The 57,671-nt window shown below is 57.0% G+C and carries 44 protein-coding genes and 2 pseudogenes (1 of these 46 running past the window's edge); 7 read left to right on the forward strand and 39 right to left on the reverse strand.

All coding sequences use genetic code 11. From position 1 onward, the window contains the following. Nucleotides 1–250: 250 nt before the first annotated feature. On the forward strand, nucleotides 251–823 hold the full coding sequence (locus ABHT90_RS04940; protein ID WP_346981799.1) for a hypothetical protein: 573 nt from the start codon (nucleotides 251–253) through the stop codon (nucleotides 821–823). 104 nt (nucleotides 824–927) lie between these two features. Here ABHT90_RS04940 and leuS read toward each other — a convergent pair whose 3' ends face one another. Together leuS and ABHT90_RS04950 are read right to left on the reverse strand one after the other, a co-directional pair. Then, on the reverse strand, nucleotides 928–3,504 hold the full coding sequence (gene leuS, locus ABHT90_RS04945) for a leucine--tRNA ligase (RefSeq protein WP_346981800.1): 2,577 nt from the start codon (nucleotides 3,502–3,504) through the stop codon (nucleotides 928–930). Nucleotides 3,505–3,874: 370 nt separating this feature from the next. Then, nucleotides 3,875–5,386 carry an IMP dehydrogenase gene (locus ABHT90_RS04950; RefSeq protein ID WP_346981801.1) on the reverse strand — a complete coding sequence of 504 codons (1,512 nt, stop codon included), beginning with the start codon at nucleotides 5,384–5,386 and terminating at the stop codon, nucleotides 3,875–3,877. A gap of 193 nt (nucleotides 5,387–5,579) precedes the next feature. Between ABHT90_RS04950 and ABHT90_RS04955 the strand changes: the two genes are divergently transcribed. Further along, nucleotides 5,580–5,927 carry a winged helix-turn-helix domain-containing protein gene (locus ABHT90_RS04955; protein WP_346981802.1) on the forward strand — a complete coding sequence of 116 codons (348 nt, stop codon included), beginning with the start codon at nucleotides 5,580–5,582 and terminating at the stop codon, nucleotides 5,925–5,927. Nucleotides 5,928–6,152: 225 nt separating this feature from the next. Here the strand turns inward: ABHT90_RS04955 and ABHT90_RS04960 are convergent, their stop codons facing one another. The 18 genes from ABHT90_RS04960 to ABHT90_RS09990 all read right to left on the reverse strand — a co-directional run bounded on the left by ABHT90_RS04960 (nucleotide 6,153) and on the right by ABHT90_RS09990 (nucleotide 29,831). Continuing rightward, complete coding sequence (locus ABHT90_RS04960; RefSeq protein WP_346981803.1) at nucleotides 6,153–7,145, reverse strand: PLP-dependent transferase; 993 nt, start codon at nucleotides 7,143–7,145, stop codon at nucleotides 6,153–6,155. A gap of 96 nt (nucleotides 7,146–7,241) precedes the next feature. Continuing rightward, entirely contained in the window at nucleotides 7,242–8,780 is a 1,539-nt protein-coding gene (locus ABHT90_RS04965; RefSeq protein ID WP_346981804.1) for a glycoside hydrolase family 32 protein, read from the reverse strand. Between the two features lie 106 nt (nucleotides 8,781–8,886). Continuing rightward, the gene (locus ABHT90_RS04970) at nucleotides 8,887–10,287 is read right to left on the reverse strand and encodes a PTS transporter subunit EIIC (RefSeq protein ID WP_346981805.1); all 1,401 of its coding nucleotides are present in this window, start codon (nucleotides 10,285–10,287) and stop codon (nucleotides 8,887–8,889) included. A gap of 184 nt (nucleotides 10,288–10,471) precedes the next feature. Further along, on the reverse strand, nucleotides 10,472–11,443 hold the full coding sequence (locus tag ABHT90_RS04975; protein WP_346981852.1) for a LacI family DNA-binding transcriptional regulator: 972 nt from the start codon (nucleotides 11,441–11,443) through the stop codon (nucleotides 10,472–10,474). A gap of 272 nt (nucleotides 11,444–11,715) precedes the next feature. Then, on the reverse strand, nucleotides 11,716–12,381 hold the full coding sequence (locus ABHT90_RS04980) for a DUF4956 domain-containing protein (RefSeq protein WP_346981806.1): 666 nt from the start codon (nucleotides 12,379–12,381) through the stop codon (nucleotides 11,716–11,718). A gap of 3 nt (nucleotides 12,382–12,384) precedes the next feature. Further along, nucleotides 12,385–13,176, reverse strand: a complete 792-nt coding sequence (locus ABHT90_RS04985; RefSeq protein WP_346981807.1) for a polyphosphate polymerase domain-containing protein — start codon at nucleotides 13,174–13,176, stop codon at nucleotides 12,385–12,387. After that, complete coding sequence (locus ABHT90_RS04990) at nucleotides 13,163–14,932, reverse strand: CotH kinase family protein (protein WP_346981808.1); 1,770 nt, start codon at nucleotides 14,930–14,932, stop codon at nucleotides 13,163–13,165. Before ABHT90_RS04990 ends, ABHT90_RS04985 begins: the two co-directional genes overlap by 14 nt. Further along, nucleotides 14,922–16,466: an exopolysaccharide Pel transporter PelG gene (gene pelG, locus ABHT90_RS04995; protein ID WP_346981809.1), complete on the reverse strand. Its 1,545-nt coding sequence runs from the start codon at nucleotides 16,464–16,466 to the stop codon at nucleotides 14,922–14,924. Before pelG ends, ABHT90_RS04990 begins: the two co-directional genes overlap by 11 nt. Nucleotides 16,467–16,469: 3 nt before the next feature. Then, complete coding sequence (pelF, locus tag ABHT90_RS05000; protein WP_346981810.1) at nucleotides 16,470–17,897, reverse strand: GT4 family glycosyltransferase PelF; 1,428 nt, start codon at nucleotides 17,895–17,897, stop codon at nucleotides 16,470–16,472. After that, nucleotides 17,894–19,774: a DUF2194 domain-containing protein gene (locus ABHT90_RS05005; RefSeq protein ID WP_346981811.1), complete on the reverse strand. Its 1,881-nt coding sequence runs from the start codon at nucleotides 19,772–19,774 to the stop codon at nucleotides 17,894–17,896. Before ABHT90_RS05005 ends, pelF begins: the two co-directional genes overlap by 4 nt. Next, entirely contained in the window at nucleotides 19,771–20,676 is a 906-nt protein-coding gene (locus ABHT90_RS05010; protein ID WP_271807262.1) for a hypothetical protein, read from the reverse strand. Before ABHT90_RS05010 ends, ABHT90_RS05005 begins: the two co-directional genes overlap by 4 nt. After that, entirely contained in the window at nucleotides 20,673–22,811 is a 2,139-nt protein-coding gene (locus ABHT90_RS05015; RefSeq protein ID WP_346981812.1) for a hypothetical protein, read from the reverse strand. The genes ABHT90_RS05010 and ABHT90_RS05015 overlap by 4 nt, the downstream gene beginning before the upstream one ends. Nucleotides 22,812–23,434: 623 nt before the next feature. After that, nucleotides 23,435–24,844, reverse strand: a complete 1,410-nt coding sequence (locus tag ABHT90_RS05020) for a hypothetical protein (RefSeq protein ID WP_346981813.1) — start codon at nucleotides 24,842–24,844, stop codon at nucleotides 23,435–23,437. Nucleotides 24,845–25,395: 551 nt separating this feature from the next. Continuing rightward, complete coding sequence (locus ABHT90_RS05025) at nucleotides 25,396–26,328, reverse strand: Abi family protein (RefSeq protein WP_117779136.1); 933 nt, start codon at nucleotides 26,326–26,328, stop codon at nucleotides 25,396–25,398. A gap of 271 nt (nucleotides 26,329–26,599) precedes the next feature. Next, nucleotides 26,600–26,827: a DUF2188 domain-containing protein gene (locus ABHT90_RS05030; protein WP_117776308.1), complete on the reverse strand. Its 228-nt coding sequence runs from the start codon at nucleotides 26,825–26,827 to the stop codon at nucleotides 26,600–26,602. A 564-nt stretch (nucleotides 26,828–27,391) separates the two neighbouring features. After that, nucleotides 27,392–28,291: a ComEC/Rec2 family competence protein gene (locus ABHT90_RS05035; protein ID WP_346981814.1), complete on the reverse strand. Its 900-nt coding sequence runs from the start codon at nucleotides 28,289–28,291 to the stop codon at nucleotides 27,392–27,394. Next, nucleotides 28,278–28,790 (reverse strand): hypothetical protein, encoded by a 513-nt coding sequence (locus ABHT90_RS05040; protein WP_346981815.1) that lies wholly within the window; start codon nucleotides 28,788–28,790, stop codon nucleotides 28,278–28,280. Before ABHT90_RS05040 ends, ABHT90_RS05035 begins: the two co-directional genes overlap by 14 nt. 642 nt (nucleotides 28,791–29,432) lie before the next feature. Further along, the gene (locus tag ABHT90_RS09990; protein WP_430393365.1) at nucleotides 29,433–29,831 is read right to left on the reverse strand and encodes a 3'-5' exonuclease; all 399 of its coding nucleotides are present in this window, start codon (nucleotides 29,829–29,831) and stop codon (nucleotides 29,433–29,435) included. A gap of 366 nt (nucleotides 29,832–30,197) precedes the next feature. On the opposite strand from ABHT90_RS09990, the gene ABHT90_RS05045 reads away from it, so the two are divergent. After that, entirely contained in the window at nucleotides 30,198–31,850 is a 1,653-nt protein-coding gene (locus ABHT90_RS05045) for an ATP-dependent nuclease (protein WP_346981816.1), read from the forward strand. A gap of 337 nt (nucleotides 31,851–32,187) precedes the next feature. Here the strand turns inward: ABHT90_RS05045 and ABHT90_RS09995 are convergent. The 17 genes and pseudogenes from ABHT90_RS09995 to ABHT90_RS05125 all read right to left on the reverse strand — a co-directional run. After that, nucleotides 32,188–32,295, reverse strand: a pseudogene (locus ABHT90_RS09995) (DapH/DapD/GlmU-related protein); the annotation flags it as partial. A 348-nt stretch (nucleotides 32,296–32,643) separates the two neighbouring features. After that, a complete protein-coding gene (locus ABHT90_RS05055; protein WP_430393366.1) occupies nucleotides 32,644–33,603 on the reverse strand; it encodes a Coenzyme F420 hydrogenase/dehydrogenase, beta subunit C-terminal domain in 960 nt (319 codons plus the stop codon). Nucleotides 33,604–33,630: 27 nt separating this feature from the next. Then, nucleotides 33,631–33,798, reverse strand: a pseudogene (locus ABHT90_RS10000) (4Fe-4S dicluster domain-containing protein); the annotation flags it as partial. Beyond that, entirely contained in the window at nucleotides 33,779–35,041 is a 1,263-nt protein-coding gene (locus ABHT90_RS05060) for an O-antigen ligase family protein (RefSeq protein WP_346981819.1), read from the reverse strand. The gene ABHT90_RS05060 and the pseudogene ABHT90_RS10000, both read right to left, overlap by 20 nt. Nucleotides 35,042–35,123: 82 nt before the next feature. Beyond that, nucleotides 35,124–36,614 (reverse strand): lipopolysaccharide biosynthesis protein, encoded by a 1,491-nt coding sequence (locus tag ABHT90_RS05065; protein ID WP_346981820.1) that lies wholly within the window; start codon nucleotides 36,612–36,614, stop codon nucleotides 35,124–35,126. A gap of 16 nt (nucleotides 36,615–36,630) precedes the next feature. After that, entirely contained in the window at nucleotides 36,631–37,716 is a 1,086-nt protein-coding gene (locus ABHT90_RS05070; protein WP_346981821.1) for a polysaccharide pyruvyl transferase family protein, read from the reverse strand. Nucleotides 37,717–37,746: 30 nt separating this feature from the next. Next, nucleotides 37,747–38,277: a serine O-acetyltransferase gene (locus ABHT90_RS05075; protein ID WP_324249212.1), complete on the reverse strand. Its 531-nt coding sequence runs from the start codon at nucleotides 38,275–38,277 to the stop codon at nucleotides 37,747–37,749. 1 nt (nucleotide 38,278) lies between these two features. Continuing rightward, nucleotides 38,279–39,079, reverse strand: coding sequence for a glycosyltransferase family 32 protein (locus tag ABHT90_RS05080; RefSeq protein WP_346981822.1), 801 nt, complete (start codon nucleotides 39,077–39,079; stop codon nucleotides 38,279–38,281). 79 nt (nucleotides 39,080–39,158) lie between these two features. After that, on the reverse strand, nucleotides 39,159–40,214 hold the full coding sequence (locus ABHT90_RS05085) for a glycosyltransferase family 4 protein (RefSeq protein ID WP_195361901.1): 1,056 nt from the start codon (nucleotides 40,212–40,214) through the stop codon (nucleotides 39,159–39,161). Further along, nucleotides 40,207–41,160, reverse strand: a complete 954-nt coding sequence (locus ABHT90_RS05090) for an ATP-grasp fold amidoligase family protein (protein WP_195361900.1) — start codon at nucleotides 41,158–41,160, stop codon at nucleotides 40,207–40,209. The genes ABHT90_RS05085 and ABHT90_RS05090 overlap by 8 nt, the downstream gene beginning before the upstream one ends. Further along, the gene (gene wecB, locus ABHT90_RS05095) at nucleotides 41,160–42,257 is read right to left on the reverse strand and encodes a non-hydrolyzing UDP-N-acetylglucosamine 2-epimerase (RefSeq protein WP_346981823.1); all 1,098 of its coding nucleotides are present in this window, start codon (nucleotides 42,255–42,257) and stop codon (nucleotides 41,160–41,162) included. Before wecB ends, ABHT90_RS05090 begins: the two co-directional genes overlap by 1 nt. A 30-nt stretch (nucleotides 42,258–42,287) precedes the next feature. Continuing rightward, a complete protein-coding gene (locus ABHT90_RS05100) occupies nucleotides 42,288–43,505 on the reverse strand; it encodes a nucleotide sugar dehydrogenase (protein ID WP_346981824.1) in 1,218 nt (405 codons plus the stop codon). 2 nt (nucleotides 43,506–43,507) lie between these two features. Continuing rightward, nucleotides 43,508–44,260 (reverse strand): WecB/TagA/CpsF family glycosyltransferase, encoded by a 753-nt coding sequence (locus ABHT90_RS05105; RefSeq protein WP_346981825.1) that lies wholly within the window; start codon nucleotides 44,258–44,260, stop codon nucleotides 43,508–43,510. Then, nucleotides 44,260–45,009, reverse strand: a complete 750-nt coding sequence (locus ABHT90_RS05110; protein WP_346981826.1) for a sugar transferase — start codon at nucleotides 45,007–45,009, stop codon at nucleotides 44,260–44,262. Before ABHT90_RS05110 ends, ABHT90_RS05105 begins: the two co-directional genes overlap by 1 nt. 80 nt (nucleotides 45,010–45,089) lie before the next feature. Continuing rightward, the gene (locus ABHT90_RS05115) at nucleotides 45,090–45,680 is read right to left on the reverse strand and encodes a hypothetical protein (protein ID WP_346981827.1); all 591 of its coding nucleotides are present in this window, start codon (nucleotides 45,678–45,680) and stop codon (nucleotides 45,090–45,092) included. Nucleotides 45,681–46,130: 450 nt separating this feature from the next. Next, nucleotides 46,131–47,894 carry a threonine--tRNA ligase gene (gene thrS / locus ABHT90_RS05120; RefSeq protein WP_346981828.1) on the reverse strand — a complete coding sequence of 588 codons (1,764 nt, stop codon included), beginning with the start codon at nucleotides 47,892–47,894 and terminating at the stop codon, nucleotides 46,131–46,133. A 227-nt stretch (nucleotides 47,895–48,121) separates the two neighbouring features. After that, the gene (locus ABHT90_RS05125) at nucleotides 48,122–48,553 is read right to left on the reverse strand and encodes a double zinc ribbon domain-containing protein (RefSeq protein WP_055251579.1); all 432 of its coding nucleotides are present in this window, start codon (nucleotides 48,551–48,553) and stop codon (nucleotides 48,122–48,124) included. 565 nt (nucleotides 48,554–49,118) lie between these two features. Between ABHT90_RS05125 and ABHT90_RS05130 the strand changes: the two genes are divergently transcribed. The 4 genes from ABHT90_RS05130 to ABHT90_RS05145 all read left to right on the forward strand — a co-directional run bounded on the left by ABHT90_RS05130 (nucleotide 49,119) and on the right by ABHT90_RS05145 (nucleotide 53,548). After that, the gene (locus ABHT90_RS05130) at nucleotides 49,119–50,573 is read left to right on the forward strand and encodes an NAD(P)/FAD-dependent oxidoreductase (protein WP_346981829.1); all 1,455 of its coding nucleotides are present in this window, start codon (nucleotides 49,119–49,121) and stop codon (nucleotides 50,571–50,573) included. 1 nt (nucleotide 50,574) lies between these two features. Next, the gene (locus ABHT90_RS05135) at nucleotides 50,575–51,927 is read left to right on the forward strand and encodes an NAD(P)/FAD-dependent oxidoreductase (RefSeq protein WP_346981830.1); all 1,353 of its coding nucleotides are present in this window, start codon (nucleotides 50,575–50,577) and stop codon (nucleotides 51,925–51,927) included. Between the two features lie 4 nt (nucleotides 51,928–51,931). Next, entirely contained in the window at nucleotides 51,932–52,339 is a 408-nt protein-coding gene (locus ABHT90_RS05140; protein ID WP_346981831.1) for a DUF1667 domain-containing protein, read from the forward strand. 120 nt (nucleotides 52,340–52,459) lie between these two features. Further along, nucleotides 52,460–53,548 (forward strand): M24 family metallopeptidase, encoded by a 1,089-nt coding sequence (locus ABHT90_RS05145; protein ID WP_346981832.1) that lies wholly within the window; start codon nucleotides 52,460–52,462, stop codon nucleotides 53,546–53,548. 351 nt (nucleotides 53,549–53,899) lie between these two features. On the opposite strand, the gene ABHT90_RS05150 is transcribed toward ABHT90_RS05145, so the two are convergent. Continuing rightward, the gene (locus ABHT90_RS05150) at nucleotides 53,900–55,243 is read right to left on the reverse strand and encodes a bifunctional folylpolyglutamate synthase/dihydrofolate synthase (protein ID WP_346981833.1); all 1,344 of its coding nucleotides are present in this window, start codon (nucleotides 55,241–55,243) and stop codon (nucleotides 53,900–53,902) included. A 246-nt stretch (nucleotides 55,244–55,489) separates the two neighbouring features. Beyond that, on the reverse strand, nucleotides 55,490–57,671 hold the 3' portion of the coding sequence (locus ABHT90_RS05155; protein WP_346981834.1) for a valine--tRNA ligase. Its footprint extends 515 nt past the window's final position; 2,182 of the gene's 2,697 nt are visible here — the last part of the coding sequence; its start codon lies beyond the right edge, outside the window — the gene reads right to left on this strand; it ends in the stop codon at nucleotides 55,490–55,492.

The raw sequence follows: 57,671 nt of genomic DNA on the forward strand, positions 1-57,671 counted from the left end.
TGGCCTGGCGTCAGCATGCCGCGATTCAGTCGCGCGGGCAGCATTTCCCAGTTGACAAAACTATAGGAACACCCCCCAAAAGGCCCAAAACGGGCCAAACGTCCCAACCCGCCAAGCGAATCGGGCCCTATGGGCATTCCGCTCTTGGGTGCACATCGGCCAGACTACAGCTAGGGACATTCTGCAGCAAAAGGCCGGCCGCGCGCATTGGCCGCACAACCTTCCAAAACTCTACGGCAAGGAGGCACCCATGAAACGTCACGGCACCCTCTGCACGACCGCGCTCGCCATCGCAGTCTGCTCGTTCGCCCTGATGGGATGCAGCAAAATCGACGGCAAAACCGGGCCATCTGAGCCGAATCCCGGAAGCACCGAAGCTGCCGAGGAAACGACGCCACAGGGTAGCTTCGACAAAATAAACGAAGACATCGTCGATCCCCAGGGCTTGGGTCCTGATCCCCAAGCACAGCTCCCCCTCGACCTCGAGGCAGACGAGAACGTCCATGTTACCTGCGTGGGTAAGGACACGGATGGCTACGGCGACGCCGTGTTGGTCTTTACGGTGGCCAACAATACCGGTGTCGACATGATGTTTGGCGACGTGGACTCCTATGCCTACGTCAACGGCGTGGTCCGCGACGTGCGAATGCGTCAGCCAGTCGCAGCGGGCGAGGAAACGCGCGCCATGCTCACCTTTGTGGGCACCTTCGACGATCCGGACTTTGATGTGAACAACGACCTCAACGACATCTACCTCAACATTAGGATGTTCGAAGAGGCAACGGGCAACGTTTACTTTAGGGACCTGGTGCACATCCCGTAGAAGACGGTGCGACGCATTGACTAAGCAGGGCATACAACACAAAACGAGGGACGACCCAACCGGACCGTCCCTCGTTTATTGCATGTCAGCTTTACGCGCAGCGCTTACTTGACCACCAGGTTGACCAGCTTGCCGGGCACGCAGATGGCCTTGACGACCGTCTTGCCCTCAAGCCACTTGGCAACGGCCTTCTCGGCGGCAGCCTGCATGTCCTCATTGGAGGCATCGCGGGCAACGTCAACACGACCGCGGACCTTACCGAGCACCTGAACCACAATCTGCACCGTGTCCTCAACGGACTCGGCCAGGTCGAACTCGGGCCAGGCAGCGGTGTAGGCGTTGCCATCGCAGCCGAGGGCCTCGTGCCACAGCTCGTCGGCCCAGAACGGGCAGATGGGGGCAAGGACGCTCACGATATCCTTAGCCACGCCGTAGCACAGCGCCTTGTCGCGGGCGGTACCCTCGGTGGCGTTGAGGTAGGCGCTCGCCGCGTTGACGAGCTCCATGACGGCCGAGATGGCGGTGTTGAACTGGCCGCGGTCGAAGTCCTCGGTGCACTTGGCGATGGTGCGGTGACGCTCGCGATAGAGCTTCATCGCAACCTCGTCGAGCGCGGACTTGTCGAAGGCCACGTTGGCGTCGCCGGACTGGACGAGCTGCCAAACGATACGCCAGGCGCGCTTGATGAAGCGGTTGGCGCCCTCAACGGCCTTGGGATCCCAGTCGAAGTCCTTCTCGGGCGGGGCGATAAACAAGATCGCCAGACGCATGGTGTCGGCGCCGTAAGGTTCGATGACCGAGCTCGGGGGCACCACATTGCCCTTGGACTTGGACATGGTGTCGCCGTTCTCGTCCTTGACCATGCCCTGGCACAGCAGGTTGGTGAAGGGCTCGTCGACGCTCAGCAGGCCCAGGTCGCGCAGTGCCTTGGTAAAGAAGCGGCTGTAGAGCAGGTGCAAAATAGCGTGCTCGATGCCGCCGATGTAGTTATCGACGGGCATCCAACGGTCTGCCGCCTCGCGGGAGAAGGGCAGCTCGGTGTTGTGCGGGTCGGTATAGCGCAGGTAATACCAGCTGGAGCAGGTAAAGGTATCCATGGTATCGGTCTCGCGCTTGGCCGGGCGACCGCAGACCGGGCAGGTGGTCTCGTAGAAGTCCTTGCACTCGGCAAGGGTTTCGCCGGCGCCCAGGTCCAGGTTCTCGGGCAGCGTCACCGGCAGCTGATCCTCGGGCACGGGCACGATACCGCAGTGCTCGCAGTGGATGGCCGGGATGGGGTTGCCCCAATAGCGCTGACGGGAAATGAGCCAGTCGCGCAGACGGAACTCGACCTTGCGACGACCGCAGCCCATGGCCTCGAGGTCGGCCACGATCGCAGCCTCGCCCTCGGAGTGCTTGCCGCCGCGCATGCCGGTGTACTTGCCGGACTGGACGAGCGTGCCCTCGGCAGCGTGAGCGCAATCCCAGTCGACGGTATCGGCATGGAAGGTATCGATGGTCTCACCGCTGGCCTCGACGGCAGCGCGATCGTCATCGTCCAGGATGATCGGCACGATCGGCAGGTCGTACTTACGGGCAAACTCAAAGTCGCGCTGGTCGCCACAGGGAACGGCCATGACGGCACCGGTACCGTAGTCGGCAACGACATAATCGGCAACCCACACGGGGACCTTCTCGCCGTTCACGGGGTTCACCACGTAGCGGCCGGTAAAAGCGCCGTGCTTCTCGATGGTGCCCTGGGCACGCTCGACGGCAGAGATATGCTTGGAGTCCTCGACGATCTTGGTCACGGCTTCCTCGTACTCCGTGCCCTCGACGAGCTCGTGCAGACGGGCGTACTCGGGAGCCAGGACAAAGAAGGAGACGCCAAAAAGGGTATCGGCACGCGTGGTGAAGACGGTGATCTTGCCCTCGTCGCCCTCGATGGGCTCGCCATCCTGGTCGCAAAGGGTAAAGTCGACCTCGGCGCCCTCGGAGCGACCGATCCAGTTGGCCTGCATCTGCTTGACGCGCTCGGGCCAGCCGGGGAGCTTCTCCAGGTCGTCGAGCAGCTCTTGGGAGTACTCGGTGATCTTGAAGTACCACTGCTCCAGGTCGCGCTTCTCGGGCTCGGTGCCGCAGCGCCAGCACTTACCCTCGGTGACCTGCTCGTTGGCCAGAACGGTCTTGCAGTTAGGACACCAGTTGACCGGGTTCTTCTTGCGGTAGACCAGGCCCTTTTCCCACAGCTTCTCAAAGATCCACTGACCCCAGCGGTAGTAGTCGGGGCTGCAGGTCTTGACCATGCGATCCAGATCGTAGGAGAAGCCCATGCGCTTCATCGTGGCGAGCGCCTGGTCCATGTTCTTATACGTCCAGGCGGCAGCCTGCGTATTGTGTTTGATGGCGGCGTTCTCGGCAGGCAGGCCAAAGGCGTCAAAGCCGATGGGGTGCAGCACGTCGTAGCCGCGCATGCGGGCCTGACGGGCCATGGCATCGCCGATGGTATAGTTGCGCGCGTGGCCCATGTGCAGGTCGCCCGACGGATACGGGAACATCTCGAGCACATACTTTTTAGGCTTGCTGTCGTCGGTGTCGACGGCAAAGAGGTTGGAGTCCTCCCAGGCCTTCATCCACTTGGACTCAATGGCCTGCGCGTCGTAGGCAGGGATCTCGTCCTTATGGTCTGTGCAATCGCACATATCAGCTCCTTTAATCTTAGCTGGGGTCGGTCGGCTTAGCTTTATTCGCTACTGCGGACAGTCCTGCGCAAGACGAAGAGCACATTTAGTGCTCTTCTTTGCGTGCGGAACTTGTAGCGAACAAAGCTAAGCCGCCCGACCCTAAGGTTGACTCGACTGATAATAGCAAATACGACAAGCGAGATGCCTGCGACTTGCAGGCATCTCGCTTTATCTAAATAACGTGGTTGTGAATCAACCGCTAATTGTTACCCGCCCAAGCATGGTCGGGTTTTCCAAGTGCCGCAGATTGCCGTGAAAGAGGAGCGACGCGTACTTTGGTACGCGAGCGACGGTTTGAACGGCAAGGTACGGTGCTTGGGAAAGCCGCTTAGCGGTAGCTGACGCTTTGCTGGGAGTCCTTCACGACTACGTCGTGGGCGCCGCCTTCGACGATGGAGGTAGAGCTGACCAGCGTTAGGCGTGCCTTTTCCTGGAGCTCGGGGATCGAGAGAGCACCGCAGTTGCACATCGTGGACTTGACCTTGTAGAGCGTGCCGCCCACGCCGTCCTTGAGGGAGCCGGCATAGGGAACGTAGGAGTCGACGCCCTCGACGAAGCTGAGCTTCGCGGCACCACCCAGGTCGTAGCGCTGCCAGTTGCGGGCACGCGCAGAACCCTCGCCCCAGTACTCCTTCATGTACTGGCCGTTGACGTTGACGCGCTCGGTCGGGCTCTCGTCGAAGCGGGCGAAGTAGCGGCCCAGCATCATAAAGTCGGCACCCATGGCAAGGGCGAGCGTCATGTGGTAGTCGTAGACGATGCCGCCGTCGGAGCACACGGGCACGTAGACACCGGTCTCCTCGTAGTACTCGTCGCGAGCGCGGCAGACGTCGATCAGCGCGGTGGCCTGGCCACGGCCGATACCCTTGGTCTCACGGGTAATGCAGATGGAACCGCCGCCGATACCGACCTTGATGAAGTCGGCACCGCAGTCGGCCAGGAAGCGGAAGCCCTCGGCGTCGACGACGTTGCCGGCACCGACCTTGACGTCCTCGCCGTAGTTGGCGCGAATCCACTCGATGGTGCGCTTCTGCCACTCGCTGAAGCCCTCGGACGAGTCGATGCACAGGACATCGGCGCCGGCCTCGATGAGCAGCGGCACGCGCTCGGCATAGTCGCGGGTGTTGATACCGGCGCCGACCATGTAGCGCTTGTCGCCATCGAGCAGCTCGTTGGGGTTGGTCTTGTGGCTGTCGTAGTCCTTGCGGAAGACGATGCCCATGAGGTGATCGTTGTCGTCGACGATAGGCAGAGCGTTGAGCTTGTTGTCCCAGATGACGTCGTTGGCAACCTTGAGGCTGATGTTCTTGTCGCCCACGATGAGCTGCTCACGCGGGGTCATGAACTCGGAGACCTTCGTATGGTGATCATCGCGGCTGGGGCGATAGTCACGGCTGGTGACGATGCCCAGCAGCTTACCCTTGGGAGTGCCGTCGTCGGTAACCGGCATGGTGGAGTGACCGGTCTTCTCCTTGAGCTCAATGACCTGCTCCATGGTCATGTCGGGGGTCAGCGTGGAATCGGACTGAACGAAGCCGGCCTTGTGATCCTTGACGGCCTTGACCATAGCGGCCTCGGACTCGGCGCTCTGGGAACCGTAAATGAAGGACAGGCCACCCTCGGTAGCGAGCGCGACACCCATGTCGACGCCCGAGACGGACTGCATGATGGCGGAAACCATGGGGATGTTCAGGGTGATTGCCGGCTTCTCACCGCGCTTAAAGCGGGTCAGCGGCGTCTTAAGAGAGACGTTGTTGGGGATGCACTGCGAGGACGAGTAACCAGGGACCAGCAGATACTCCGAAAACGTGTGGGACTCACCGGGAAAGAACGTAGCCATGTTTCTCCTTTTTCCATGCGACCGGTCGGCTGCAGGCCTCGTAGGACCCAGCCCAACCTTGGGCGCCCAATACTGGGGAAGTATCTTATCGCACTTTGACTGCTACAATGCATGATTTAAGAAGAGCACACGAGGGTTTGACGCAGGCTTTGCGTTTGCCCAGCAAACACTTTAGCGGGGAGACGTGGAGCGCATGGAGTACAAGACGACGGCAAAATTGGTCATTCAAGCGTGCGACAAAGACCTGCCGGGCGTGTTCGGTCACGGTTGCGTTTTGTTGCTGCAGGGCATAGCCCGCGAGCACTCGCTCAACCGCGCGGCCAAGAGCATGGGCATGGCGTATTCCAAGGCGTGGCGCATCGTGAATGAGGCCGAGGGGCAGTTGGGCTGCAAGCTCATCGAGCGCGACGGCGCCCGAGGGTCCACGCTCACGCCGGCCGGCGAGCGCGCCATCGAGGTCTATGAAACGCTGCAGGCCGAAATCAACGAAGTCATCGCCGTGAAGGCCAACGACTTGATCTCCAGCATCAACGCAAAGTAGTCTTTTTGGGACTAGCTGCAGGTGCACCGCACACTCGAATTAAGGTGCGCGCCACAAAATGGGCCCATCTACTACGTTTAGCTGAATACCCTCGACCATACCGAAAATCGTGATAATAAAACCGCTGGTAGACGGCTTGCTTGTTTTTAAAAATAGCCGGTATGGTCGACCCCTAGGGGTTAAACGTAGTAGATAGGCCGTTTTCGTGGCACAGGCCCCGATGAGCTATTTTCGGAGGGCGTTGTCGAGAGCGGTCGCCACCTGAAGGGGGTCGTCGGTGCCGGCGAAGAGGCGGATGGTACTCCCCTGCTTGCCTCGCGGGGCCGAGAGACGTGTTGTTGCGCCGCCGGCGGGCGATGTGCGGAACTCATCCGGAAGCATGCTGAAGAATTCGCCCGCGGTACGTCCCATCAGGTCGAACTCCACAGCTGGACCAAAACCGTGCTCGAGGATGCCCGTCGCGACGGCGTGATCGGGATGCGAGGTCAGCCCGGGATAGCGCACGTTGCACACCATCTCGTTCGCGGCCAAATATTCAGCCAGCGCGCGGGCGCGATCGAAGTGCGCCTGCATGCGGGCATCGAGCGAGGACAGTCCGCGTTCCAGCACCCCGGCCTCATCAGCGGATAAATCGAGCGCGGCCAAACCGCACCCCTCGAGCAGTGCATGCGCACACTCAGCCGCAGCATCCACGCGATGGCGCTTAAGCTGTGAGCGCGCGATCGACGCTGCCACGAGCTTGCGCGGAGCCTCGCCGGCGCCCACGCGATCGAGGGCCTCGAGCGATAACACGGTACCCAAGCGCAACGGATCGCAACCAAAGATGCCAGCCACAGTGTTATCTACCACGAGCAGCGCGTGAGCCTCACGAGCCACGCGTCCCAGCGCGCGAAGGTCGGGTACGCGCAGGCCAAAGCCGCCGATGGAGTTGACGAACCACCACAGGCGCGGGCCCTCAGCATCAAACGAAGCGTCATAGCCCTCGGACGCAACGCCAAACGCCTCGACAGACGGCTCCCCCACCATCACAACATCGCAGCCCTCAAAGCCACTCGAGAAAGCATCCTCAAAGTCGTCGGCAAACGCAACCAAGCGGTCACCCGGTCGCACAATCCCCAGCTGCGACAGCGCCGCCGGCACATGAGAGGCAGCAACCAGTCGCGCCTCGCGCGCACTGGACCTCAAAGCCCAGGCCTCTTCTAGCTGCTGTACATCCACGCGGCACCGTCCCTTCATAAGCAAAAACCCACGATGCGGGTGTTCCCCGCATCGTGGGCAACGGCTGCAGTATAGCGCCGATAGGCGACCAATCGCCTAGATGTTGAGCGCGTGATAGGTCACGCTCGCACCCGGGGCGTCAACGGTCACGCCATAGGCCTCGGGATAGATGCGCGTCGAAAACACGAGCGCGCCATCATTCACAAACACCTCGACCGACGAAACATCGCCGACAATGCGCACGTTACGAACCTCGTCGACGGGCTCCCAGCGCACGGTACGACCGCAGCCGGCAGAAGCGCGATCCTCATCGGCAAATCGCATCTCAAAGCGCGCGGGTAGCTCGCCGTTGGCGGGCACAAACGCCAGCTTCAGCTCGCCATCAACGGTCGCGGTAAATGCGCCGTCGACACCGTCGACAACAACGTCAAAGCAGGTTTCGCCGGCAACCTCCAACGAGCCCCCCCCTACACGCACCGAGGCATAATGATACTCAATCTCGCGCGCCGGCTGCTGCAGCACCACGCCGCCAGCACCAGCTGTAAGCTCGCGCGGCACCGTCATGCAGTGCTGCCAGCCGCACACCACGGTCGGTGCGTTGCCATAGGTCGGCTCATCGGGCATGCCCATCCAGCCGATTAGAATATGACGACCATCCTCGGCCGTGAACTCCTGCGGCGCATAGAAGTCAAAACCGGCGTCCCACAGGCGGAACTCGCCCAGCTCATAAGCGTCCTTGCCACCCGTAATGTCGCCCGTTACAGGCATGTAGCCAGCGACGTATACGTTGCCGCGGTCCCAACGGCCGCCCTCGAGGCCCTGGGGCGAGAACGACAAAAATGCAGCGGTATCGCCATTCGCATCGAGCTCAATATAGCCAGGGCATTCCCACATAAAGCCAAAACGCTCGGGCGTAGACACACGGCTCTCGAGCTCCCAGCTCAGCATATCGGCCGAGCCATACACCAAGATCTCGCCCACATCGCGACCGGCGCCCTCGCCGTGCATAGCACAAAATCGACTATCGACATGCGGACCATCCACGCGACGACGGGCGCCCAGCACCATGTGATAACGCCCGTCCGCGTCACGCCACACCTTGGGATCGCGCACGTGGCAGGTCAAATCCTCGGGATAATCCTCGGACGCCAGCACCACGCGCTTTTGGCTGAACTCCCGACCGGCAAGGCCATCAACGCTCTCCACATAGACGGTATCGGCGCGGCGGCCGGTATTGACGTAGTCGTACGTACCGTCAGGATCGGAAAGCTTAACGTTGCCCGTATAGAGCACGCGAATGCGACCGTCTTCGGCAAGCGCGGAGCCCGAATACACACCATGGCAATCGAACGGCTCGTCGGGCAGCAGTGGGGCGCCAACGTAATCCCACGTCATAAGATCGCGACTCGTCGCATGGCCCCAGGCCTTAACGCCGCCCTCGACATCAAACGGCGCATACTGAAAATACGCATGGAACACGCCGCCTGCCTGGCAAAGACCGTTGGGGTCGTTGAGCCAGCCCACCGGCGGCATAATATGGAAGCGCTGGCCATACGCGCCATGACCGCACTCAGAGGCGGCAGCGTCAACAGCGGCAACCAGTTTTGCAAGGTCGCGGCCAAGTGCATTAGACATATCAAAGTCCTAACGGATCGAAAGTAACAAGGCGCCAGAGATCGACACCAGATACGGGAAACGCCCGCGAGCATACAACCCGCGGGCACCCTTCAATCAAAAACTCTCAGGCCTGCTCGGAAGCCTTAGGCTCGTCCTTGTACAGGACAAACGAGACGGCAAAGGAGACCAGCGCGGCAACCGCAAACATGATCGCGTACTGCACGGGCTGGGCCAGGCACAGCAGGATACCGAAGATACCCGTAACACCCGTGCCGGAGGCAGCCAGCGAAGTGAGCGCGCAGACCAGGGCACCGCAACCGCCGCCGATGCAGCCGGCGATGAAGGGCTTAAAGAAGCGCAGGTTCACACCAAAGATGGCAGGCTCGGTAATGCCCATGAAGGCGGACAGGGCCGAAGGAAGCGCCAGACCCTTGATCCTGGCATCGCGGGTCTTAAAGGCAACGGCGAGCGCGGCACCACCCTGGGCGATGTTGGCAGCGCTGGCGATGGGCAGCCAATAGGTCACGCCGTACTGAGCGAGCTGGCCCAGATCGATGGCGGTGTACATCTGGTGGATACCGGTAACGACCGTGGGGGCATAGAACAGGCCGACGATAAAGGAACCGATGCCAAAGGGCAGGGTGAGCAGGGCCTGAATCAGACCGAGAATGGCGTTCTCGGCCCACACGAAGATGGGGCCGACGGCAACGAGGGTCACGAACACGGTCACGTACACCGAGACGAGCGGGGTCACAAAGAGGTCGAACATCTCGGGAACGATCTTGTGCAGACGCTTCTCGAGGAAGGCCAGAATAGCGCAGGCGATGACGATGGGGATAACGTGGCCTTGATAACCGACCCACTCAAAGCTGTACACACCGGGGATGACGTTGACCATGGTCTGCACGCCCTCGGAGGCAACCGTGTAGGCACTCTGTAGCGAGGAGTTGATGAACGCACCACCGACAACGGCGCCCAGATACGGGTTGGCGCCAAAGGCCTTAGCGGCGGAGTAACCGATCAGGATCTGCAGAATGCCAAAGGACGTGCCCGAGACCAGGTCGGCAATCTTGTAGATAAAGTTATTGGTGTCGAGCGCGATAAAGCCGTTGGAGGCCATAAAGTTGAGGGCACTCATAATGCCCAGCAGCAGACCCGAGGCCACGATGGCAGGGATGATGGGGACAAAGACGTCGCCGAGCACCTTAATGGCGCGCATAAAGATGTTCTGCTGCTGCGCCGCGGCCTCCTTGACCTCGGCCTTGGTGGCGGCCTCGACGCCACTGAGCGCGATGAACTCCTCGTAGACCTTATTGACGGTGCCAGTGCCAAAAATAATCTGGAGCTGGCCCTGGGCTTCAAAGACGCCCTTAGCGCCGTCGATATTCTCGAGGGCCTCCTTGTCAACCTTCGCGTTATCGGCAATCACCAGGCGCAGACGCGTGGCGCAATGCGCGGCAGAGACGACGTTGCCGGCGCCACCGATGTTGTCGAGCACCTCTTGGGCTGATCTGCGGTAGTCCATGACTTCCCTTTCCTCCAACGGGTGCATGTGCACCCGGCCACCTTTGACACTCACACTGTAATCGTTTTCAGTTTCATATGTCTGTAATCGTTTTCATAGTAGGATGAACGGTAGGAATATGCCGGCGAATGGTAGTTTTACGGCAAAAACAGGCGGCTCAGAGGCAGGCAGACGTGCCCAGAGTCTAAACATTCATAAGCTGATGGCCGAGCTTGAGCGTCTTGAGACCGCGCTCCCCCTCCACGCCATCGAGCGTGTTGAGCAACATATTGGTCGCCTCGACGCCACTGGTCAGGTAGCCATAATGCACGGTGGGAATGCCGCCCGTCAGCGCGCGCAAAAACGCGTTGTCGCCAAAACCGCTCACGCGGTGTATACCCTCGCCCATGCCGCGAACCTCATCTATGGCACGCAGCGCGCCCGCCGCCATGGTGTCGGTCGCGCAAGCGATAAACGAAACATCGGGGTCGACGGAAAGCAGTTCACGCGCCGCACCATAGCCCGAGTCGAGCGTAAACGAGCCCAGGCGAATCAAGGCGGCATCGAGCGGGTTGCCCGCGGCGCGCAAGCCGGCCTCAAAACCGCGACGGCGGTCATAACCGGCCGCGCGGTCCTCTTCGGTAACTCCAATATAGGCAATCTTGCCGTCCACGCGACCCGCAAGCGCATGGCCCAGCTCAAAGGCGGCCTCGTAATCGTCGTGATAGACGCACGCCGCGCCCTCAACATTCTGACCGATCAGCACGATGGGCACACGGCACGATTCAATCGCCCGACGGTGCTCGTCGGTAATCATGGTTGCTACCAGTACAATGCCATCGACCGGGTGGTTTTGGAATAAATCAAGGTATTCGAGCTCGCGATCGGGGGCATTGTCGGTATTGGCAAGCAACATCTGGTAGCCACGACGACCGAGCACCTGGCCGATGCCGGCGGTAATGCGGCTCACGGATTCCGAGTTGATCTTGGGCACGATGACGCCGATGAGCTTGGTAGAGCCGGTGCGCAGCGCGCGAGCCTGGCTGGACCGCACGTATCCGGTCAGCTCAATCGCTTGCTTAATGCGCTCGGCCTTATCCGCCGAGATATATCCACCGTTGAGGTAGCGCGAGACGGCGGCGCTCGAAACGCCGGCCAGCTCGGCCACATCTTTCATCTTTACCACGAGCACCCCTGTCATTGAAATCGCTTACACAATGATACCCAACCCATACCGGCAAATTTAGCAAATGGGACGAGCCACATGGATCATTTCAACAGCCCAGGTCAAGCAAACGTCAGCGAGCGCGCAGCTGCCGTGGCGAGGTGCCGCGAAAGAGTAGCGACGCGTACTTCATGTACGCGAGCGACGGTTTGAGCGGCAGATCGCCCGGCAGATGCGTGCGCAGCGTCGAGCGGTCCGGCGTTCGTCAGAACGCCGGAACAAAGTTAGCCGTGATACTCGCCGTTGTACTGGATGAGCGTGAGGTCCTCCACGCCGTCGAGCGCGCGGATAGCGTCGGCATAGGGCATATCCACACCGTCAGAGAACACCTCGACGGCCATCTCGACTTTGTCGCCGCGCATAGTCTTGGACTTGACGGTGAACTTGGTGCGCCCAAAGGCGCGCACGATATCGTCACCGGTGGTCTGGCCCGTGTAGTGAATGACCATCATGTACACGCGCGCCTTGTCCTGGTGGCTCGCGAAGCCGGCGATCATCGCCACGATGACCACCGCCGTGAGCCCCACGAGCGCATACATGCCGGCGCCCGCCGTAATGCCCGTGGTAATGGCCCAAAACAGATACAGCAGGTCGAGCGGGTCCTTGACCGCCGTACGATAACGAACGATGGACAGAGCACCGACCATACCGAGCGAGATGACCACGTTCGTCGAAATCGCGAGCGTCACCATGCACGTGAGCACGCACATGCCCACGAGCGTCACGGCAAAGCTGCGCGAGTACACCACGCCGGTAAAAAAGCGCTTGTACACGCAATAGATCAGGATGCCCATGGCGAGCGCCACGAGCAGCGACAGACCAATCTTGGCAGGGTCGACCTGGCCAAACGCCTCCAAGACGGAGTTCTTAAAAAAGTCCCTGGTGCTCATGGTCTAAATATCCCCTCGGTTCTCATAATCCGATTCCCAGTAGTTAAAGCCGCGCAAGTAGGCGGTCTTTTCGTAGCACAGGCAGTACTTGGAGACAGCCGTGAGCTCCGCCGCGCCCGGCGGTACCATATCGCGCACCAGCTGCGGGCAAAACTCGGTAAACTTAACCTCCATCACCAGCTTGCCGGGCTCCAGCACGGGCAGCGCGGGCAGGGTCGCGTCAAAGATATCGAAACTTCCCACAGCCGCGCGCACGTTCATGTCAAACGTGATGCGCACGGTGCCTTCGTCCATCACCCATGGCTCGCGCTCGTAGTCCACGATGGTACGCGGGCGCATCATATTGCAGATGCACTCGATGTAGAACTCGCGACAGAGCGGATAGGGACTCCTCAGCAAAAAGTCGTAATCGCCGGCCAGGATCTGCTCAAACTCACCGCGCGTGAGCGGCGCGTCCTCCTTATAGATCCAGCTGCCGTACTTCTTTTTGCGCTCGAGCTTAATCACCTTGTCGCTGCCGTTATAGATGCGCACGCGATACTTTTTGCGCATGAGAATGCCGGCGTCTTTTTCCTCGTAGGCCGAGTTGCAGTAGTCGTCAAAGTACAGGCTGCGAATGGTGTAACCGCCCGCCCGCGCATGCTTGTCCAGCTTAAACACCGGCGCCATGCGGCAGGCCAGCGCAGCGTGCTCGCCCACGTTGATGAGGTACTTGAGCTCATGGCGATAACGCTCCTGCGTGGTGCGCACGGGAGGTGCCGCCAGGCGCTCGAGAAGCGCGCTAGCCCTCCTCATACGTGTCCTCCACGACCCTACCGCCGTCTTGCACGTAAAAACACTTCATGCCGTACTGTTTGCCGCCGTCGGTCACATAGTAGTCAAACGCATCTTGCGTATAGCCGTCGGAGTTGGTGGCGCGCACGCGCGCAAAGTACTGGCCGGCATCGGGCGCATCGCACGTCACCTCCGGCAGCAGCACGTCCTCGGCCTTAAAGACCACGTCGCTTATGGCATAGTCGCGCGCAAGCTCCACGGTATAGCGAATGTCGCGCGCCTTAAAGTCGTAGGAAGCATCCCAGTTGATGCGCAACTTACCGTTATCGATCTGCGGCACGCCAATGTAGAACGGCATGGGCTTTTTATAGCTCTCGCGAAAGCTCTTATAGTTCTCCTCGATCTCGGAAGGAATCGCCGCGGCAATCTGCTCGTATTCGTCCTTCGTCACGGGCAGATTCTCCAGGTCGGGCGCAGCAAAGACGAGCGGCTCCGTGACCTCGCGATAATGCTCGACCATCTTGCTCAGACGCTCTTCGGTCAAATACGAGCGCAGGTCCTTGACGGCGCTATCGAGTTCGCTGCGGAACGACTTGCTGCGCAACGCGCGGTTAAACAGCACGTTGCCCCAGTAGTTGCTCACGCCGCGCTCCCAGCTCGCATAATCCGAGAATCCCGTCAGGCTCAACTCGAGCTTGCGCAGCATGCCGTCGTTATCCCAATCCAGGATGTACCAGACCTTGGAGTTAAGCGGGCTGTACAGATAGCAGTTACGGTTCTGCGTGTCGCAATTGCCCGTCAAGATCTGAAACGCCATCCAATAGACCAGGTTCTCGGTATCGAAGTAGGTGTCGAGCACATCGTCGATCTTTTGCGTATCGTCGTTGAGCGCATCGAGCATCTCGATTAACTTGGTATGGTCCGAGTCGCCCTTAATCTCGAGCATGCCCTCAAACGCCGTCTGGTTATAGTCGGGGTCATCGGCGAGCTTAATGGTGTCTTCGAAGCGATGGAAATCGAAGCTGTTCACCTTATACAGATGCCCGCTCTTATCCAGACCGTGGGCCTTAAGTGCCGTCTTGTTGAGCTGCTCGACCTGCGTAAACAGTCCGTAGTCCTCAAAGGTGTCGTTAGATTTTTCGGTCTGGTCGCACACCCATAAGTGCACAAACTGCGTGCGCAGGCCCATCATCTGGGGAATGCCACGAATCAGATCGTAGGCCATCTTGTTACGAAAGCGCATGCCCTCGCCCATATGCTTGTTAAGCGCAATCGCGCGCTGCTGACGCCATGTGCCCTTGCCCTTTTTGAGCTCCACCTTGTAGTTCTTTTGCGTATAGGTACTCGACGTCTGACCGCGCACTTGCACGGTAGCGTTGGGAGCCTCTTCACCATAACCGACCTCACCGGCAACGGGGCCCTTATCATCGCCAGGCTGCAGCAGGCCCATAACCTGATAGCGCGTCACGCCCATGTCGGCATAGTCGTAGACCGAGTAGGTATTGATCTCGGCCCAGCTATGATCGGTATTCTCGGAGCTGTTGCCGCGAGAGACCGTCAGGTACATGCATACGATACCCGAGTCGTCGTGGACCTCGTACAGCTCATCCTTGTCGCGAAGATGCTTGGTCTCGCTAGCTGCATCGGCCTTTTTAATCTTGCCCTGCTTCTTAGTCTTTTTTGTCGAGGATTCGTCCTGAGACGAACAGCCCGAAAGCAACAGCGCACCGGCAGCCGCCTCAAAAAGGCGACGGCGAGACATCATCCTATCGGTCATCAGGACCTCCCCAACGATTGCGATACACACGGACCACCGTGCGCTCAAACGCACCATGCGGCTCGCCCTCTTGACGCAGCTCCTCATAGCGCTGCTCGGCACGGTCGAGCAAGCGACCCAGCTGTGTAAAACGACCCGTTTTGTCGGTCGCCACAATGGGCTGCTGGCTCAGAATACGATACGGCAAGTTGGCGGTATAGGTATCGAGCCGCACGAGCGCCACAACAAAAAACACCGCCGCGCCGAGCAAAAAGCCAAAGCCATAAAACTGCTGCGGAAAGAACAGCGAAACGATGGTCGCCAGCCCCGCCACGCCCGCGAACAGCCCGGAGGCAAGCACGGCGCCCCTGTAGTCGGTAAAGTACAGCAAGATCAGCAGAATCGTGTTGCCCACAGCATACAGGCCATAGCCCACGCACAGCGTGCGAAAATACCCGTGCATCAGGTTGTTGAAGCCCAGTGGCAGGGCCGAGAGCACCGTGGTCTCGAGCGAGATGACTGCTGCCGTCACAAACAGCTGCTTGAGCGCGCAAAACCGCAGCTCCCGGTTGAGCGTGGCAAGCATTTCCTCCTCGGCCACCACGATGTCGCCCACCACGCCGCCGTCGTTAAACAGGCTGTAGTAGTCGCGGTAGCGCGGATAGAAGTTGACCTCGACCGACACCACAAAGTTGACGGTCGTGACCAGAATGCTCAAAAACGCGATGAGCGCCGGCACATCATGGTAGGGCGCGCCATAAAACAAGCCCTTGACTTGTACGCCAATGGGCCCCGCCCAAATAATCACCAGATGCGCAAAGAGTCCCAGGTTGGTAAATAGGCCCGTGAGCGCCAGCGGCATAAATTGGTCGAGCCAGCGCAAAAAGAGCCAGGGGCTGCGATCGCTCTGAGGAAAATACCGGTACAGCAGCACCACGTCCCAGGCGAGCATCACACCGTAGCCCAGGGCGATCGAGGCCAGCAGGCCCAAGACGGGCGGCAGCCCCAGCGCCAGCGCGGCCAAGGCGCACAGGCACGCCACGCCAATGGCCGCGGCAAAGCTGCACAGAATACCCCGGTAGTCCTTAATGGCCGTGAGGTAGCTCATGCCGTTCCAGTTGACGATCATAATGTTGAACAGCCACAGGCACAGCAGCCCCTGCAGCAGCGTGGCGCCCGAAAACAGCAAAAAGATGCCGTAGAGCACCGTGCCCGCAATGAGCATGATGGCATTGGAGCCCCAAAACGAAGGCAGGATCTCTGTGTCGCGCTCGGCAAAGAGCATGTCGGCCAAAAAGCGCGTGACCGGCATGGAGAAAAAGCTCGTGAGCGTAAGCGACGCCAGCAGCGTATAGGTCACCATGCACACCAGCAAGTCCTGGTTGGCGCGGCCCACGCCCCACAGACCGCACAGCACCAAGATACCCACCTGCAGCAGCACACCCAGCAGCATGGGGCCCGTACACACAATGCCGGCGTAGCCATAGGCGCGCATCGTGGCAAACAGACCCTTGCGCTTAAACAGGCGCTTGAGCTCAAAACCGATTCCGGCCACCGGCTACTCCCCCTCTCTGGGCAGGTCAAACGCTTGCGCCGTCTCGTCGTACAGCGCGCGATAGTTGGCGAGCATCTGCTCGTGCAAAAAGTACGTGGCAACGCGACGCTGGCCACGCTCCCCCATCTCAATACGACGGGCCCGGCTCACGCACATGCGCTCCATGGCATCAGCCAAGCCCTTGCGATACATAGGCGGCGTCACAAAACCCGCCACGCCAAAGTCGTCGCCCGGGGCGCCTTCGAGCAGCTCGCGGCAGCAGCCCACCTCGGTCGTCACGCAGGGACGGCGCGCTGCAAGCGACTCCAGCACGCTGAGCGGCTGGCCCTCGGAGATGCTCGTCAAAATGGTAAACTCAAGCTTTTCCATGTACTCAACCACGTTGACGCGCCCGGTAAAGATCAGATCGCGCACGCCCAGGGTATCGACCAGCGCGTGACACTCGGCGCCGTACTCCTCGTCATCCACGCCACCCATGATGTGCAGGCGCACGCGGGGCAGGCGCTCGTGCAGCTCAAAGAAGGCATAGATCATGGTCTTGACGTCCTTGATGGGCGCCAGGCGCACCACCGCGCCAATGTCCACCCAGCCGTCATCGGGCTTTAAGGGAATGTCCTTAAAGCGATCGAACTGGATGCCGTTGGGGATGACCAGGCACTTGTCCGCATCGCAGCCCATGTCGATCTGCGTCTTACGGGCGTTATGGAACAAACTGGTCACGCGGAAGGCGCGACGGTAGATCTCCTCCGAAAGCAGGTAGAAAAAGCGGATCCAGCGGTCCTTAAACGACGGCACCACCCAGTCAGCGCGAATGATCTCTTCCTCGCGTTCGCGAGTATAGATGCCATGCTCGGTCAGCAGCACCGGCGCATGGTGAACGCTTGAGCCCAGGCAGGCGAGCAGGCCACCGTAGCCGGTCGAGATGGCGTGGTACACATCGGCCACCGGCACCTCGCTGCCCAGAAGGTAGAGCACGGGCAGCAGCATGGAGCGCATGGTGTGGAATGCATCGGCAAAGGGCGTGTATGGGTACTCGGCCAGGCACACGTCGCGAAAGATATCCATAAAGGCGCGACTCTGCAAAAACGAGAGCGGATGCACGCGACGGCGCTGGAAGATATCGAATAGCACGTCCCAGTCCGGATTGGAGAGCGACACCAGGCGGCGCAGCGCCTCGCGCTCGCGGGCGTTAAAGTCGGCCTCTTCTTGCTCGCCCGATAGGCGCAGGGCATCGTCTAGAAACACCTCGTGCACCTCGACCACGTTGCCGGGCAGCTCGTAGACAAACTTGCCGCGGTCAACAGCATGCGCGCCAATCACCCACAGCACAAACTCGTACTCGGGCATGGCCTGTATGTAGCCGTGCATCCAGGTGGACACGCCGCCGTGCACATAGGGGTAGCAACCCTCGAGTACCAAGCAGATTCTCATTTGTCGCCACCCTCCTTGCGTGCAATGGTCACCGTCTTGTCCGTGGCTTTGACCAGGTACAGGTCGCCCATCAGATGCGTAATCTCGCCACCCGTGACTGCACCTGGCTCACCGTTGTTGGCGCGGAACATGAGCCACGCCTCGTCGTGGAAATTGCCCAGGCTGAGCGTCCAGGCATCCGCACTTGTATCCACGCTCACCGTCACGGACGAAAAGCGCTGGATGGCGCCCGAGCATTCCGAGCCGGTCTGACGCCGCAGGTCGGGCGCAGACTTGCTAAGCCAGTCCAGGTAGTCGGTCAGGCCGCCCTTGTAGACCTCCCAGCCCTCCTTGGCGCCGCGATCGGGATCGAGCAGGTCGTCCGGGTGCATAAAATGCGTGCTCACATAGTGCATGTTTAGCTCGGACACGGCTGCCAGGCGCATATAGGAATCGTCGACCATGCCGCCCGAGACAATACGTGGCTGCTCCACAATGCCATCGCTCGCCACGCCAAACTCCTGTACGTACGGCAGGTCGGTGCCATCCTCAAAATACGTACTGGCGATGGTCTTAATGCGCGGAACGTCGGTGCCGATAAGCTTGCGCGCACGGGCCGAAAGGATATTCGACGGTGGCACATAGACCGAGCCGTGCGCGTTGGGCAGTACCTCGTCCTGGAAGGCTATAAGCTCGTTGAGCGATGCGACGAGCGCCTCCTTGTTCTTCCACGTCTTGTAGTCGTACAGTGTGCCATAGTCGGTATCCCAGAGCGCCAGCGGCTGATGGTTGTAGCCGTGGAAACCCAGCTCTCCGCCCATCTGCAGCAGCATGCCGCCAAAGTAGCGGAACTGCGTGGTATCGGCCTGGCGCGCGGGCTCGGTCTGGTTGACCGCGTCCTCGTAGTTTTCGATCATCACGCCGGTAAAGCGAACGCCATATTTTTGCGCGAGCTTTTGAAGATCGGGCCACCAGACCTTGGCATAAAAGTCGGCGATAGAAAGCCCGTAGTCGCGCTTGATATAGGTGCCGTCGCCCGAGGGCACGGGGCTGGGAAAGTCGTCCAGATAGAAGACGGCGCTGTTGATGACGGGGTAGGCCGTGGCATCGCCCAGCAGGCTGATCGCCGCGGCGTAAAAACCGCGCATGACCTTGTCATAGATACCGATATTGCACACCACGGTGCGACCGCCACCGCAGTCATTCGACCAAATGAGCGGGGCGCCCGCATCGCCGGTCTTAGCCCACACACGAGCCGTCTCGCGCAGCGAAACCGAAAGCGACGAATCAAAGGGGTCCGAGAGCTCGTAGCGCTCTCCCCCGCCCAGCATAAAGTCCTCGCTCGGCACAATGCTCTCGGCTTTTACATAGTCATATCCGGCAGATTCAATGCCAAGCTTGGAAGCAATCACTTGCAGATAGCCCGAGTTATCCGGCGGCATGGCGAGCATAAGCGAACCGCCGGCACTCACCCAACTTATAATGTCGCTCAGGTGCGTACCGAGCCCATCGAGCGACGGCATGAGCAAAATCACGCGATCGTAGGAGGTCAGCGAGGGAATGGCATCCGCGCCGTCCAGGGCAAGGTCCACGTCGCGGTGCGCGATCTTCATGTCGAGCAGAATCTGGTCGAACTGCTCCTTTACGTCCTCGACGCCAGCTTGATCGGAATCGGTAATGACCAGGCACGTGGGCTTTTGGCCAAATATTGCCGAGGAAGCCGGCACCGCATCGTTGGCGGCCAGCATCCCCAGCTTATGCTGGCCCGCACTGTACTGTACGCCGGCGCGCTCCACCAGCAGCACGGCCGCCATGGCAATAAAGACCGCCCACACCACAAGCAGCCCCATCCAGCGAAAATGGCCCGCACGGTCGCGGATATGCTGCACCACGCTCATCGGGCCTCCTCTCCGTTGCGCCAAAACGCCAGTTCCTCGCGGTTGGCGGCGCTCAAGTATACATGCTGTTTGTCAATCGCATCGATCACGCGGTGGACCTCGTCACCGTCGCGGCGCATCACCGCCAGGCGCAGGCAAAGCATCCAAACCTCCTGCTCCTCGGGCACGTCGAGCACCAGCTGGTCGGTCACGGCCTGCGCCTCGTCGATCTGTCCGACATCGGCCAGCGCCGTCGCGTATCGAATGCGCAACTCAAGGGTGTCCTCGCACTCGCAGCGACGCGCAAGCAGGCGCGCGTACTGTTGGCGCTGAATCTGCGCCACGCGCCCCTCGGCCAAGCCCGAGCCCAAGTACTCGCCAAGAAAATCGCAGTATTCATTGAGGTTTTGCGCGCTCGGGTCGGTCTTAAAAGCACGTTCCAGCTGCTGCAGTTTAAGATCGGACTCCTTAGAAATCTGCGCCACCGCCGTCGCGGCATAGTGCGCCACCTCAACGTCGTCGTTAAGCTTAGCCGCCTGCAGCTGCGCCAGGTACGCGTCGGGCTCCTCGGTGAGCATGGAGAGCATTAGTCGGCGCCGGTCTGCCGGGTCGTTGACGATGAGCGCCTCCTCGAGCGGCACTACGCATGCATCGGCATCACGTTCGTGCACCAGGATGCTGCGATGCAGGTCGTCGTTGAAGCGCAGCGACTCCAGCGCAGACTCTTTCAGCCCCTCGCCAAACAACGCACCGCGGACCGATAGCAGAACCACCAGCAACGGGCCCCATAGCGGCACCAGCACAATCACAGCCAGCATGTGACCGCGAACCGGCAGCAGGCCCAACTTCATGAGCGTCCACAGCATCAGGCAAACCAGCGCATGAATCAGCAGCAAGACGGCAGCAACGACAAGCGAGATCAAGCGGCACCCCCCTCACCGTCACCGGTGTAAGAGATGTGCTGCAGCAGCGCCACGATGTCCTCGCCGTCAACGGGCTCCACCGCAATCTGCTTTTCGCTCAGGCGCTCGCGGATAATGGGCAGATCGCACGCCTTTGCCTGGCGCATAAGCAGGTAGAGCATGTCACCATCGACCAGGCCCGCCGCATCGCTCTCGCGGATTGCCGGCCCAATTGCGGCCGCCAGCTCGCCGACAGACTCCATGCCCGGTACCACGCGCAGGAGCAAAAAGCTGCCCATCTTGCCATCTGCCAGCGCCTGCTCGGCCGCGAGCTCTTGGCCAAAGGCAGCCTGCTTGAGCACGCAAGTGCCGTCAACGCAGCGTTTATCCTGTGCCACCGCCTCATAGTCAAAGGCACGGCCCAGCGCGCTTTCGACCAGGCCACACAAGATGCGGAACAGGTTTTGGTAATAGAGGGTCATTTGGTTTTCGGCCGCGCGACGCACAAAGATCAACACGGCGGGTGCCCCATCGCGCTCGATCGTATATCCAAACATGGGAAGCCCCGGCATCAGTTCGCGGTTCACCCACAGGTTCGAACGACCCCCGTCGCTCAAAAGAGGTGCAAGCTGCTCAAGCGTGAGCGAACGTGCGGCATCTTCGGCAATCGCGGGACTTGCCGCCACCAGGCGTGCAAATGCCCCGCCCGAAACATGGTAGATCGCCACCGAATCGTTCTCGAGGATCTCGCCCAGAAGCTCGCAGCACTTGCGATAGATGTCGCGTGGGTTGAGCACGTCGAGCTCCTGCGTCACGGCAAAGATCTTGCCAAAGCTGTCGTGGCGACCCACGATCTGGCGCCTGTACGCACGCTTGTCCTCGATCGCGTCGTGGTAGAGCTGCGTAAGGAACGTATTGCGGTTGCGCACGAGCTCGTTTTGATCGCGCTCCGCCCTAATGGCTTCGCTGTTGCGCAGCTGCACATAGCCGCACACGGCACCCACAACAAAGTACGCAATAAACGGCAGCCAGTTGGACGGCTCGTAGAACAGGCCCTGGAAGGTATAGCCGTACAGAGTAAAGTGACTCGCGGCCAAACCCACCGACGCCAGCAGCGCCGCAACCAGGCCAAAGTCCAAGCCATACAGCGTGCCGATCAACACAACGTAGAGCAGGCGATAATCGAGCACGTTGAGCTGGGTCGATTGGGAGAACAGATGCTCCAGCACCTCGAACAGAACCCAGGAGACGCCCGTCTCCAGGCATTTGATGGGCAGCGAGCGCATCTGGATGCGGTCGATGGCGGCACGCAAGGGGTTGACCTTCTTCGCGCGACCGGCATCCCAACGCGCCTGAATGGTCGAAAGATCGCGCAGCAAGTCGTAGCGCTGAAACCAGCCATAGCGCGCGCGAGCGACGTCGCTGGCGGGTAGGGCGTAGCCGGCAGATTCGCCATAGGCAACTGAGAGCCCTGGGAACAGCGCCTGAAGGGCTTCGCCCACCTCACTCACCGTGTGATGGAAGGTATCGGCTACGTCAAGCGTCTCAAAGTTGCCATCCCAGCTGTCGAAGATACGGCGTACCAGCACCGAAAGCTCCTCGGCACACAGCAGGGGAAACGCCGCATCCTGCGCGCCCTGCAGAGCGGCCGATCCGGTTGAGCACGCGTCGAACAACGGCACCAAAAACGGGTCCTCCAGCGCGGCAGACGCGGTATACAGGAACGGCACGCGCAGGATCTTAGTCTGAACGCCCTCGCGAGCAGCGTAGTAGCGGCACAGGTCGTTGGCTGCGTGCGCGATAATGCCCTTGCCCGTTCGCCCCGCGGCATCGACGGCACCCTCGGCACCCGCGGGACCTGCTATATACAACAGCTGGATCCGGCGACCCGCGCACGTACGAAAGACCGAGCGCAGCAGCTCGATATCGCCCACGGTATCGGTATGCGGGGTTAGGTAATTAGACAGGTAGACCACGCGGTCGAACTCGTAGGCCTGCTCCAAGTGCTGGAGGAGCTCTTTCCACGAGGCCTGGGGCGACGACTCGTCGCGGCGCGCGTCCTGCGCGGCTACGACCTGCACATGGTCGCCGGGGAACGCCTTGGCACAAAAGTCATCGTCAACATATGCGGTGTTGCCAACAACCAGCACCTCCATGGCGCACCCCTCCCCTAAAATCCACTTTAGTCATAGTCAAACATGCGTATTTTACGCTGTCAACGCGAGTTGGAACGCCTTTAAGGCTGTTTTAAGAACTTTTTTAGAGGATGTGGGGACATCGAGAGTGCTAAATGAGCACTCAATCCAGAAGTATGCGGCAAATTCTTGACATGCCGACCACGCCGCATTGCGACAACGCTTCTACCTGCGGCTTCTGTTCATGAAAAGGGCGGTGTGCTCGAAGGTTCCGAAATTAGCCGCATACTTCCGGTGAATGATTCCGGAAGTGCGATGGAAATCCGAGATCTGTCGACCAGGCCCCGGTTTCGAGGTCCGGCGATCTGCGGTTTTGTTGCCAAAAATTGGGGTGTGCTCGGCGGTTTTCGGTTTTTCCTCGCACTTCCGAAAAACACGCTTAAACCGCGCGTCCCGAAGCATAAAACCGCCCGATATTTGCTTTTCCCCAAATGGGATCCTTGTTTTGCCAAGCCGAATCTTACATCTAAATAAAAAAGAGGGCCGACGCATCAACCCTCTTCAGGTGTCGCCCGAAGGCTTCCACCGCAATTAAGTGTATTCTAGTCGTTAACCTATGCTTGTGAAAGGCAAAGATGATTCAACTAGCCAACAAACATCCAGTCACTACCGGCAGTACTCGGAATCTTAGACGAATCGCCGATGCACACGATGGTCACCGAAGCGCCGGCCACATACTTGACCTCAAGAACGGAAACACCTTGCTCCTTAAGCCTTGAGGTCATCTCGGTTATCTGAGTTTTATTCACGTCATTTTTGCTGACCAGCTTAACGCCATTGGCATCATTTTCATTCAGGCAGGATTCAACCGTATTGTAATCGGACCAATAACAGTACTCTCCAGAAAGCCATCCAAGCTCAGTGGCGCATATCGATCCAGTCGCAGAAACCGTCTTTGGAAGCAATCCGTAACGTTGCCTTTCCTCAAATTCCAGAACATCGCAAAATACGTGATTAGCATTAAGTAATCTCGTTCCACAATAGTCCCCATAAAATGGCGCAAAGTGATTGCGGATAGTCCGCGACAACATCCAGTAGTCGTAGGTGTAATAGCCCATGAAAATTCGCAGACCGTCTCCCCCGGATCCCTCAGCAGAACGACCGAATTCAACAAGGAACTGGTCCCACATGCTCTCAATATAGGGAATTGCGAGTTTAACGCTATCCCTATCAGACAGAGGAGTCTCGCTCTTCTGCTGCATTATCCCCGTAGTATTTGCCAAATGGAAATGAGCGGCCATACGCTCGATCGTTCGGATGAACTCAGGACGATTCCCATCCTCTATAGCCATAATTGCGAAGAAAACACTTCTCAACAGGAGATCATTCGAAAAACGCTGAGGTAAAAGATCACCATATTCACGCTCGTATGCGAATAGCCTGGCTTCGCCCGTATCAATTGAAGAGTAATTAAATACGGAGTACGACGGAACAACATATGACGGAATGACATATGAGCGCACACGGCTACGCTTAATTTGATAACGCTTAAAAAAGGTGGAAATCCAAAAGGTCACAACACCAAATAATGCCAGCTCAAACTCAAAGGCAATACTCGAAGTATCAAGCACATCTAGCCCCTGTCCTCCGAGATAGCCATCGATAACAAAGTGATCGAATGCGACGGACAGCAAAAGAGACATGAACGCCTCGAATGAGAAAGGAAGGGTCCGGTACCGCAATTTACCCCTTGCATGCTTGATTACCCCAAGAAACAACCAATAGAAAAGGGTGGGCATGTATCGCAGCGAAGGACCTGGAACTGAAAACGCATCGCAAATCGCAGCCACAATAAACACGGGGAGCTGGCAACAAATTGTTGGAGCGAGAATTCGGTAGGCAACGTTCAACCTGCCCGACTCATCGGAGGGGTACAGTTCTTCGACGGTGTATTGCCCTCCAATCGCCAAGGGCCCAGCAAAGCGGACAAGCTGAACGCTCACCAAACCGGTAAAGACATAAAAGACAATCCAAAGAATAGTGACCGATTCCACCTGTAAACAATCTCCTCAAGTCATACGCTTGCGATTAATTGTAGATAGACAAAATTGAACAGGAAGCGACAATATTTGAAACTGTTGTTTTACGCTCCCCGGATCAAATGCCTTCAATTAAGAAACCCGGCGAAAAACCAAGACTACAAAATCGAAGAATACGCCCATGCAGAGCTTGACCTGAGCAGCAGCCTCACTGGCTTTTCCTGGAAGGTCTCGGTAACAAGTCTCGAAGAGGCGCAAGACGGCCTCATGTTGAAGCTGCCGCATCGCGTATAGTCAACCCAGCACGGGTCAGAGCGCCGCCGGGGACCAAAACGGGCCCACCATCCGTCCCCTCCCCAACATTCCCCAGAAAGCTCGCTGATGTTGACTGGTGTTCCCGTAAAATAAACCTCAACAAAATATGTGCGGAGTGCTGGCCTGGAGCTGCCTTCGGACCCTATTGGCTGCTCACCGAGAGGCTCCGCTATGAAACGACCCCTTTACTACCTGCTCTGCGCGATCTCATGCGCATCCAACTTGTAGGGTAAATTCATCGCTCGCGTCGATTACGACCCCAATATTTCCTTAGGAAACACGCTCGGCAAATCGTTAACGCCCATAGCGAAAAGCACTTTTGCGCTGGCATCGTTGCTGAGCTCGTCGCTCAACTTAAGCGCATCAAGCAGTATATTTCGGCGTAAAATCTTATAGTCATCCTCAGTCAGCACTAGCTCAAGATCGCTTAAAACCCCTACTAGATTGACATCGTGAGACGGAGATACCCTGGCGCAGAATAGACGCTCGTCATGCGCACAGATATTTCGAAAATCTTTAATGTGATCATATGCAAGTCTTAGCCTACGTGGGCTGATGCGCTTATCGACTTCATGGGTCTCAGAATAGAGATCGGAAAACGACTTGGCAATGGAATTTCTCATGCTTTCTGGCTGAAACTCGTAGAACTTGAATGCCTGACCAAGCATCAAATAATTCATAAGAATCCATACCGGCGTATTATCGTGATTATTCTCATAATGCCGAATATAGTCCCTTTTATAATCGCTTTTCCATTTTTGAGACCTACATAGCACCTTCTCGAAATCACAAATGAGCGTGTCGATCTTTTTTCGATAACCAGCATCAGCACGGTAAGATCTTCTATCCAGGTATGCTTCCGGGCTATCTTTATGGGCCATTGCGAAACGATAAGAACAGACAGTTTTAAGAATCGCTTCCGCCTTGTTAAAGTACTCAAACATGAGCAGACGCAATGAACGGTCAAATTCGAATAAACGATATATATCAGAAAACTTCGTACCTTTTACGAATAGCTCGTGGCAAGAATCTCCGCGCTGGTCGAGAAATAAATCCTTGTAACCGTTAATAACCGGATAGTATCCCTCGCGCTCCAAAACTAAACGAGTATTGTTATCGCATTCGAGTCCACGGCTTTCAAGAATAGCAATCTGCTCATCAATAGATTTAAATGGTTTATCCATTAGGACCCCTTAAACGCGAAAACCGCCTTTCGGCGGTTCCCACGGACCAAGCCGGACGTACCGTCGCAAGGCCTCATCACAACGATTACTTTAAGGGAGAACTCGGGGTCCGTCAATCCAATACCACGAATCCCCCAAATCAACCCTTTGAAGAGACCAAACAACCAATTCAGGTAAAATAGCCCCAAGCTCGTATTTCGCCACAATGAAGAAGTCATTTAGCGACAACGGACGCGATATAACGGGCCGTTGTCGGCATGGAGCCGACCCCTTATCCCCTCGGTGGGAAGGGGTCGTGGCCATGGGAATCCCTTGCGCGGATTCTGCCGTCACGACGATGGATGATCAACTCCGACTCTTGATTGGAGCAGATGCGTCGACCGAGCTTTATTGCCTCGCTCTGCGTTGTCGTAACGAAAGAAGCGCGACATGCCCCTTCGCCCTTAACCTGCCAATTGCCATCCGAACGCTTCGTAATGTGCTGATTTCTACCTTTCATAATCACCTCGCCTTCAACTCTGAACTTGCCGATGTGTCTACAGCATGAGATATGTGACAGAAGCCCTCGTGCCGTTTTTTCAAAAGTGTAAGCACTGGCGCGGACAAAAAACGAAGCGCACACAGCAGGACCGTTGACCCACCATGATCTACCCGGCGAGCAGGGTGATTCATTGGAAGCGTCTTTAGCGTACGGGACGGGTATCTACGCCAGCTGGCTCTTGCCGTTTTCCGCATGTTCACGGTGCGAGAGAGCGACATCGTTGACAGCACATAACATTCCCCGCACGGTAACGTCTTTTACGGTGCCTCAAATCTAAGCTCAACCGCCGAGGCATTCCAGGGCATCCCGCGTAACCCTATTAACAAAACGCCTAAATACACATCATTACACTCATGAAAAAAGGGCAACACTCTCTTGTCGAAAGCGTCACCCTTAAAGCTCCCGTAGAGCTTTTGTATCACAGGACAATATCCTACACCATCTCAATGAGATGAAAGGACACATCTAGGCCTGTCGGGTAAAAGCGTGGGCAGGCCACGAATGAACGAGACGACAGCAGGACTAACGGTCACCGCAATCAAAAGAGCCCAAATAATGCAGCACACCCTTCGCTCGCGGAACATTAAGGTCTTCACCCAAGAAATTGACGCTGTAAGAAGGAGATCCAACGTAAACATGAGTCTTGCCGGTCTCGCAACAGAACAGAATGTCGCCAGCGCTGTTTTGCGTCAGAGTGTTGTAGTTCGAGTAATACTCAAGCTCGTCTGACGGGGCCTCTCCCACAACGATCAACCGAGGCTCCAACTTATCTAGCCATGTCTTAGGAACGCGACCGGACTTCCGTCCATGATGCGGCGCAAATAGAATGTCCACAGGCGAAAGCGCAATGTCATCTTCGATCGCCACCATGTAGTCATTCTCCATGTCACCAAGCCAAAGCGCACGGACCCCTTCCTCTAGCGAGTAGACAATCGCGGGGCTAATATTATTGGGATTATCCGAGCTTTCGGCATCCTGCAAAGCATTCTGGAAGGTCTCGTTTGTCACATCGGGCCAGAGGACGCTAATCCCAGCAGAGCCGCTCTCCGCATCAGATACGTTCATCCATTTGCGCCTACACCCCTTGCTAATCTTGTAAGCGCGCGACGAGCTCTTTAGCTCTTTATACTTTTTAAAGCTCTTGGTCTCCGTGGACTTGGAGACATTATTGTCAACACAATAAAAATTCGGGATAAGCCCCAGTTCATCAAGATACTCAATGCCCTGAATATGATCTTGGTCCGGATGCGTACTAATAAAACGAACGATATCCTTTTTCCCTGCGAGGTTTTTGACCTCATCAAGGATTTCCGACTTACGATCATCGGCGATATTGCAGTCGATCATGCTGAAGTTATCGGAGTTGTGATTGATATAAAACATGTCGCCGTTACCAACGGACAGAGACTTAATCTCGCTCATGGTTATCACGTTCCTCAAGATTGAAGTTGATTCGTTTTTCCACATACCGCTCTTGCTTGACCCAGGAAGCGACAAATAAGGCGATAAAAGAGCACAGCGCCGCTGGAAGCCGATGTGATTCCGGCAACAATGACGCAAGCAGGATAATGACGAGCAGAACACCAGCCCCCGACAGGCTGCGATACATGTTTGAAATCATTACGAGCTGCTCGACCTTTGGATCGCGTTTCTGAGCATATGCAAAGGCAGAATAGTCCCGCTTTTCGGTCGGTTTCAGCTTGCGGGCCAACGGCTCAATACAGAGAGAGCCAATCCGCGACGCAATGAGACCGAGGACATAACTCAGTACAAATAATGCCAGCCAGTTGGAGCTGTCAATACAACTGCCCAACGGCATCTGGCTGACGGAATATGTTACAAGTGCGCCCGGAATGAGCACATTGAACAGATCGTACGCAGAGATTTTCCCAAGAAGATTATCTAGATAGTTATTGGCCAAAAATTACGCACCTCCAAGAATCCAAGAGCCATCCCTCGAATTTTTTACGGACCAACCCGCCCTGCCACACAAGTGACAGGTTCTTGAAGAAAAGCTATTTGGAAATGATTTGAGCATACGGGGGCGCATACTGCTGTTGATCTATAAGCGCACGCGCCCCCAAAGAATCTTAGTGGACCATCAACATGGCCTCGATTTTGACAGCTATCCCATCCAGCTCCTTTCGAACAATTAAGTTGTAGTGGGGAAACGACGTTTCACGTTAAATTAATTGTAGCCGCAAACGCAATCTATATCCTGTATTGTTTTTTGAAGCTGAACACAATATGTTGTGTTTTAGCAGGTAGATACGATTAAAGTTTTTGCAGTATAAATCAACAGCAATAAGTGAGCCGTCTAATCCACCCTAGAGGCAGCTTCGCTGACCAGCATAAATTCAAACTAGGTCCCACGTATTTGCACACGGCGAAAACCCATAGATATCGAATACCTGTTCGAAATTAACAAAAGATTTTGCTTGACCAACATGTTGGGCGATCCCCTATTGCCCCACTGCCCGTCATTATCAAACCGGGTACGAGTTACGCCACAAAACTCATCATGATTAAACGTCGACCTCCACCTCTTACGCCGCACATTTAATCACCCCTCCCCGTCCATGACCGTCCAGCTCACGGGTTCGATGCCCGGAAGAGACGTTGGGCAAGAGGGACAGGCAACCTGATAGTTTCCGTTATTTGTCCTGCGCTGCATAGAAGCGGAGGCATATACCGCTTTGCGGGCGCGAGTGACACCGACGTACAGCAGGCCCATTTCCTCAATAAGCCCGTCTGGTATTTTCTTCGCATCCACGATCCGGCATCCATACGCAGAACGCGAGCACATACCAGCACTTTCGCACCGAGAGCAAATCACTCCAAGCCAATCGAAGCGCGTAACGCCCGGAATGAAAACGGTATTCCACTCGAGCCCCTTAGCGGAGTGAACGGTCATCATCGAGATGTCTACATCAAGGTAATCGGAGAAACGCCGCAGGGGCATGATAACCCCCAATAAACAGTCGACCAAATTGAAAGGTCAACAAGCGGATGTTAACGTCATGCACCAGGCAGTGAACGCCTGAGGTAATAGTACTCCCTGACACTTCTGAGAAGTGCAGCGGTCTATTACTATTCGCCAAACGGCAGTCTGAAAAGCATACTGTCAGAGCACAACTCGTAGTCTACCTAAGTAGAGCGCCCGGCAGGTGAAAGAAGTGGAGACGACCATAATGAACTCATTAGATCAGAAACGTCTGTACTCTGGTGGCGATCATTTTTAATTAGATAGAATGTTAGTTGGAGTCTTTACCGTGAATCTCTCCAGACAACATTGGCACCGCGTTGAAACTGTTGCGAGTGAGGCTATATGCGACTTGATGCCCCGATAAAAGAACTGACGTTTGCTGATGGTCAAACCTTTAAGCTACGCAACGATTCGATCGTTGTGTTCGTTGGACCAAATAATGCAGGAAAGACAACCTGCTTGCGCGATATCTACTGCCATCTATCAGGCGACAGCAACTGCAACTTAGTTTCCTCAATTGATTTCACAAAGCCCAGTATCGAGGATGTGAAATCGCTTCTGAATGAGATTGCGATCGAAAAACATGACCCCCTTTTAAGCTATGAAGGCATGGGGTTTAGAATCTCAGATTACGACATGGGAAATTACAGCAAATTCAGCTATTACCCAAAGTCTATTAAAGAAATGCTATTTCACTTCTTAACGACGGAGACACGACTTTCTGCCTGCTTTCCCCAAAAAAGCGTCCCGCGTAAAGACCCAGCCACAGGCCCCATCGCCCTGCTGGCCCGCGACTCATCCTATTTGGAAAAAGTGTCTTCAGCTTTCCATTCCGCCTTTTCATTGGAAGTGATACCGAATTATTTTAATGGTGGTGAAATACCCCTGTGTTTAGGAAGCACGCCCGTCGCGCCAAAAGATATGCCCGTTCCTCAAATAAATGATTTCATGTATGAAACATTAAGTAGCTATCCCCTTGCGCATCATCAGGGAGATGGCATGCGAAGCTTTCTCGGTATCGTGTTATTTATATACGCAAATCAATACACCTCAATGTTTATTGACGAGCCAGAATCGTTTCTTCATCCGCCACAAGCCAAGCTTATGGGATCTCTAATTGCTTCAAATGAAACTTCGGGACGCCAGCTGTTTATTAGCACTCACAGTAAAGAGCTGCTTAATGGAATGCTTGAGTCTGGTCCCGACCGCATTCAAGTAGTACGAATTACAAGAGCCAATGATGTGAATGATTTCGCCCTGCTGGATGTGGATGACATTTCAAAGATCACGTCGAATACGCTGTTAAAGTATTCTGACTTAATTTACTCCCTGTTCCATGAAAGAACCGTGCTCTGCGAAAGCGATAGCGATTGTATGTTCTATCAACTTATTTGGGATACCGTAAGGGCTAGCGAACCAACTCCACTGTTCCTACCCGTAGGTGGAAAGGGGCGGTTTAAAACTTACGTCGACCTTCTTTCGAAATTACATATCGATTATTCGGTCGTGGCCGATGCAGACATCTTGCGAAATCCCACCGATATTAAAAGTGTCCTTCTGCAGGACAATGTAGTTTGGGAGTCTATCAAATCGGATTGGGAAACAATTAACCAAGAGCTTGGAAGCGATGAGGGATTAAGCGTGGCTTCCTTAAAGGCTGAAATAGATGAAGTTTTCAAACAATGCAAAGGCCCAACTTTATCAAAGACTAATTGTGGGAAGATTCGAAAATTGCTCGAGAGCAAATCGCGCTGGGACGAAATGAAAAGACATGGCATTAATGCGTTGAGTGGTGGTGCGAACAAAGCGTGTAAACGAATAGTCAATACGCTTTCGCATCATAACGTTCAAATCGTTCCTGTTGGCGAATTAGAATGCTTCATTCCCTCTATTGATTCCCACGGTCCATCTTGGGTCAACGATGTCCTCCAGGAATATCCCGACCTGAACGATGCAGTCTACGATATGGCCAGAGACTTTGTTTCCCATTGGTAATTCGAGAAAGCTGGGACCTCGGACCCAATCTGGGTCCAGGAGGAAGTCCGATGTATACGAAGGAGGAGCGCGAGAGGATTCTCTGGGAGTTCCACAGGGGCGGCCAGTCCGCCCCTGCCGCCTGCAGGAGCCTCCATGTCGGCGTACTTCGCCACGGTGTTCCGGCTCACGTGGAGCATTCGGGCGATCTCGGACCGTAAGCACGCTTTAATCTAATTAAGCCATTATCAATACTGCCTTATCGGATCAGCGTACATCGTGAATTGAAAGCCAATCCAGCATCCTATCGAAGCTCTCTGTAAACTAGATCCCGTTTTTCGTGAAATAGCGTATTCGCAGGTACATCTTTAGAAACGACACTATTCGCAGCGATGACCGCATTATCGCCAATGGTTACACCTTTAAGCACTACCACATTCGCGCCAAGCCAAACGTTGTCGCCAATATGCACGGGCGCTGTCGTAGTCGGTTGGTCCCGATACATGATCCCATCCTGCGACATACCGTGGTCGAAATCATACACATGAACGTTTGGACCAAATAGGCAGCCCTTGCCAATCTCAATTCGATCGTGAGCGATCAACACACAACCATAATTGAAAGACGTTCGCTCACCAACGTTAATAACGCCTTTATCCGATACGCGACAATAAAACGGTCTCCTGAAAGCCTTCGTCACGGTTATCTGGCCAGGGAATCTCCCTGCAAGAAACGCCAACTTACCCCGGACATAAATCCAGGTCACCACATGCTCTACAAACTCCATTAGATTCAAGAGAAACACCCCAGGTTACTATTTCCTTTTAAAAAGCCGTTTCATAAGAGTTTTGAGAGACTTCACGAAGCCGTAGGCGCCAACAAACCGAGCCGCACCTTCGAACCCCCTATGCTCATAAGCCTTCCAGAAACCATCCACGTTACCCTGCGGAGAGGACGACCTCTCCAGCATCGGATTACCGGGCAACACCTCTTCAAGAGATATTTCTGTTACGCCGGGCTCAAATACGCCAGATGCAACAATGCGCTCGGCAAGCTCGCTATTAACCATAACAACAGAAAGTCCCTTATGATCATTAAGGCCTTTGCGAACTCGATCGACGCCAAGAAAATCAGCAAGAGTGAAGTCGGAGACTCTGTTGACGTCGGTATAGGCGCAGTTATAACAGCTGGAATTTAAAGCGTTATTGCTATAGAACACATCTCGCCAAGTATTAGATTCAATCGTGTCATAGAGAGCAGTGCCGTCGTCCAAGAGAGCCTTCTCGACATGAACTCCCCAACCTCTGTCCTTGGGGCGATGAAAATATTTGATGACCTTCTTTCCGGATTTTTTTTCCAAAAAGGAAATGTAATCGCGGAACATACGATTACTAGGTGTGCCATGGCAGATTAAATCGCAGGTAACCAACTGTCCGGAATAGTTTTTCTTAGACAGAAAACTCCTAAGACCCGCAATCTGACATGGGGTTCCGCTGTAGAGCACGTCAAGGCCTTGTTTTAAGTCGTTATATGCTTCACCTAATGAAGAGCCAACGAAACCCTGTGAGTATTTAGAGCCTCGACAAGCTTGCGCGTCCTCCACAGAAGCACAACGCCTCTGAACGACACGGAAATCCTCATCGAAGCAAGCGCCGTAAACGACGCCGCCATTATTTAGAACATGAGAAGTCAAGGTCCAAAACGCGGCACCCGAAGAACTTTTTGCGCGTTCGACGTCGTCAGCCTGATAAGCCAATACCCGACGAGAGTTCATCTTCAGATCGTCGCTCGTCAAACCATTAGCCGGACATACCCTCTGGCACAAACCGCACTCAACACATTTTGATTCGTCAATCTTCGGACGGTAAAAACCATGAGAGTCTTCTACAATCTGAATCGCCGATCGAGGACACACAGACAGACACGCAGAGCACCCGGTACAGCGTTGACTATCTTTGCAGATATCCACGGAATCCCTCCCTATCGTTAAGAATCATCTTGTCTGAGCCGCAAATAGCAAACGCCGCCACACATGAAATGAAATACGGTATGTAGCACTGCGGATCGTATAAAGGGTTGCCTGAAAAGCAATAAATTAGAAAGAAAATCTGCACACCCAAACAGGCCCACAAGCAAAAGGAGTCCCCATAAGGACCTTCCTCTAAAAGAGATTCAGATCGATGCATGGCTGCAAGGATGGAGAGAAACGCAGGCACAACAAAAGCCGCAAGGCCAATCACACCCGTCTCGGCAAGCAACTGAAGGTATACGTTGTGAGCACTCATCGACGAAAAGCCAAGATTGCTGTACATTGCACCAAGGGAGGTAGTGGCAACATACTTGGAATAAGTCCCCCAACCACAACCAAGTAAGGGTTTTGCATAAAACATACTCCAAGCGCAATCGTACAAATAGCTTCTGCCATTGCCCGTTTCATCATCTGAAAGCTCAATAAACCTCTCAAGAGTCGCCTGAACAGCGGGAACAAACGTAGCAAGAACGCCGACAGCTATTACAGCGATTGCAGCAACAACCAAGGTCCTGAGCATCGTCCCGGTAAGCTTCTTTCTATTTACGAACAGATACGAGATGACGATAGCAGCAACGGATGCAACCAAAGGACCCCGCTTAGTAGTCAGAAAAAGCGCAAGCAAGAGCATCAGGCTCAGCATCAAATCTTTAATCCGAACCTTTTCCCTGCTACCAGCAAGACCACAGGCCCAAGAGACGAGACCCAAACTCAAATAAATCGAATTAGTGCTGTAGTGCGCCGTGAAGCCAGAGCGATAGTCCCTAGCCATATAGCTACCTGAAAAGAAGGCAGATTTAACTGGCAGATAAAGTGCAGGGACTAGCCAGAAGACGATGGTGCAGAACGCATGAAATGCTGCAAAGGCGACAAGAACCCTAAGGCATGAAGTGACCCAGGATCGCTCGCCTGCCGCAACATACATGCACAGAAATAGAAGCGTATAAACTACGAGCAGGGTCAAATTAGCCACACCGTATATCAAACTATGGATAAAGAACAGCACAAAGAAAGGCGCCCAAGCCAGTTCAAGGCCAAATCTCTTGCAAGCAAATCTTCTGTTAGTCACAAAATGTAGAAGAAGCGCCGTAGCAGATAGCAGGAGACAGACATCAAGCGCAAGCGCAGAAGCAGCGAGCGATTGGCAGAAAAAGGCGTAAAAGAGCAGTGGAATGAACACCATGGACCCATCATTTAGGGAAAATCGTCGCTCTAACTCAGAGCAAGACTCAACACCGGGCCTAGACGCGCTGAAATAATTCATCCTATTTAATCCTCATAAAACGACCAATAATCGAACTATAGCTAGGCCTGTCGAAGAAATAGAGCGTCGCGCATGCGGCGACTGCGCCCCAAATGACAAGGCCGATGGCGACCGCAATCCATCCTGTCCAACTTCCAACGAAGCAAGACAGTAGATAGCCAGGCATGGCCACGAGAACGGTCTGTAATACATACACGCCAAACGACCAAAACGAACTCGAAAGAGAGTCCTTCGAGATTTTAAGAGGCTCGTAGAGCAAAAGGTCAATCACGCGGTATAGATTGGATACGCAGGACGCAGCAATTGTGCCGACGACCCCAAAACGCATCGTAAGCGGGATACCCAAGACAATAATGATTGCAGCCTGCAAGCAGGTCTGCGCCCTAGTCTCACGGTACATACCAGCAGCAATTACAAGTAAGCCCTGGGACGACTTGCCGTGATAGAGAAAAACATTAAGGACGACGAGAAAACCGAGCAGACCATTGTGATAGTTTGCATCGTGAAACCCGCCTGCATACAAATCCACAAAAGGCAAAATCAATGAAAAGGCACACCCGCATGCCACGGCGGAGACTGCGTACACAAGTGCTCGATATGGCTTATACGAAGACCGAAGACCCTCATAATCTCCCTCAGCAATTTGCCGGCCAAAGAGTGCCTGAAGTCCTGTGCCGAGGACATTCGGAATCATCTGCAGACCCGTAGATACCAGCATGTAAACAGCAAGAACGCTGACTTCACTCATGCTCCCACAGAGGAAGGTCGCCAAAATAACAGGAGCGCCCGACTGAACGGCTCCCAAGATCTGAAGAAACAGCGCATCCCACCTCTGGGGCAGCTGATAGTCACCGTAATCAACTTTGCAATTGAGTTTCGGGTAATGACGGCGTGTATACAGAGCGAGAATCAGACTGCGTGCAAAAACCGCAGAGAGAGCCAACGCATAGACAGCGACAACAGGAGCATGGAGATAGGCAAACAAGAAAATGACGGCCGTGTTAACCAGCGTGAAGACCGTCGATGCGAGTTGAATGAGCCAGTTCTTTTGATCGGCGGTAAGGAAAACTTGGTACTTGGCGAGGGAAAAGAAATCCACGACGATCTTGGCACCCAACAGGAAGGTAAGCACCATGATCTCCCAAGGCGCAAGCGAACCTACCGAGACAAATATGGGATAAACGACCGAAAGGCCAACCAGCAAGACAAGAAACAACATGCCCGACTTCTGATAAAAGACCTTCGAGGCCGAAGCCACGACGTTAATCCCATCCCAGTCGCCCTTAGCAATAGGCTTATATAGAGCGAAGGTCGCCGCACCAGAAATACCAGCTTCGACAAGTGCGAAATAACCAATAAACTGAGTTAGAGAGGTCACCAGACCGTTAACCTCGGATCCATATACGCCAATAATCGCCCTTGGGACGAGGAAGCCGGCAACGATAGCGGTCAACTGGTAGACCAAGTTCCAAAAAGTGTTCTTTGCAAACATAAGCCAGAAACGACACCTACAATCCAATGCAGCGAGCGATAAAGGCACGCGCTGTATCACGGTCATGTGAGAGGGTCTGGTTTGCATGACCATAGTCAACAGCCGAAGCAACGACTTCGTCTCGATACAGACAACCCTCAATTCCATAACGTGCGAGCAGGTCTGTAATCCTGACGTTACTCTGAACGGCGGAGTCCGACGTTTTAACGACAAACGACTTATTGAAATTCATGGAGAAGCAGGCGCCGTGGAAGGAGTCCGTGCAAACAAACGACGCCTCACTAACAAGCTTCAAGAAAGCAGCCGGACCGATACCCCTCACGTTAATCATGCCGGGGAAATTCTTCGTGTTGTAATGAATGCAGACGACAGGAACGCCGAGCTCGCTGGCGATCTTCCTAGCTCGATCCACAAGTTTTTGCTCAGAGTTAAGCGTATAAAGCAGAACATAGGATTGAGGTATCGTATCCAAGCCGTCATCTGAGGCTAACGCCGACCAGTCATCGCCCGTAAGAAGCAGGGTCGGATCGGGCATAAATACAGATTCGAGCCCCATCTCGCTAAGGACCTCCATAGAGCTCGGTTCCCTAACGGAAAGACCAGTGAACTTTGCCAGCCTGTCGGCCGCGCCTTCATCGCAAGCCAAAATGGATTCCGCCGTCGCATCTCCCAGACTGGCAGCATAAGACGCGACCTTTGTAACTTCAGCGATACCTTCACCCAAAAAGACGGGGTCATGGCCATTAACCCGAGGATTGAAAACCTGATCGCTGCCAATGAGAACGCAGTCGAGGCTCTTGGCTCTATCAATAAGAGCTTGCTTATCCAGCTTTCCCGTAGGGCTTAGATTGCGCTTAGCAAATCGACTGAACGAATTAAGCCTCTGGCGCTCAAAACCCCTGCGAAGGAAATAACGAACGGCATCCGAAGGAGCGAACGAGAAGCGCGTACCCAACTCTCGATCATCGAGTTCCTTATTGCTGTAATTGAGCACTTCGCAGTCGCAGCCCAACGACATCACGGTCCTGCGCAGAGCACATGCTTGTAGCGAAGCACCATAATTTACGGTATTCGAAAATGTGAGGATGCCTATTCGTTTCAATATCTTACCGCCTAACTATTCGCAAGCTTGTTAAACCAAATTGATGATGTAACCTTCAGTAGCGTTATCGGTTTCGATAACCTTGCACGGGTTGCCAATGACTATCGAATGATTGGGAATATCCTGGTTAACAAAGGTATTGGAGGCAATAAAGACATCGTTTCCAATGGCCACATTACCTGCAACCGTCGAGTTAATACCGAGATATACGCGGTCACCAATCGTAGGGACGCCCTTTCTATGGCCACGGTTTTCTTGGCCGATGGTGCACCCCTTATGGATGTTCACGTTGCGGCCCAACTTCGCGCCGACGTTAACAGTAATGCCGTAAGGGTGACCAATGTAGAAGCCTTCACCAATTTGAGTTGATGGCGAAATCTCGAGTCCACACTTCCTGGAAAGATGTTTCCTCGGAAGCGTGAAGAGGAGTTTTCGCAATCCCCCTGCTTGACACATCCTTAGATAGAAAACATAGCGGTAGCCAAAATCACCCAATAGCCGGCCGAGCTTTACGCCTTCCGAACCAAAATAGTGAAAAGTATCTTTAGCGAATATGCCCACTCTAACTTCTCTCTCCTTTAGCAATCTTTTCGCGAACAAAGCCAAAGATTCTCTTAGTTCCTACAACCAAGCCGCCGTCACTAAGCTCCATGAGAATTCGACCCAAAATCTGCGAAAGCCTTCGCCCAATGAACGGGGAACACTTACGCACGACCTTCCTCTTGATGAGATATTTCGGCTCAACCCAGCTTCCCGAAGAGCGATGAATGCTGTAGGTTTCACGCTTGATGTGATAACCGCCGAAACCGTAAACGGGGTTGAACGCTTTGGAGTCCAAGGCAAGCCAGCCACTAAAATGCTGCTCTTTGTTCACGCGTTCAAAGCCAATTTTCTGGAGCTCAGCGGTAAACACTTCATTCACAGTGGTCTTATCGAGAAAATCAGGGTCGCTAGAGAACTTCATCGACTCATATCGCTCTATACATGCGCGAATTACAGGGTCATGAGGCTCAACAGCAACAATCAATCCAGTAGTGGCAGTCAACGATGATTCTTCGATTGCAGTGAAAGGAATGCTTTCCATGAGAGGCGATATGTCTCGTATGAGCTCGCTACCAATATCCATATAGATGCCGCCGTACTCGTACAAGACTTTAAAGCGAGCGTAGTCCGACACAAATGCCCAGAGGCCCGCCGCATACGCATCCCTTGACCAAGAGCACAATGCGAAGTCGAAGTTATCCTCATTCCACTGTTTGACCTCAAACCCAGGCGCAAACTTCTCCCACGAAGCCAAGGACCTCACAGCAGTCTCAGAGAGCGGATTGCCTCCGAACCAGCAGTAATGAATAGTCTTATCCATCGTCACGCTCCTAAATGTGCAACTTGGAAATAAGAAACGGAGTCTGGCGGGTCTCCAATATCACCCAAGAAAGCGAGTCTCACCGGCAAATATCTTCGTAAACCATGCCAAGCCGGTTCATAAACGCCGTAAGGGAAAAGGCATCTTTTATGCGAGCTCGTCCCTGAATTCCAATCATTTCCTTGTAAGAGGTATCGCTCATGAGATTCTCGAGCTTAGTGGCCAACGCATCAACATCATCAACTGGAAACATAATTCCGTCCACGCCGTCGGTAATGACCTGTGGAATACCCCCGACAGGAGTCGCAATGGTAGCAAGTCCGTACGACATTGCCTCAAGCACACTCATAGGCATGCCCTCATTCTTCGAAGGAAGGCAGAACATGCTGCTGTTGCGAAAGGCTTCATCTTTCTTCTCACCTTTAGCCCAGCCTATAAAGCTGCACCTGTCACCAATTCCAAGTTCATCCGCCAGTTGTTCATATGCTGGCACATCCCCGTCTCCGCCAAAGACAAAACGCGCATCGGGATGAGTCTTAAGAACGCGCTTAGCAGCACGCAAAAGTAAATCCGGACTCTTGCGCGCATCAAGACGCCCCATGAACAAAACCGTATTGCACGAATAATCAATAGCGTTAACCTCAGGAACGTCAACGGCGTTATGCACCACCACGATACGATCCAAGGAACAGATGTGCCTTTTTAGAAGGAATTCCTTCCACTCCTCCGACAGAACGACCACCTTTGAGCAACATTCAAAGGAATGTGAGATATCGCGTCTCTCAGCCTCGCCACATTCTTCGTCAAACCAAACACCGAACTCGCTACCATGCAGATGGAGAAGAACGGGTTTGTTTCGAAAGAAGGCCGCCCTCATGAAGATCTTTTTTCGGCGATAGCTGCCACGAGACGCCATATGCACATGTACGAGATCGCACGCGTTGAGCCTACTGAGATATTTCATATAAGCCACAAGGGCAATGGAGAGCTTCTTGAACTTCCCGCCCTCAGCAGTTGTCGAAATGAATTCTATTGAACCTTCGTTACGATTCGACCACTTCATAATGTTGTTTTCAACCGTGGAGATGCCACCCATAGCATCAAGACTCGGGCCAATCATCAACACTTTAGGCATTATCAGCACCTAAAGATCTTTTAGAAGAAGCGCAAGACCAATCGCAGTACTTTTCTAAATGGGAAACAGTTGGCAAAACAAACAAATCGCCAAGCTCTCGGTCAAGTCTATCGGGTTGCTCCTCTAGTGCATAGAAGGGATCGTATCCGCCTCCGGTATAGAAAGTCATCTCGCCAAAGTAAGGTTTACCGCTAATGTTGTACCAGTCAACCCGCACGTGAGGGAAACCATCAGAGAGTTTCTCGGAAAGCTCAAGCATAAGTTCGTAGTTCTCGGGCTTTACAGTAGGCTTATGCTCAGATACCTCATGGTCGATATCGCCGCGCTGCTCCCATTCAGTAGAAAAGTACTGCATTTCATGATTAGTGAAACGATCGGCGTCCGTCTGAACAAGAGCTGCCTTACCGTCAAAACAATAGAACTTATAATCAGTCGGAGTCGCTCTTCCAGGTTCATCAAGAAATGCTTCCGCCACAATGCGAGGCGTGATACCGAGATAAGCCCACTCCCTGCCCTGCCAATACCAGTTTCTATGCAAGGCAACATTCAGACGTTTCTTGGCCTCAACAAAATCAAAATTCGACTTATCCGTGCAAACAAATGTGCTCTGCGAGTCGTGAGTACATTTAAGCACAAACTTTTCCGGCAATTTATCGAGATCGATCTCCTCAACTGCATTGAAAACACCGAAAAGCGGCACAAGATACTCGGACCCAATACGTTGTTCGACGAAAGAGCGCACGCCATATTTATCTGCAAGCTGAGTCAAAACTGGATTATGGTAGTTAAGCTTGTACCACTGCAGCTTCTCATTGAATGTCTTAGGACACTCGAAGTCAGGCTCGTAATGAAGTTTAGCTTTGAAGTAGAGACGCATATATGCCTCATCAGGAATGAAGCGCAAGTTGTTTTTAAGAGAAAGAGTAAACCTCTTTTTTAGCTTCACTATTTACCTCCAATAACGTCCGCAATTCGCTCACTCGCATGTCCGTCGCCGTAAGGATTCGATGCATGGCTCATGGCCTCGTACTCGGCCTGATCGCTGAGCAGGCGGCTGAACTCGCGGTAGATGAAGTCCTCCTCGGTGCCGACGAGCTTCAGCGTGCCGGCTGCAATGCCCTCGGGACGCTCGGTGGTATCGCGCATGACGAGCACCGGCTTGCCCAGGCTCGGGGCCTCCTCCTGGATGCCGCCGGAGTCGGTGAGGATGAGGTGGCTCGCCGCCATGAAGTTGTGGAAGTCGAGAACCTCGAGCGGGTCGATGATGTGCAGGCGGTCGAAGCCGTCGAGCTCCTCGTGGGCGGCCTTCCGGACGAGCGGGTTCATGTGGATGGGGTAGATGGCCTTGGTGTCGGGATGCTCCTCCATCACGCGGCGGATGGCGCGGAACATGCGGTGCATAGGCTCGCCCAGGTTCTCGCGGCGGTGCGCCGTGATGAGGATGAGGCGGGAGCCCTCGGCCCACTCGAGCTCGGGGTGCGAATATCCCTCGCGCACGGTAGTGCGCAGGGCATCGATGCCCGTGTTGCCGGTAACCCAGATCTTGGGCTCGGGCTTGCCCTCGGCGAGCAGGTTCTTCTTGCTGGCCTCCGTCGGGGCGAAGTAGTACTCACTCACGATGTCCACGGCCTGGCGGTTGAACTCCTCCGGCCAGGGGCTGTAGATGTCGTGCGTGCGCAGGCCGGCCTCGACGTGCCCCACGGGGATCTGGAGGTAGAAGCAGGCGAGCGCCGCGGCGAAGCTGGTCGTGGTGTCGCCGTGGACCAGGACGACGTCGGGCTTCTCGTACTCGAGGACGGCCTTGAGCTTGACAAGTACGTCGCACGTCACGTCGAACAGCGTCTGGCCCGGCTTCATGATCGCCAGATCGTGGTCGGGAGTCACGTCGAAGACGCGCAGCACCTGGTCGAGCATCTCGCGGTGCTGGCCCGTCACGGTCACGACGGTCTCGAACTCATCCTTTTGCGACTTCAGCTCATTGACGAGCGGGCACATCTTGATGGCCTCCGGGCGGGTGCCGAAGACGAGCATTACCTTCTTCAAAACGGATTCCCCCTGAAGAGTCACATGGTCTTACAGCTTGTAGACGTTCTCGCCGTCGCCGCAGACGTTGCGCGGGTCGATGAGGACGCGGTCACCGAAGATGCCGGGGTTGTCCTTGACCTGGGAGTGGCCGACCATCACGATCACCATCTCCAGGCCGTCCAGGAACTCCTCCATGGAATGCACCTGGCCGGGGACCTCGTCGCGCTCGACCCACGGGTCGTAGACCTTGACGGAGCCGGCGCAGAGGTGCTCGGACATGGACTCGAGCATCTGCAGCGTCGGGGACTCGCGGATGTCGTCGACGTTCTCCTTGTAGGTGAGGCCGTAGATGCCGACCTTGGAAGCGTCGGAGATGCCGCGCTCCGCCATGACCTCGTGGGCGCGGTGCATGACGTACTCGGGCATGGAGGCGTTGGTCTGAAGGGCGAGGCGGATGAAGTTGGCCGTCTCGGGGTAGTCGCCGACCAGGAACCACGGGTCGACCGGGATGCAGTGGCCGCCGACGCCCGGGCCGGGGTTGAGGATGTTCACGCGCGGGTGCTTGTTGGCGATGCGGATGACCTCGGCGACGTCCATGCCGCCGATTCGGCAGATCTTGGCGAGCTCGTTGGAGAAGGCGATGTTCACCGCGCGGAAGGTGTTCTCGACGACCTTGGTCATCTCGGCGGTACGGATGTCGGTGACGGAGATCTCGCCCTGGCAGAAGCTAGCGTAGACCTTCGCCACGGCCTCGCCCACCTCGGGGTCGTCGGCGCCGATGGTGCGGTTGTTGTGCAGCAGCTCGTAGACCATGTTGCCCGGGATGATGCGCTCGGGGGCATGGACGAGCCTGACGTCCCCGCGGCCGGCCTCGGCGAGCAGCGGGCGCACGAAGCGGTCGATGGTGTTGGGCGAGACGGTGGACTCGACTACGAGCACGGCGCCCTCGGGCGCGACCTCGAGCACGGTCTTGCAGGCCGCCACGACGTAGCACGGGTCGATCTTCTTGTCGAGCTTGTCGTAGGGCGTGGGTACCGAGACGATGTAGGTGTCGCAGACCTGGTAGTCGGTGGAGAACTTGATGCCGGACTTCAGGGCGTCGGCGAACAACTCGTCCAGGCCCTCCTCCTTGAAGGTGGTCTTGCCGGCGTTGAGCGTGGCGACGAGTCCCTCGTTGTAGTCGGTGCCAACGACCTCCACGCCGTGGGAGGCCATCATGAGGGCAGTAGGGAGGCCGATGTAGCCGAGACCGATAACGTTAACCATTATTATTCACCTTTCTTTGCGAACTTGTATCTATATGTGAGGGCGACGAATTTGAGGTTGCCGATGATGTAGCGCTTCCACAGCCTTCCCGGCTCCTGGATGAAGCGGTAGAACCACTCCAGGCCGTGCTCCTGCATCCACGTCGGAGCTCGGTCGGTAACGCCGGCAACAACATCGAAGCTGCCGCCGACGCCCATGACGAATGGGATTCCGATCTGGTCGATGTACTTGTGGACCCAGTACTCTTTCTTGGGAGAGGAGAAAGCGACGAACATCATGTCGGCTCCCGAGGCGGCCATATCTGATACGATCTGGGGCTCGTCCGCCTCGGTGAAGTAGCCGTTGCGATACCCTGCGATCTGGATGCCCGGGTACCTGTCCTCGAAAATCGCTTTGACCTTGGTGACCACCTCTTCCTTCGCCCCGAAGAGGTAGATGCGGTAGCCCTTCTCGGACGCCAGCCCGACAAGCCTCTGGAACAGGTCGATGCCCGTGACGCGCTCCCCGAGAGGAACGCCCAGCTTCTTCGCCGCCCAGACGATCGAGGCGCCGTCGGCGTTGATCAAGGGGCACTCGTTGACGATGGACGCGAGCTCGGGATCGGCCTCCATCAGGTTGACCTTGGAGGCGTTGATTACGACATGCTGGGTCGGCACTCCCCTCGCGATGATCTTCTCGATTTCATCCACCGTCTCGTCTAGCGAGATGGCGTTTACGTACGTGTTCAGAATTGGATAACGATTGCCGGCTGACACTAGCACGCCCCGCTTCCCGTGATTACCTCGACGACAGTGAGTAGAACGATCTTGAGATCCGTGATGACTCCGCGCTTGGCGATGTACTCCAGGTCGCGCTGGACCATTCCGTCAAAGCCCGTTGAATTGCGATCCGTCACCTGCCACCAGCCGGTGATGCCGGGCTTGACGGCCAGGCGCTGCAGGTCGTACTCGGTGTACTCCGCGACCTCGTTGGGCAGCGGCGGGCGCGGGCCGACGACGGACATCTGGCCCAGGAACACGTTGAGGAACTGCGGGAACTCGTCGATGGAGTGCTTGCGGATGAACTTGCCGATCTTCGTTACGCGCGGGTCGTCCCTCATCTTGAACATGGCGCCGGCAATCTCGTTCTGCCCCTTAAGCTCGGCGAGGCGCTCGTCGGCGTCTTTGTACATGCTGCGGAACTTCCACATGCGGAAGGTGGACAGGCTGCCGTCGCGGTGGGTCTGCCCCACGCGGATCTGGCTGTAGAACGGGTTGCCCTCGCTCTCCAGGCGGATGGCCGCGGCGAGCACAAGGCCCGGCACGGCGATGAAGACGAGCACGCAGCCGCTGAACACGATGTCGAACGCGCGCTTTACTGCGCGGTAGGCCAGGCGCGTGCGGTCCCAGTCCTTCACGGTCTGCATGGCCTTGTAGCGCATGCTCGCATCGCTGCCGCTCATTGCCTGGGCAACAAGCGCGGCCCCCACCGGCGCGTTGTGCTCTGTTGCTTCTTTACTAGTCAAGTTCAAATCCACGTACCTGTCCTCAGGGATCCCCCAATCGATGAATTCAAAATGCGAACGAATTGCCGGTGCAACGTCCCTTACGTCTTACTGGGCACGTCCAGCGGAAGCAGCTCCCTAAAAGCGGAGTCGCCTTCGCCTACGTCAACCAGGCACCAGCGCTTATGACGGTCGATCTTCTTTACACGGGCCTCCTGCCCCACCAAGGGCCCCTGCTCTATGTGCAGCACGCCGTCTTCTATGCGCGCAACGCTGTTGCGTACCACGCCGTCGTCGTCGAGTACGCTGCGGTACCAGTCCTGCGCATCGTCCGGCATGGGCGCATAGGCCCGCTCCCTGCTGCCAGCAATGCGGCAGCCAAAGCTCAACTGGGCCAAAGCCTTGTCGAGAAGGGTGGCATCGCGCGTGGCGACGAAGAAGTATTCCTTGTACATAGGTTTGGTTTGGAGCGACCAGGCGCCGTCCCGCTTAAACCAGAACTCCTTTTGCATCACAAAAGCGTCCTGCATCAGCTCGTGCGGGATAATGCGGCGGACCTTTTCACAGGTCTCGCGCTCTTTACCATTGGGGGTGTGGACCAGATACCAGCGGACGCGGCCACGCTGGCTGTTGGTAATAGCGCCACTAAAGGCACCGGGCAGCTGCTCTTGGCGCCGCATTGTCTGTTCCATCTCTCGCCCCCTTAACTTGTCTCCGCGACACACGCGGATGCAGGGGCGTTAAGAACAGGCTTCTCGCTCGCAGCTAGGCGCAGTCGCAAAAGTACAGGTTTTCGCATCTTTCGACGAAGCTCATTATACGAGTAAATCCAGACCGTTTTCCCAGATTGCGCAAATTTCAGCGCGAACGGACACATCTCCATACCCCACTACAAAAACCTGTACATTTTTGCGCAACAAAAAAGCCGCTCTACCAGCGGCTTTTCCTGTATCGGAGCAATATTGCTCATTTATGGGGGGCATCCGTGCTTTACCAAACGGTTACGGGGGCTGTCGGCATCTTGTGGGCGCGGAACACCTACGGCCTACGCTCCTCCGCCCCTTGCTCGGCATAAAAAACGCGGCTGCCCCGTGCATGGGACAGCCGCGTATACATGCGGTTTATAAACCTTTGGCGTCACCTTAGGCGCGAGTCTTGATCTCCTCGAGCACCTTGGCAACAAACTCATCAACGCTCATCTGAACGGTCTCGTTGGAGCGATCGCGGACGGAGATGTTGCCGGCCTCGACCTCCTTCTCGCCCAGGATGAGCATGTAGGGCACGCGGTCGATGCTGCGGGCCTCGCGGATCTTGTAGCCGATCTTCTCGTCGCGGTCGTCGCAGACCACGCGAATGCCGGCCTCCTCCAGCTTGGCGCACACCTCATGGGCGTAGTCGCGGCTCTTCTCGGAAACCGGAAGTGCCTTGACCTGCACGGGAGCCAGCCAGGTGGGGAACTTGCCCGCAAAGTGCTCAATCAGAATACCGATGAAGCGCTCGATAGAGCCAAAGCACACGCGATGCAGCATGATGGGGCGCTTCTTGGTGCCGTCGGCGTCCACGTACTCCAAGTCAAAGTTGAGCGGCATCTGGAAATCGAGCTGGACGGTACCGCACTGCCAGGTACGGCCGAGCGAGTCCTCCAGGTGGAAGTCGATCTTGGGGCCGTAGAAGGCACCGTCGCCCTCGTTGACCTCGTAGTCCATGCCCAGCTTCTCCAGAGCGGTGCGCAGGCCCTCCTCGGCGCGAGCCCAGTCCTCGTCGGAACCCATGGAGTCCTCGGGGCGGGTGGAAAGCTCAACGTGGTACTTAAAGCCAAACTTTTGGTACACGGAGTCGATGAGGTTGACCACGCCCACGATCTCGTCGGTCAGCTGGTCGGGACGCACAAACAGGTGGGCGTCGTCCTGGTTAAAGCAGCGCACGCGGAACAGTCCGTGCAGGGCGCCGCGCAGCTCGTGACGGTGCACCAGGCCAATCTCGCCGGCGCGGATGGGCAGCTCGCGGTAGGAGTGCGGCTTGGAAGCGTACACCAGCACGCCGCCCGGGCAGTTCATGGGCTTAATGCAGTACTCTTCATCATCGATGACGGTGGAGTACATGTTGTCCTTGTAGTGGTCCCAGTGGCCCGAGGTCTTCCAAAGCTGCTTGTTCATGATGAGCGGCGTGGAGATCTCCACGTAGCCGGCCTTGTGGTGGATCTCGCGCCAGTAGTCCAGCAGCGTGTTCTTAAGGATCATGCCGTTGGGCAGGAAGAACGGGAAGCCGGGGGCCTCGTCGCGCATCATAAAGAGGTCCATCTCGCGGCCGATCTTGCGGTGGTCGCGTTTCTTGGCCTCCTCCAGCATGTGCATGTGCTCGTCGAGCTCCTCCTTGGTGGCAAAGGCGACGCCGTTGATGCGGGTGAGCATCTTGTTGTCCTTGTCGCCCTTCCAGTAAGCGCCCGAAACACCAGTGAGCTTAAAGGCCTTCAGCGCCTTGGTGTAGCAGATGTGGGGGCCGACGCACATGTCGATGTAGTCGCCCTGCTGGTAGAAGGTGATACGGGCGTCGTCTTCCAGGTCGCCGATGTGCTCGACCTTGTACTTCTCGCCGCGCTCCTCCATAAGGGCGATGGCCTCGGCGCGGGGCTTCTCGTACACGGAGAACTTAAGGTTCTCCTTGACGATCTTTTTCATCTCGGCCTCGATCGCGGGGAAGTCGTCCTCGCTGATCTTGACGCCCTCGGGCAGGTCGACGTCATAGTAAAAACCGTTGTCGGTCGCGGGGCCGTAGGCAAAGTCGGCCTGAGGGTACAGGCGCTTGATGGCCTGCGCCATGATGTGCGCGGCAGAGTGGCGGATGACGTGCGTGACCTCGTCCTGCGGGAGCTCGGCCACCGAACCGTCATTGTAGAGTGCCTTCATGGTTATGTTTTCTCCTCTCGGATGCCTGATGCAAGTGCGTGCGATGCGCTCGGCGTTTTAACTTGCATCATTATAGGCAGGTTGCCTTGGTATACAAGCGCCCGCCGCACCTTAATGGCACGGCGGGCGATTTTCTACGCATGCTTCATCGTGTGAGGGCGGGGTGTGGGGCGCGCGTGCGGCTTGCGGCGTGCCCGTGGTTTGCGGCCGGCCCGGCGATGGATGCGTTACTGGATGCGAGTTCGGCAGTAGGGGCAGACCTTCCAGTGCGCATCGAGCGGGCGATGGCAGCTGGGGCATACGTTGCGAACCTGAGTATCGCACACCGGACAGACGACGAAGTCCTTCTCGATGGGTGCACCGCACTGCGGGCAGGTGCCGTACTGGGCAAGCTGGCGCTCGCGCAGGGCCATGTCCAGCTCCTGCTCCTCGCGATCGGACGCGTAGGAGTGCGGGCGCAGGACCAGGTAGGCAATGAGGCCCACAAACGGGATGAGGGCGATGATGCCCCATGCCACGTAGGCGCTGGCGCCGCGGCGGCGAGCGTCGATGAACACATAGACGACCGACAGCACATACAGGGCGATGATAAAGCCAACGAAGGCATAGACGACGCCCATAAGCTGCGGCGACATGAGCTCGGAGATGTACTTGGACATTACGGGAACCTTTCGGAATATTAACAGTCCGGTCAAGTTTACCACGGGGTTTGTTTATATGGGACCACGGCCGGGTACGGGGCTGGCGCGGACACAAACATCTCAATCTGTAACAGTTAGGACCGGAATCCGGGTCTAGATGTTACAGATCGAGACACAGGGGTCCCTCCCCGACTTCAATCTCGACCTGTAACATCTTGGGTCCCAAAACCCCTCTTACTGTTACAGATCGAGACATTCAAAATCCGCCGGAAGGTTTGTCTCGATCTGTAACATCTAGAACCCAAATCATCAGCTAACTGTTACAGATCGAGACAAAGAAAAAACTCCAGACCGAATGTCTCAATCTGTAACAGTTGCTCAGCAAAAACAGTCCCAGATGTTACAGATCGAGACAAATCTCCGGCATCGAAGGTAGCAGACGAGGTTATCGACGTTACTGAGTCTCCCCTCTCCTGCCGTTGGCGGATGTTGCGGGGCTGTTCGCCGCATTGCCGCCGCGCTGGGGGTGTGCAGACCGTAGGATAGTCTTATTGACAGCCTGTCAACTCGTCTGGGAGGCACTGTGACAGAAACGTTTGATATCGCAATTGTGGGCGCGGGCATTACGGGGTGCGCCATCGCGCGGCAGCTCGCGCGGTTTGACCTGTCCATTTGCGTGGTCGATGCAGCAAACGATATCGCGCTGGGCGCATCGAAAGCCAACGGCGGCCTGGTGCACGCCGGCTACGATCCGGCGCCGGGCACCGTAAAGGCACAGGTCAATGCCCATGGCTGCGAGTTGTACGGTACGTGGGCGCAGGAGCTGGGCTTTCTGTTCTGCCGCACCGGGTCGATGGTATTGGGGTTTAACGACGAGGACCGCGCACATCTGGAGCAGCTGCGCCAGAATGGCCTGGCCAACGGTGTGCCCGAGCTGTCGATCGTCGGACCCGACCGCATCCACGAATTAGAGCCGCGCGCCAGTGCCGATGCAACGTACGCGTTGTGGTGCCCTTCGACCGGTTTTGTCGATCCGTTTGAGGTTGCCATCGCCGCGCTGGAGAACGCCGTGGCCAACGGGGTGACGTTTATGCGGTCTGCGCCAGTGGAGGTGATTGAAGTCGCGGGCTCGAACGACGGCGCGCGCTTTACACTGGTGTGCCCCGCTGGCAACGTGCGCTGTCGCTATCTGATCAATGCCGCGGGCAACGGCGCCGCCGACATCTCGCATATGGCCGGCGCCGAGGAATTCCAGATGGTCTGGCGTCAGGGCAACATCGTGGTGCTGGACAAGGAGCCGCGCACGCTCATGCCGCTCTACCCCGTGCCGACGCCGGTGTCGAAGGGCGTTATCGTCACGGGCACCGTGCACGGTAACACCGTGATCACCGCCACGGCCGCCGTGCGCGAGCCAGGCGACACGCAGACCTATGCGTGCGACGTCAACGCGCTGCTAACCGGCGCGCGCAAGCTGGTGCCCGACCTGGACACACGCCGCGTGGTGCGCGCGTTTGCCGGCGGGCGTCCGGTCATTCAGGGAACGAACGATTTCATTATTGGACAGTCGGCCGTGGTGCCGGGGCTGTTCCAGGCGGCGGGCATTCAGTCGCCGGGCGTGGCAAGCGCGCCGGCCATTGCCGAGCGCATGGAGCTTGTGATGCGTGAGGCGGGCGTGGAGCTGCATGAGCGGGCGGACTGGAACCCAATTCGCCGCGCGCCGGACGACTTTGACCGCGCGCCGCTTGCGCGTAAGGAGGAGCTCATTGAGTCCGATCCCGCGTGGGGACAGATTGTCTGCCGCTGCGAGACGGTGCCCGAAGCCGAGATCGTGGCCGCGATCCGACGCCAGCCGGGCGCGGTTTCGGTGGAGGGCGTCAAGCGCCGCTGCCGCGCCGGCATGGGTCGGTGCCAAAGTGGCTTTTGCCAGAGCCGTGTGGTGGCGATTCTTGCCCGAGAGCTGGACTGCGACCCCAGCGAGGTATTACTGGAGGACGCCGACTCCTGGCTGGTTGAGGGACCTTTGAAGGGGGTGCGCTAGGATGGCGGAATTCAAATCGAGTGCGATTGATTGCGGCGTCGTAGAAGCCGTACATACGCAAGCCTTCGACGTGGTCGTTATCGGCGGCGGACCTGCCGGCATGGCGGCCGCGCTGGCCGCGTATAAGGCAGGCGCACGCGTGGCCATCGTGGAGCGCGAGCAGCATCCGGGCGGCATCCTCCGCCAGTGCATCCACCCCGGCTTTGGCCTGTCGCACTTTAAACAGGAGCTCACCGGTCCCGAATACGCGCAGCGCTTTATCGACCAGGTGCGCGCGACCGACATTGCGCTGTTCTTGGACAGCATGGTGCTTGGGATCGATTCGGACGAGCCTACGGAAGAGACCGCGGTCCATACCGTCACGCTCATGAGCCCCGCCGGCATGCTACAGCTCACCGGACGCGCGGTCGTCCTTGCTATGGGATGCCGCGAGCGCACCCGCAGCGAGATCAAGATTCCCGGTAGCCGTCCCGCCGGCGTGTTTACGGCCGGCTTGGCGCAGCGATACATCAATATCGAAAACCTTAAACCCGGCTCGCGCGCCGTCATTTTGGGCTCGGGCGACATCGGGCTTATCATGGCGCGCCGCTGCACGCTCGAGGGGATTTCGGTCGAGGGCGTGTACGAGCTCATGCCGTACGCCAACGGACTGCGCCGCAACGTCAAGAACTGCCTAGACGACTTTGGCATTCCGCTGCACCTGTCCACCACCGTCACGCGCGTGATCGGGCACGACCGTGTGGAGGCCGTCGAGGTGAGCCAAGTCGACGAGCGTCTGGCTCCCATTGCCGGGACCGAGCGCATTATTCCGTGTGACACACTGCTGCTTTCGGTGGGATTGATTCCCGAGAATGAGCTTTCGGTTGCAGCAGGCGTGGAGCTTGACCCGCGCACGCGCGGCGCAGTGGTGGACCAGAGCCTGCAGACGGGCGTGCCGGGCATCTTTGCCTGCGGTAACGTGCTGCACGTGCACGACCTGGCCGACAACGTGACGACCGAGTCCGAGCGCGCCGGTGCGGCAGCGGCGGCGTGGGCGTTGGGCGGCGCCGAGGCGTGCGCTGCGGGCACGGGCTGCGAGCTCACGGTCTCCCCTGCCGGCATTGCGGGCTACGCGCTGCCGGGACGCATTACGGCTGTGGCGCTCACCAAGCTGAACTTCCGCGTGCGCCGACCGGTCGACACCGCCCGCGTGCGCATTCTGGCAGGCGGCGAGGAGCTGTTTGCGGGCAAGGTCCGCGCGTTTAAACCGAGCGTTATGGAAAGCTTTCCACTGCAGGCAAAGGTCATCAAGCAGGCACTCGACATGGGTGCCAGCGAGCTTATTCTGTCCGTCGATCCCATTGAGGAGGCATAAGGCCATGAGCACGAATGCGACCGAGACGCTGCAGTTCAACTGCACCACTTGCCCATCCGAATGCCTCCTGACCGTAGAGGTGGAGCGCGATGCCAACGGCGCCGTGGCAGAGGTTCGCTCCGTAACCGGTAACAACTGCCCACGCGGCGACAAGTTCGCACATCAGGAGCTCACCTGCCCCATGCGCGTGCTCACGACGACCGTGGCCGTCTCCGGCGGCGACGAAGCCCTGCTCCCCGTGCGCACGGCCGAAGCCATCCCGCTGGCACTCCACGCCCAAGCCATGGACCTCATCCGCGGCGTTGTCGTCGAGGCCCCCATCCGCATGGGCGACGTCGTGCTAGAGAACCTCCTAGACACCAACATCAACCTAATCGCCAGCATGGACATCGACCCCCGCCTAAGCAGCTAATTTAGGACAGGGCTCTTTTAGCTGCTTGGCAAGGAGTGTCCCCAGGTGCCGGCATAAAAGGAACGTCCCTATGTGCCGAGCTTGGGATACCATGGTGGCACCATAGTGAAAGGATGTTTCATGGCACATGTCGATGACCAGCGTGTGGCACGCGTGCTCGATGCGCTCGAGGCTCAGCACCCCGGCGCACAGCTGCTCGTAAACGACCCGTGGTCGATTTACTATCTGACCGGCTTTTATGCCGATATGTTCGAGCGTTTTTGCGGCGTGCTGCTCGCGCGCGATTGCGAGCCCGTGATCCTGGTCAACGCGCTGCATCAGCTGCCCGAGTATGATAATGCGCGCGTTGCCTACCACAACGATACCGACGTCGTGACCGACGCCATCGCGAGTGAGATCGACCCAGCCAAGCCGCTTGGCATCGACACCGTCATGCGCTCCGGCTTTTTGATGCCGCTCATGGAGCGCCACGCCGCCAGCGAGTTCTTCCTAGGCGACTTTGCCGTCACCGCCGCGCGCACCCACAAGGATGCCGCCGAGCAGGAGCTTATGCGCGTGTCCTCGGCAGCCAACGACGCCGTGATGGCCGACGCGATCAAGCTCGTCCACGAGGGCGTAACGGAGTGCGAGATCGCCGACCAGATGCTCAGCCTGTATCGCAAGCACGGCTGCGAGGGCTTTAGCTTTCCTCCCATAGTGAGCTTTGGCGCCAACGCCGGCGACCCACATCACGAACCCGACGGCACCGCGCTCAAGCGCGGCGACGTGGTGCTGTTCGACATTGGCGGACGCCGCCGCAACTACTGCTCGGACATGACACGCACATTCTTTTGGGGCGAGCCGGACGAGGAGACGACACGCATCTACGACATCGTGCGCCGCGCCAACGAAGCCGCCGAGGGGCTCATCGCCCCGGGCGTGCGCATGTGCGACCTGGACCGCGCCGCACGCGACGTGATTGAGGGTGCGGGCTACGGCAAATACTTTACGCATCGCCTGGGCCACTCGATTGGTCTGCAGGACCACGAGCCGGGCGACGTCTCGCTGGTCAACGAGCAGGTTGTAGAGCCAGGCATGACGTTCTCCATCGAACCGGGCATCTACCTCCCCGGCCGCACCGGTGTCCGCATCGAGGACCTGGCCCTGGTGACCGAGAACGGCGTCGAGATTCTCAACGCCTACCCCCACGATCCGGTCCGCCTCGACTAGCCAATGCGCCAAAGGGACAGCCCCGTTGACACATTCCGCTAACGTCGCGCCACGAAAGCGGGCTATCTACTACGTTTAACCCGCATAGGTCGACCATGCGGGTCTTTTTTAAAAATCAGCAAGCCGTCTACCTGCGATTTTTATTTCACGATTTTCCGTGTGGTCGAGAGTAGTCGCCAAAACGTAGTAGATAAGCCCATTTCGTGGCAAGCAAGTCAACTCGAGGAGCAGGGTAGTCAAAATAGCCCCGTCCCAAATTGACTACTTTTAAGTTGCGGTGATATACGGACTGTTTGAGGCTTCTGGCTTGTAAAACAGTCCGTATTTCACCGCAACTGATGAGGGGATGGGTTAACGGAGCAAGCCCGCTACTTCGCCGGCTAGGGTGATGGTGCCGGCGGCTACGAAGGACTCGCCCGCGGCATCGAAAGCCGCGAGGGCCTCGGATACGCTGGGGTACACGCCCGCGAGCTTGTCGGCGTCCACCAGGGAGGCAAGCTCCTGTGCGGGCAAGGCGCGATCGGAATCGGTCTGGGTTACGACCACGCGGGGGAACGCCGGAACCAGAACGTCAACGATACCCGCCACGTCCTTATCGGCCAGCGCGGCGCACAGCAGCGTGGGGCGATTCTCTACGCACGAATCGATCTCGTCCAGTGCGCTCACAAAGTTCTCGCAGCTCTGTGGGTTATGGCAGGCGTCGATCAGCTTGAGCGGATCAGTTCCCAGCACATCAAATCGGCCCGGCGTGGGGCAGCCCATAAGCGACGCAACGAGCTTGTCATGATCGAGCTCGCGACCCAGATACCCCTCGCACAGCATAATCGCGCACGCGGCATTCTGCGGCTGATACGCCGGCTTGACCATGCTCGACGTATAAATCGCACGCGGCGTAGTGCAGCTAAACTCAACCGTATCGCCCACATGCGCCGGCACCTTGGTCGTGGCATGGCTCACCACCAGCGGCACAGTGCCGCACTCGCGACAACGTGCATCCATCACGCGCTGAACACTCGCCTCATGCGTGCCCTCACCCAGTACAACCAGGCGCCCGGGTTTAATGACCGCAGCCTTCTCCCCCGCAATGGCCTCGAGCGTGTCGCCTAAAATACGTGTGTGATCGAGCCCAATGCCCGTAATGGCGACGGCCACGGGATCGGTCGCACTCGTGGCGTCCCAACGTCCGCCCATGCCAACCTCGAGCACGGCAACATCCACCGCGGCCTCGGCAAACACCACAAGCGCGGCGACCGTCAGCAGGTCAAACGGCGTGATGGCATAGGCACGCTCGCCCGCTGCCACACGGCGCACATTCACACGACGCCCCGCCTCGACAGCGGCAGAGACACCGCGGGCAAAGGCCTCATCGCTCACGACGCGGCCATCGACCTCCATGCGCTCGGGATAGCGCACAAGCTGCGGCGACGTATACAGCGCGGTCTTGAGTCCCTCGCCGCGAAGGATAGCAGCCGAAAAACGCGTGGTCGAAGTCTTGCCATTGGTACCGGCAACCTGAATGCAATCGAAATACTCGTCCGGACGTCCCAGCTCATCGAGCATATCGACAACCGTCTCGAGCAGAGGACCAGCATCCCCAGAAATCCGCCCCGTATCAGCAGCCAAAGCAACAGCCTCACCAAACGAAAGCAAATCAAACTCAAAAGGAACGGTATACAAGCCAGAACGCTTAGGCATTTTTAGAACCGCCATTCATAGAAAAATAAAACAGTATAGGTTGAGGATAGTCAGCGAAAACGCCTCTGATGAGCCAAGGTGCCGTGAAACAAGGGCGCATAGGGCTTATGCCCATGCGCCCGAAGTTGAACGGCAGATTGGCCATCAGAGGCGTTTGCAGCGTCGAGTCAGCCGCCGTTCGTTAGAACGGCGGAATAGGTGTCCGCAGCGGAGAGCAAAGCATCGGGACGCGTCCCCGAGTAAACCTTACGAGAAGTCAGCGACCTGAGCAGTCAGCGCCACCAGGATCTCCTTGAGCTCAGCTGCACGGTCCCTCTTCTTCTGGACCACCGCAGGCGCGGCCTTAGCCACAAAGCCCTCGTTGGCAAGGGTCTTCTCGCAGCCAGCAAGCTCCTTCTGCGCCGCGGCGATCTCCTTCTCCAGGCGTGCCTTCTCGGCCGAAAGGTCGACCTTGCCCTCGAGCACCACAAAGACCTCGACGCCGCTGTCGACCACGGCGATGCTCGCGGCCGGCTTCTCGACGTCGGTACCCATGACCAGCGAAGCGGTGTTCGCCAGCGGCTCGATGGTCGAGCGCAGGCTCTCGAGCTTCTCGATGTCCTCGGCGCCGGCGCGCACGACCACGTCGAGCTCGGCCTTGGGGCTCAAGCGATAACGCGAACGCGTGGCGCGAGCGGCAGACACGACGGTACGGCACAGCTCAAACGCGCGCTCGGCATCCTCATCAACATACTTGGCGTAGTCGGTGGGCTCGGGCCACTTGGCGATCATGAGCGCCTCGGCGCGGTCCACGTTGCCCTCGGCGTCCAGGTCGAGCACGCTCGCCGGCATGTTGTCCCAGATCTCCTCGGTGACAAACGGCATGAGCGGGTGCATCAGGCGAATGGAGGTGTCGAGCACAAAGATCAGGTTGCGCTGGGCCTGCAGACGGCCCTCGCCCTTCAGGCGGGCCTTGGTGACCTCGACGTACCAGTCGCAGACCTCGTTCCAGAAGAACTGCTGCACGCCGCGGGCCATGTCGCCAAAGGTGTAGTTCTCGATACCCTCGGTAACCATCTTGACGGCCTTGGCAAGGCGGCTGAACATCCAGGCGTCGGCCGGCGTCTCCACGACGGGCTCGCCGGGCGTGTAGCCCTCCATGTTCATGAGCAGGAAGCGGCTGGCGTTCCAGATCTTGGTCACAAACGACTTGGCCTGCTCGGTGCGCGGGCTGTCGATGAGCTTCTTGGTCTTCTTGTCGATGTTCGCGTCGAACTTGACGTCCTGGTTGTTGGTGCAGAGCGTCAGCAGGTTGAAGCGCATGGCGTCGGCGCCGTACATGCCGATGAGGTCCATGGGGTCAACGCCGTTGCCCTTGGACTTGGACATGCGGCTGCCGTCCTTGGCAAGAATCGTCGGGTAGATGACGACATCCTTAAACGGCACCTCGTCCAGGAAGTACAGCGAGCTCATGACCATGCGGGCAACCCACAGCGCGATGATGTCGCGTGCGGTGACGAGCGCCGTCGTGGGGTGATGCCCCTCGAGCAGCTCCGGCTTTTGCGGCCAGCCCTGCGTGGCAAAGGTCCACAGCTGCGAGCTGAACCAGGTGTCCAGCACGTTCTCGTCCTGGTGCACGTGATGGCCGCCGCACTTGGGGCACACGTCGGTGTCCTCGGTAAGGGCGTCCTCCCAGCCGCAGTCCTCGCAGTAGAACACGGGGATGCGGTGGCCCCACCACAGCTGGCGGCTGATGCACCAGTCCTTGAGGTTCTCCATCCAGGTGGTGTAGGTCTGCGTCCAGCGCGCGGGGTGGAAGGTGACCTTGCCGGAGTTGACGGCGTCGAGCGCCGGTCCCTTGAGCTTGTCGACGGCCACGAACCACTGCTCGGACAGCCACGGCTCCAGCGCGGAGTCGCAACGGTAGCAGTGCATGACGGAGTGATCGAGTTCGTCGGCGTGATCGAGCAGGTCGTGCTCCTCAAACCACTTGATTACGGCCTCGCGGCACTCGTCGCGGTTCATGCCGGTGAACTCGCCGTAGCCCTCGACGACCACCGCGTGCTCGTCAAAGATGTTGATCTGCGGCAGGTCGTGAGCCTGACCCATGGCGTAATCGTTGGGGTCGTGGGCCGGGGTGACCTTGACGAAGCCGGAACCAAAGTTGGCGTCGACATGCCAATCCTCAAAGATGGGGATCTCACGGTCGACGATGGGGAGCTTGACGGTCTTGCCCACAAAGGCAGCCTTCTCGGGGTCCTTCGGGGAGACGGCGACGCCCGTGTCGCCGAGCATGGTCTCGGGGCGCGTAGTGGCGACGACGATGTAATCCTGGCCGTTGACCGGCTCGGTCAGCGGGTAGCGCAGGTGCCACAGGTGGCCCTTCTCGTCCTTGTACTCGGCCTCGTCGTCCGAGATAGCAGTGGTGCAGTTAGGGCACCAGTTGACG

The organism is Collinsella aerofaciens (assembly GCF_039758815.1).
Taxonomy (GTDB): domain Bacteria; phylum Actinomycetota; class Coriobacteriia; order Coriobacteriales; family Coriobacteriaceae; genus Collinsella; species Collinsella aerofaciens_BP.

Bases quoted from the DNA above. Each gene is read 5' to 3' on its own strand.
- ABHT90_RS05100 (WP_346981824.1), bottom strand. From the start codon at position 43,505: ATGGTTAACGTTATCGGTCTCGGCTACATCGGCCTCCCTACTGCCCTC.
- ABHT90_RS05015 (WP_346981812.1), bottom strand. From the start codon at position 22,811: ATGGAGGTGCTGGTTGTTGGCAACACCGCATATGTTGACGATGACTTT.
- ABHT90_RS05065 (WP_346981820.1), bottom strand. From the start codon at position 36,614: ATGTTTGCAAAGAACACTTTTTGGAACTTGGTCTACCAGTTGACCGCT.
- ABHT90_RS05060 (WP_346981819.1), bottom strand. From the start codon at position 35,041: ATGGTGTTCATTCCACTGCTCTTTTACGCCTTTTTCTGCCAATCGCTC.
- ABHT90_RS04975 (WP_346981852.1), bottom strand. From the start codon at position 11,443: ATGAAAGATGTGGCCGAGCTGGCCGGCGTTTCGAGCGCCGCCGTCTCG.
- ABHT90_RS05085 (WP_195361901.1), bottom strand. From the start codon at position 40,214: ATGCCTAAAGTGTTGATGATTGGCCCGAGTCTTGATGCTATGGGTGGC.
- ABHT90_RS05140 (WP_346981831.1), top strand. From the start codon at position 51,932: ATGAGCACGAATGCGACCGAGACGCTGCAGTTCAACTGCACCACTTGC.
- pelF (WP_346981810.1), bottom strand. From the start codon at position 17,897: ATGAGAATCTGCTTGGTACTCGAGGGTTGCTACCCCTATGTGCACGGC.
- ABHT90_RS05025 (WP_117779136.1), bottom strand. From the start codon at position 26,328: ATGGATAAACCATTTAAATCTATTGATGAGCAGATTGCTATTCTTGAA.
- ABHT90_RS05005 (WP_346981811.1), bottom strand. From the start codon at position 19,774: ATGAGCGTGGTGCAGCATATCCGCGACCGTGCGGGCCATTTTCGCTGG.
- ABHT90_RS04970 (WP_346981805.1), bottom strand. From the start codon at position 10,287: ATGGACTACCGCAGATCAGCCCAAGAGGTGCTCGACAACATCGGTGGC.
- ABHT90_RS04950 (WP_346981801.1), bottom strand. From the start codon at position 5,386: ATGGCTACGTTCTTTCCCGGTGAGTCCCACACGTTTTCGGAGTATCTG.
- ABHT90_RS05030 (WP_117776308.1), bottom strand. From the start codon at position 26,827: ATGAAAGGTAGAAATCAGCACATTACGAAGCGTTCGGATGGCAATTGG.
- leuS (WP_346981800.1), bottom strand. From the start codon at position 3,504: ATGTGCGATTGCACAGACCATAAGGACGAGATCCCTGCCTACGACGCG.
- ABHT90_RS09990 (WP_430393365.1), bottom strand. From the start codon at position 29,831: ATGCCCCTGCGGCGTTTCTCCGATTACCTTGATGTAGACATCTCGATG.
- ABHT90_RS05135 (WP_346981830.1), top strand. From the start codon at position 50,575: ATGGCGGAATTCAAATCGAGTGCGATTGATTGCGGCGTCGTAGAAGCC.
- ABHT90_RS05080 (WP_346981822.1), bottom strand. From the start codon at position 39,079: ATGGATAAGACTATTCATTACTGCTGGTTCGGAGGCAATCCGCTCTCT.
- ABHT90_RS04990 (WP_346981808.1), bottom strand. From the start codon at position 14,932: ATGACCGATAGGATGATGTCTCGCCGTCGCCTTTTTGAGGCGGCTGCC.
- ABHT90_RS05055 (WP_430393366.1), bottom strand. From the start codon at position 33,603: ATGAACTCTCGTCGGGTATTGGCTTATCAGGCTGACGACGTCGAACGC.
- ABHT90_RS05150 (WP_346981833.1), bottom strand. From the start codon at position 55,243: ATGCCTAAGCGTTCTGGCTTGTATACCGTTCCTTTTGAGTTTGATTTG.
- ABHT90_RS05045 (WP_346981816.1), top strand. From the start codon at position 30,198: ATGCGACTTGATGCCCCGATAAAAGAACTGACGTTTGCTGATGGTCAA.
- ABHT90_RS04985 (WP_346981807.1), bottom strand. From the start codon at position 13,176: ATGAGGAGGGCTAGCGCGCTTCTCGAGCGCCTGGCGGCACCTCCCGTG.
- ABHT90_RS05145 (WP_346981832.1), top strand. From the start codon at position 52,460: ATGGCACATGTCGATGACCAGCGTGTGGCACGCGTGCTCGATGCGCTC.
- ABHT90_RS04940 (WP_346981799.1), top strand. From the start codon at position 251: ATGAAACGTCACGGCACCCTCTGCACGACCGCGCTCGCCATCGCAGTC.
- ABHT90_RS04980 (WP_346981806.1), bottom strand. From the start codon at position 12,381: ATGAGCACCAGGGACTTTTTTAAGAACTCCGTCTTGGAGGCGTTTGGC.
- ABHT90_RS04955 (WP_346981802.1), top strand. From the start codon at position 5,580: ATGGAGTACAAGACGACGGCAAAATTGGTCATTCAAGCGTGCGACAAA.
- ABHT90_RS05035 (WP_346981814.1), bottom strand. From the start codon at position 28,291: ATGAGCGAGATTAAGTCTCTGTCCGTTGGTAACGGCGACATGTTTTAT.
- ABHT90_RS04965 (WP_346981804.1), bottom strand. From the start codon at position 8,780: ATGTCTAATGCACTTGGCCGCGACCTTGCAAAACTGGTTGCCGCTGTT.
- ABHT90_RS05115 (WP_346981827.1), bottom strand. From the start codon at position 45,680: ATGGAACAGACAATGCGGCGCCAAGAGCAGCTGCCCGGTGCCTTTAGT.
- thrS (WP_346981828.1), bottom strand. From the start codon at position 47,894: ATGAAGGCACTCTACAATGACGGTTCGGTGGCCGAGCTCCCGCAGGAC.
- ABHT90_RS05125 (WP_055251579.1), bottom strand. From the start codon at position 48,553: ATGTCCAAGTACATCTCCGAGCTCATGTCGCCGCAGCTTATGGGCGTC.